At 71.4% G+C, this 55,912-nt stretch carries 56 protein-coding genes (2 of these 56 only partly in view); 2 read left to right on the top strand and 54 right to left on the bottom strand.

Features of this window, described 5'->3' with window-relative positions; genetic code table 11:
• The 12 genes from mihF to MRBLML1_RS13205 all read right to left on the bottom strand — a co-directional run.
• Positions 1-25: the beginning of an integration host factor, actinobacterial type gene (mihF, locus tag MRBLML1_RS13260; RefSeq protein WP_364516563.1), read on the bottom strand. The gene continues 296 nt to the left of window position 1, outside the view; 25 of the gene's 321 nt are visible here — the first part of the coding sequence; the start codon lies at positions 23-25; its stop codon lies off the left edge, out of view.
• 148 nt (positions 26-173) lie between these two features.
• Complete coding sequence (locus MRBLML1_RS13255) at positions 174-653, bottom strand: hypothetical protein (RefSeq protein ID WP_364516561.1); 480 nt, start codon at positions 651-653, stop codon at positions 174-176.
• A complete protein-coding gene (gene pyrF / locus MRBLML1_RS13250) occupies positions 650-1,483 on the bottom strand; it encodes an orotidine-5'-phosphate decarboxylase (protein WP_364516559.1) in 834 nt (277 codons plus the stop codon). The genes MRBLML1_RS13255 and pyrF overlap by 4 nt, the downstream gene beginning before the upstream one ends.
• Before the next feature lie 94 nt (positions 1,484-1,577).
• Positions 1,578-2,735 carry an alpha-hydroxy-acid oxidizing protein gene (locus tag MRBLML1_RS13245; protein ID WP_364516557.1) on the bottom strand — a complete coding sequence of 386 codons (1,158 nt, stop codon included), beginning with the start codon at positions 2,733-2,735 and terminating at the stop codon, positions 1,578-1,580.
• An 82-nt stretch (positions 2,736-2,817) separates the two neighbouring features.
• Positions 2,818-3,849 (bottom strand): quinone-dependent dihydroorotate dehydrogenase, encoded by a 1,032-nt coding sequence (locus MRBLML1_RS13240; RefSeq protein ID WP_364516555.1) that lies wholly within the window; start codon positions 3,847-3,849, stop codon positions 2,818-2,820.
• The gene (carB, locus tag MRBLML1_RS13235) at positions 3,846-7,151 is read right to left on the bottom strand and encodes a carbamoyl-phosphate synthase large subunit (protein ID WP_364516553.1); all 3,306 of its coding nucleotides are present in this window, start codon (positions 7,149-7,151) and stop codon (positions 3,846-3,848) included. Before carB ends, MRBLML1_RS13240 begins: the two co-directional genes overlap by 4 nt.
• A complete protein-coding gene (carA, locus tag MRBLML1_RS13230) occupies positions 7,151-8,290 on the bottom strand; it encodes a glutamine-hydrolyzing carbamoyl-phosphate synthase small subunit (protein WP_364516551.1) in 1,140 nt (379 codons plus the stop codon). The genes carB and carA overlap by 1 nt, the downstream gene beginning before the upstream one ends.
• Positions 8,287-9,591: a dihydroorotase gene (locus tag MRBLML1_RS13225; RefSeq protein WP_364516549.1), complete on the bottom strand. Its 1,305-nt coding sequence runs from the start codon at positions 9,589-9,591 to the stop codon at positions 8,287-8,289. Before MRBLML1_RS13225 ends, carA begins: the two co-directional genes overlap by 4 nt.
• Positions 9,588-10,523, bottom strand: a complete 936-nt coding sequence (locus MRBLML1_RS13220) for an aspartate carbamoyltransferase catalytic subunit (RefSeq protein WP_364516547.1) — start codon at positions 10,521-10,523, stop codon at positions 9,588-9,590. The genes MRBLML1_RS13225 and MRBLML1_RS13220 overlap by 4 nt, the downstream gene beginning before the upstream one ends.
• Positions 10,520-11,083 (bottom strand): bifunctional pyr operon transcriptional regulator/uracil phosphoribosyltransferase PyrR, encoded by a 564-nt coding sequence (gene pyrR, locus MRBLML1_RS13215; RefSeq protein WP_364516545.1) that lies wholly within the window; start codon positions 11,081-11,083, stop codon positions 10,520-10,522. The genes MRBLML1_RS13220 and pyrR overlap by 4 nt, the downstream gene beginning before the upstream one ends.
• 101 nt (positions 11,084-11,184) lie before the next feature.
• Positions 11,185-12,165 (bottom strand): TIGR03557 family F420-dependent LLM class oxidoreductase, encoded by a 981-nt coding sequence (locus tag MRBLML1_RS13210; RefSeq protein ID WP_364516543.1) that lies wholly within the window; start codon positions 12,163-12,165, stop codon positions 11,185-11,187.
• An 85-nt stretch (positions 12,166-12,250) separates the two neighbouring features.
• Positions 12,251-12,421 carry a CsbD family protein gene (locus MRBLML1_RS13205; protein ID WP_364516541.1) on the bottom strand — a complete coding sequence of 57 codons (171 nt, stop codon included), beginning with the start codon at positions 12,419-12,421 and terminating at the stop codon, positions 12,251-12,253.
• A gap of 120 nt (positions 12,422-12,541) precedes the next feature.
• On the opposite strand from MRBLML1_RS13205, the gene MRBLML1_RS13200 reads away from it, so the two are divergent.
• On the top strand, positions 12,542-13,513 hold the full coding sequence (locus MRBLML1_RS13200) for a phosphatase PAP2 family protein (RefSeq protein WP_364516539.1): 972 nt from the start codon (positions 12,542-12,544) through the stop codon (positions 13,511-13,513).
• Here the strand turns inward: MRBLML1_RS13200 and MRBLML1_RS13195 are convergent.
• The 23 genes from MRBLML1_RS13195 to MRBLML1_RS13085 all read right to left on the bottom strand — a co-directional run bounded on the left by MRBLML1_RS13195 (position 13,506) and on the right by MRBLML1_RS13085 (position 37,515).
• On the bottom strand, positions 13,506-14,885 hold the full coding sequence (locus MRBLML1_RS13195; protein ID WP_364516537.1) for a dihydrolipoyl dehydrogenase family protein: 1,380 nt from the start codon (positions 14,883-14,885) through the stop codon (positions 13,506-13,508). The two genes, MRBLML1_RS13200 and MRBLML1_RS13195, sit on opposite strands and share 8 nt — an antisense overlap.
• 23 nt (positions 14,886-14,908) lie before the next feature.
• On the bottom strand, positions 14,909-15,316 hold the full coding sequence (nusB, locus tag MRBLML1_RS13190; RefSeq protein ID WP_364516535.1) for a transcription antitermination factor NusB: 408 nt from the start codon (positions 15,314-15,316) through the stop codon (positions 14,909-14,911).
• Complete coding sequence (gene efp, locus MRBLML1_RS13185) at positions 15,316-15,882, bottom strand: elongation factor P (protein WP_364516533.1); 567 nt, start codon at positions 15,880-15,882, stop codon at positions 15,316-15,318. Before efp ends, nusB begins: the two co-directional genes overlap by 1 nt.
• A 72-nt stretch (positions 15,883-15,954) precedes the next feature.
• The gene (locus MRBLML1_RS13180; RefSeq protein ID WP_364516531.1) at positions 15,955-16,404 is read right to left on the bottom strand and encodes a type II 3-dehydroquinate dehydratase; all 450 of its coding nucleotides are present in this window, start codon (positions 16,402-16,404) and stop codon (positions 15,955-15,957) included.
• Positions 16,401-17,495: a 3-dehydroquinate synthase gene (gene aroB / locus MRBLML1_RS13175; RefSeq protein ID WP_364516529.1), complete on the bottom strand. Its 1,095-nt coding sequence runs from the start codon at positions 17,493-17,495 to the stop codon at positions 16,401-16,403. Before aroB ends, MRBLML1_RS13180 begins: the two co-directional genes overlap by 4 nt.
• Positions 17,492-18,007 carry a shikimate kinase gene (locus MRBLML1_RS13170; RefSeq protein WP_364516527.1) on the bottom strand — a complete coding sequence of 172 codons (516 nt, stop codon included), beginning with the start codon at positions 18,005-18,007 and terminating at the stop codon, positions 17,492-17,494. The genes aroB and MRBLML1_RS13170 overlap by 4 nt, the downstream gene beginning before the upstream one ends.
• On the bottom strand, positions 18,004-19,182 hold the full coding sequence (aroC, locus tag MRBLML1_RS13165; protein WP_364516525.1) for a chorismate synthase: 1,179 nt from the start codon (positions 19,180-19,182) through the stop codon (positions 18,004-18,006). The genes MRBLML1_RS13170 and aroC overlap by 4 nt, the downstream gene beginning before the upstream one ends.
• 24 nt (positions 19,183-19,206) lie before the next feature.
• The gene (locus tag MRBLML1_RS13160; protein WP_364516523.1) at positions 19,207-19,932 is read right to left on the bottom strand and encodes a prepilin peptidase; all 726 of its coding nucleotides are present in this window, start codon (positions 19,930-19,932) and stop codon (positions 19,207-19,209) included.
• A gap of 9 nt (positions 19,933-19,941) precedes the next feature.
• Positions 19,942-20,763, bottom strand: a complete 822-nt coding sequence (locus MRBLML1_RS13155; RefSeq protein ID WP_364516521.1) for a shikimate dehydrogenase — start codon at positions 20,761-20,763, stop codon at positions 19,942-19,944.
• Positions 20,750-21,856: an endolytic transglycosylase MltG gene (mltG, locus tag MRBLML1_RS13150; protein ID WP_364516519.1), complete on the bottom strand. Its 1,107-nt coding sequence runs from the start codon at positions 21,854-21,856 to the stop codon at positions 20,750-20,752. Before mltG ends, MRBLML1_RS13155 begins: the two co-directional genes overlap by 14 nt.
• A complete protein-coding gene (ruvX, locus tag MRBLML1_RS13145) occupies positions 21,849-22,319 on the bottom strand; it encodes a Holliday junction resolvase RuvX (protein WP_364516517.1) in 471 nt (156 codons plus the stop codon). The genes mltG and ruvX overlap by 8 nt, the downstream gene beginning before the upstream one ends.
• A 10-nt stretch (positions 22,320-22,329) precedes the next feature.
• Positions 22,330-25,038 carry an alanine--tRNA ligase gene (alaS, locus tag MRBLML1_RS13140; RefSeq protein ID WP_414691247.1) on the bottom strand — a complete coding sequence of 903 codons (2,709 nt, stop codon included), beginning with the start codon at positions 25,036-25,038 and terminating at the stop codon, positions 22,330-22,332.
• Positions 25,035-25,319 (bottom strand): DUF6167 family protein, encoded by a 285-nt coding sequence (locus MRBLML1_RS13135; protein ID WP_364516515.1) that lies wholly within the window; start codon positions 25,317-25,319, stop codon positions 25,035-25,037. Before MRBLML1_RS13135 ends, alaS begins: the two co-directional genes overlap by 4 nt.
• Positions 25,316-25,858, bottom strand: a complete 543-nt coding sequence (locus MRBLML1_RS13130) for a hypothetical protein (RefSeq protein WP_364516513.1) — start codon at positions 25,856-25,858, stop codon at positions 25,316-25,318. The genes MRBLML1_RS13135 and MRBLML1_RS13130 overlap by 4 nt, the downstream gene beginning before the upstream one ends.
• Positions 25,859-25,869: 11 nt before the next feature.
• Positions 25,870-27,231, bottom strand: a complete 1,362-nt coding sequence (locus tag MRBLML1_RS13125) for a replication-associated recombination protein A (RefSeq protein ID WP_364516511.1) — start codon at positions 27,229-27,231, stop codon at positions 25,870-25,872.
• A gap of 33 nt (positions 27,232-27,264) precedes the next feature.
• Positions 27,265-28,491: an ABC transporter ATP-binding protein gene (locus tag MRBLML1_RS13120; protein WP_364516509.1), complete on the bottom strand. Its 1,227-nt coding sequence runs from the start codon at positions 28,489-28,491 to the stop codon at positions 27,265-27,267.
• Positions 28,488-29,582, bottom strand: coding sequence for an ABC transporter ATP-binding protein (locus MRBLML1_RS13115; protein ID WP_364516507.1), 1,095 nt, complete (start codon positions 29,580-29,582; stop codon positions 28,488-28,490). The genes MRBLML1_RS13120 and MRBLML1_RS13115 overlap by 4 nt, the downstream gene beginning before the upstream one ends.
• A gap of 13 nt (positions 29,583-29,595) precedes the next feature.
• Entirely contained in the window at positions 29,596-30,612 is a 1,017-nt protein-coding gene (locus MRBLML1_RS13110; RefSeq protein WP_364516505.1) for an ABC transporter permease, read from the bottom strand.
• A gap of 116 nt (positions 30,613-30,728) precedes the next feature.
• Positions 30,729-32,435, bottom strand: coding sequence for an ABC transporter substrate-binding protein (locus MRBLML1_RS13105; RefSeq protein WP_364516503.1), 1,707 nt, complete (start codon positions 32,433-32,435; stop codon positions 30,729-30,731).
• An 85-nt stretch (positions 32,436-32,520) separates the two neighbouring features.
• The gene (locus tag MRBLML1_RS13100; RefSeq protein WP_364516501.1) at positions 32,521-33,489 is read right to left on the bottom strand and encodes an ABC transporter permease; all 969 of its coding nucleotides are present in this window, start codon (positions 33,487-33,489) and stop codon (positions 32,521-32,523) included.
• A gap of 197 nt (positions 33,490-33,686) precedes the next feature.
• Positions 33,687-35,453: an aspartate--tRNA ligase gene (aspS, locus tag MRBLML1_RS13095; protein WP_364516499.1), complete on the bottom strand. Its 1,767-nt coding sequence runs from the start codon at positions 35,451-35,453 to the stop codon at positions 33,687-33,689.
• Entirely contained in the window at positions 35,450-36,796 is a 1,347-nt protein-coding gene (gene hisS / locus MRBLML1_RS13090) for a histidine--tRNA ligase (RefSeq protein WP_364516497.1), read from the bottom strand. The genes aspS and hisS overlap by 4 nt, the downstream gene beginning before the upstream one ends.
• Positions 36,796-37,515 (bottom strand): MBL fold metallo-hydrolase, encoded by a 720-nt coding sequence (locus MRBLML1_RS13085; RefSeq protein ID WP_364516495.1) that lies wholly within the window; start codon positions 37,513-37,515, stop codon positions 36,796-36,798. Before MRBLML1_RS13085 ends, hisS begins: the two co-directional genes overlap by 1 nt.
• Positions 37,516-37,561: 46 nt before the next feature.
• Between MRBLML1_RS13085 and MRBLML1_RS13080 the strand changes: the two genes are divergently transcribed.
• Positions 37,562-38,800 carry a DUF349 domain-containing protein gene (locus tag MRBLML1_RS13080; RefSeq protein ID WP_364516493.1) on the top strand — a complete coding sequence of 413 codons (1,239 nt, stop codon included), beginning with the start codon at positions 37,562-37,564 and terminating at the stop codon, positions 38,798-38,800.
• A 47-nt stretch (positions 38,801-38,847) separates the two neighbouring features.
• Here the strand turns inward: MRBLML1_RS13080 and MRBLML1_RS13075 are convergent, their stop codons facing one another.
• From MRBLML1_RS13075 to MRBLML1_RS12985, 19 genes are all read right to left on the bottom strand, one after another.
• A complete protein-coding gene (locus MRBLML1_RS13075; RefSeq protein ID WP_414691246.1) occupies positions 38,848-41,169 on the bottom strand; it encodes a RelA/SpoT family protein in 2,322 nt (773 codons plus the stop codon).
• A 29-nt stretch (positions 41,170-41,198) separates the two neighbouring features.
• Positions 41,199-41,756 carry an adenine phosphoribosyltransferase gene (locus tag MRBLML1_RS13070; RefSeq protein WP_364516491.1) on the bottom strand — a complete coding sequence of 186 codons (558 nt, stop codon included), beginning with the start codon at positions 41,754-41,756 and terminating at the stop codon, positions 41,199-41,201.
• Positions 41,757-41,758: 2 nt separating this feature from the next.
• Complete coding sequence (gene secF, locus MRBLML1_RS13065; RefSeq protein ID WP_364516489.1) at positions 41,759-43,012, bottom strand: protein translocase subunit SecF; 1,254 nt, start codon at positions 43,010-43,012, stop codon at positions 41,759-41,761.
• Positions 43,012-44,817 (bottom strand): protein translocase subunit SecD, encoded by a 1,806-nt coding sequence (secD, locus tag MRBLML1_RS13060; protein ID WP_364516487.1) that lies wholly within the window; start codon positions 44,815-44,817, stop codon positions 43,012-43,014. Before secD ends, secF begins: the two co-directional genes overlap by 1 nt.
• Positions 44,818-44,819: 2 nt before the next feature.
• Positions 44,820-45,134, bottom strand: a complete 315-nt coding sequence (yajC, locus tag MRBLML1_RS13055) for a preprotein translocase subunit YajC (protein ID WP_364516485.1) — start codon at positions 45,132-45,134, stop codon at positions 44,820-44,822.
• 117 nt (positions 45,135-45,251) lie between these two features.
• Positions 45,252-46,331 (bottom strand): Holliday junction branch migration DNA helicase RuvB, encoded by a 1,080-nt coding sequence (ruvB, locus tag MRBLML1_RS13050; protein ID WP_364516483.1) that lies wholly within the window; start codon positions 46,329-46,331, stop codon positions 45,252-45,254.
• 6 nt (positions 46,332-46,337) lie between these two features.
• Complete coding sequence (gene ruvA, locus MRBLML1_RS13045) at positions 46,338-46,934, bottom strand: Holliday junction branch migration protein RuvA (protein WP_364516480.1); 597 nt, start codon at positions 46,932-46,934, stop codon at positions 46,338-46,340.
• Positions 46,931-47,476: a crossover junction endodeoxyribonuclease RuvC gene (gene ruvC / locus MRBLML1_RS13040; protein ID WP_364516478.1), complete on the bottom strand. Its 546-nt coding sequence runs from the start codon at positions 47,474-47,476 to the stop codon at positions 46,931-46,933. The genes ruvA and ruvC overlap by 4 nt, the downstream gene beginning before the upstream one ends.
• Before the next feature lie 204 nt (positions 47,477-47,680).
• Complete coding sequence (locus MRBLML1_RS13035) at positions 47,681-47,968, bottom strand: hypothetical protein (protein ID WP_364516476.1); 288 nt, start codon at positions 47,966-47,968, stop codon at positions 47,681-47,683.
• Positions 47,969-48,209: 241 nt separating this feature from the next.
• Positions 48,210-48,977, bottom strand: coding sequence for a YebC/PmpR family DNA-binding transcriptional regulator (locus MRBLML1_RS13030; protein WP_364516474.1), 768 nt, complete (start codon positions 48,975-48,977; stop codon positions 48,210-48,212).
• 57 nt (positions 48,978-49,034) lie between these two features.
• A complete protein-coding gene (gene pdxT / locus MRBLML1_RS13025; protein WP_364516471.1) occupies positions 49,035-49,610 on the bottom strand; it encodes a pyridoxal 5'-phosphate synthase glutaminase subunit PdxT in 576 nt (191 codons plus the stop codon).
• An 11-nt stretch (positions 49,611-49,621) separates the two neighbouring features.
• Positions 49,622-50,953: a signal peptidase I gene (locus MRBLML1_RS13020; protein ID WP_364516469.1), complete on the bottom strand. Its 1,332-nt coding sequence runs from the start codon at positions 50,951-50,953 to the stop codon at positions 49,622-49,624.
• Positions 50,950-51,522, bottom strand: a complete 573-nt coding sequence (locus MRBLML1_RS13015) for a SipW-dependent-type signal peptide-containing protein (protein WP_364516467.1) — start codon at positions 51,520-51,522, stop codon at positions 50,950-50,952. Before MRBLML1_RS13015 ends, MRBLML1_RS13020 begins: the two co-directional genes overlap by 4 nt.
• Positions 51,515-52,180 carry an LPXTG cell wall anchor domain-containing protein gene (locus MRBLML1_RS13010; protein ID WP_364516464.1) on the bottom strand — a complete coding sequence of 222 codons (666 nt, stop codon included), beginning with the start codon at positions 52,178-52,180 and terminating at the stop codon, positions 51,515-51,517. Before MRBLML1_RS13010 ends, MRBLML1_RS13015 begins: the two co-directional genes overlap by 8 nt.
• Positions 52,177-52,920 carry a signal peptidase I gene (locus MRBLML1_RS13005; RefSeq protein ID WP_364516462.1) on the bottom strand — a complete coding sequence of 248 codons (744 nt, stop codon included), beginning with the start codon at positions 52,918-52,920 and terminating at the stop codon, positions 52,177-52,179. The genes MRBLML1_RS13010 and MRBLML1_RS13005 overlap by 4 nt, the downstream gene beginning before the upstream one ends.
• A 12-nt stretch (positions 52,921-52,932) precedes the next feature.
• Positions 52,933-53,469, bottom strand: a complete 537-nt coding sequence (locus MRBLML1_RS13000; RefSeq protein WP_364516460.1) for an alternate-type signal peptide domain-containing protein — start codon at positions 53,467-53,469, stop codon at positions 52,933-52,935.
• A 124-nt stretch (positions 53,470-53,593) separates the two neighbouring features.
• Entirely contained in the window at positions 53,594-54,472 is an 879-nt protein-coding gene (locus MRBLML1_RS12995; RefSeq protein WP_364516458.1) for a hypothetical protein, read from the bottom strand.
• Positions 54,469-55,848: a LamG-like jellyroll fold domain-containing protein gene (locus tag MRBLML1_RS12990; protein ID WP_364516456.1), complete on the bottom strand. Its 1,380-nt coding sequence runs from the start codon at positions 55,846-55,848 to the stop codon at positions 54,469-54,471. Before MRBLML1_RS12990 ends, MRBLML1_RS12995 begins: the two co-directional genes overlap by 4 nt.
• Positions 55,845-55,912, bottom strand: the end of a protein-coding gene (locus MRBLML1_RS12985) for a hypothetical protein (protein ID WP_364516454.1). 613 nt of this gene lie beyond the right edge of the window; only the last 68 of its 681 coding nucleotides appear in the window; its start codon lies beyond the right edge, outside the window — the gene reads right to left on this strand; its stop codon occupies positions 55,845-55,847. The genes MRBLML1_RS12990 and MRBLML1_RS12985 overlap by 4 nt, the downstream gene beginning before the upstream one ends.

Below are 55,912 nucleotides of genomic sequence, written 5' to 3'. Positions count from 1 at the left end.
CGGGGGTCAAGGGAGGCAATGCCACGAGGTCGGAATCCTTCGGTGTTCGAGACGAGAGCCGGCGGGAGCGCGCCGACGCCCGTCAATCTAGCCATTCTCCCGCGAACGGGGCAATGCGGGCCGCGAGGTGACACCGCCCGGGTGAGCGCCGCCACGCCGGCGGGCGCAGCGCATCACAGGCTCAGCGGCGTCTTGCACACGTCGCGGGCCTGCTGCTGCACCCGGCCCAGCGCGGTCGCCATGTCCGCGGCAGCGAGCCGGGTCGCGGCGGTCTGGATGGCCCTCACCTGCGCGGGATCGAGGCCCTCGGGCGGCTTCGCGGCGTCGTACGACTCCGGGTCGACGCCCGCCTCGGCCAGCGCGTCGCGCAGGCCGCTCACCCGCTCGACCACGATCCGCCAGTCGGCACGGATGTCCTCCGGCGACTTGTCGGCGAGGTCCTCGAAGGCCGGCAGCGCCCGGAGCAGGCCGGTCTGCTGCTTGCCGGTGGTCAGCGCGGCGCCGAGCTCGGAGCGGTGGTCGACGACGGCGGCGCAGTAGTCCTCGAAGGGGTCCTCACGACCGGTGTCGCGCAGCACGACCACACCGACCAGCACCACCGCCGCCAGCACCAGGACGAGCAGCGGCAGGTCGCGCCGGCCGGGCCTCCTCACCCGAGCAGCCCGCGCAGCTCGTCGTTGGCGCGCAGCACGGCGTCGCGCATCGCCACCGGGTCCGGGCCCAGTCGCAGCACGCCGCGTGAGGAGCTGGGCAGCACGTGGTGGGCGCTGGCCCCGAAGATCCGCAGGATGTCGCCGCTGGTGCCACCCTGCTCGCCGTAGCCGGGCGCCAGGATCGGGCCGTTCAGCGCGAAGTCCAGCCCGGAGCCGTCGATCGTCGCGCCGACCACCGCACCGAAGGAGCCCAGCGGCGTTGCGCCGGCGTTAAGCTCGCGCAGGTGGTCGAGCATGGCCGAGGCGACGCTGCGCCCGCCGAACTCGTCGGTGGTGAGCGCCTCCTGGACCTCCGGCCCCTCCTTGTTGGAGGTCGCGGCGAGGACGAACAGGCCGGCGCCGTGGCGGCGGGCGGTGTCGACGAACGGCAGCAGGGAGCCGAATCCCAGGTAGGGGCTGATCGTGATCGCGTCGCTGGCCAGCGGCGAGGCGGGGTCGAGGTAGGCGTCGGCATAGGCCTGCGAGGTGGACCCGATGTCGCCGCGCTTGACGTCGAGCAGGACCAGCGCGCCGGCCGCGCGGGACTCGGCGATCACCCGCTCCAGCACGGCGATCCCGCGGCTGCCGAAGCGCTCGTAGAAGGCCGACTGCGGCTTCACCACGCTCGCGTGCGGTGCGACCGCCTCGACCGCGCCGAGAGCGAAGGCCTCGAGCCCGGCCACGTCGTCGTCGTAGCCCCAGGCGTGGAGGAGGGCGCTGTGCGGGTCGATCCCGACGCAGAACGGGCCGCGCTCGGCCATCGCCCTCGTCACCCGGGCACCGAACGTCACCGCGCCACCCCCGAGCTTGCGAGGAGGTGGGCCACGTGGGGAGATCGAGCAGCCGCGCGGGCGACGCAGGAGCCGGCGACCGGCGTGTCGAGATTCACGAGAGCCTCCGCAGGGCGTCGGGGCCGAGGTCGGCCAGGGTGGGGTAGCCGTCGACGGCCATCACGAGGTCCGCCTCGGCCTGCACCGCGCGCACCTGGTGCACCGCACCCGGTACGCCGCCGAGGGCGAGCGCGTAGACGTAGGGCCGGCCGATCGCGACGGCGTCCGCGCCCAGCGCCAGCGCCTTCACGACGTCGGCACCGGTGCGCACCCCGGAGTCGAAGACCACCGGCCCGCGGCCGTCGACGGCGGCGACCACGTCGGGCAGCCAGTCCAGCGCCGCTCCCCCGCCGTTGGCCTGCCGGCCACCGTGGTTGGAGCAGTAGATCCCGTCCACGCCTTCGTCGAGCGCGCGGCGGGCGTCGTCGGGGTGGCACACGCCCTTGACCAGGATCGGGAGCTTCGTCAGCGAGCGCAGCCAGGGCAGGTCGGCCCAGGTGACCGGGTGGCCGAAGGTGCCCACCCAGGTCATCACCACGGTGCCGGGGTCCGGGTCCGGCCCGGTCATCTCCTGGAACACCGGGTCGGAGGTGTAGTTGGCGAGCGCCTTGCCGCGCAGCTGCGGGAAGTTGCCGCTCGCCAGGTCACGCGGACGCCAGCCCGGCACCCAGGTGTCGAGGGTGATCACGATCGCCTCGTAGCCCGCGGCCTCGGCCCGGCTCACCAGGCTGGCAGCGAGCTCGCGGTTCTTCGGCGTGTAGAGCTGGAACCACTTGCCCGCGTCACCGGTCGCGGCCGCGACGTCCTCCAGGGGGTCGCTCATCAGCGTCGAGCCGATGAGCGGTACGCCGGTCGCCGCCGCCACCTCGGCTGCATGGACGTCGCCGTGCTGGTCCGGGGTGCACAGCCCGACCACGCCGACCGGAGCCAGCAGCAGCGGGCTGGTCAGGGTGCGCCCGAACAGCTCGACGGAGAGGTCGCGCTCGGGCTCGGCACGGAACATGCGGGGCACCAGGGCCCACCGGGCGAAGGCCTCGACGTTGGCGCGCTGCGTCGTCTCGTCCCCGGCTCCCCCGGCGACGTACGTGCGCAGCTCGGGCGGCAGCGCCGCCAGGGCGTTGCGCTCCAGCTCGGCGTAGTCGAACGGGTGGGCGGGCAGGGTGCCGCCGAGCGCGCCCAGGTAGAGCTCGATCTGGTAGTCCCCGAATGTCACCGCGCGACCTCCGAGCTTGCGAGGAGGTGGATCACGCGGGGAGATCGAGCAGCCGCGCCGGCGACCGGCGTATCGAGATTCATCACGCGATTCCCTTCAACAGCTTCCTCGGCCAGCTCGGCCCACCGTAGATCAGCCCGCTGTAGACCTGCACCAGGTCCGCGCCGGCCTCGACCCGCGCGCGGGCGTCCTCGGGCGTCGAGATGCCGCCCACGCCGATGAGCGTGAGCCGGTCGCCGACGCGTCCGCGCAGCAGCCGCACCACCTCGGTCGAGCGTTCGGTCAGGGGTGCGCCGGACAGCCCGCCGGCACCGCAGGCCTCGACCTGGGCGACCGAGGAGCGCAGGCCCTCGCGCGAGATCGTGGTGTTGGTCGCGATGACCGCGGCCAGGCCGAGTTCGAGGGCCATGTCGGCGACGGCGAGGACGTCCTCGTCGGAGAGGTCCGGCGCGATCTTCACCGCGAGCGGGACCTGGCGCTCGCCCGTCACCTCGTCGGCGGTGCGACGTACGTGGGCCAGCAGCGGCGCGAGCTTCTCGACCGCCTGGAGGTTGCGCAGCCCGGGGGTGTTGGGCGAGCTGACGTTGACGACGAGGTAGTCGGCGTAGGGCGCGAGCAGGCGGGTGGACGTCTCGTAGTCGGCCTCCACCTGGGCCTGGTCGTCGTCGGGGACGACCTTGGACTTGCCGATGTTGACGCCGAGCACGAGCCCGCCCCGGCGCGGCTTGCGCTTCGCCAGGCGGGCCGCGACCGCGTGCGCACCGTCGTTGTTGAAGCCCATCCGGTTGACGACCGCCCGGTCCTCGGGCAGCCGGAACAGGCGCGGCTTGGGGTTGCCGGGCTGGGCGAGCGCGGTGACCGTGCCGATCTCGACGTGGCCGAAGCCGAAGGCGCCCATCTGGTCGAAGACCAGGGCGTTCTTGTCGAAGCCGGGCGCGAGGCCGAGCCGGTTGGGGAAGGTGAGGCCCATCGCCTCGACCGGGCGGGTGCCGGGGATCGGTGCCCGGGTGAGCACCGGTGCCCCGGCCCGGAGGGCGTCGTAGGTCAGGTGGTGCGCCTTCTCGGCGTCCATCTTGACCAGGACGTTCTCGAAGACCCGGTCGTACAGCGTCATGCGTGCCACTCCTGGAGGGACTTGACCCCGATCGAGCCGGCGCGGATCGCCGCGATCCCCTGCACCGCCGCGGCCAGGCCCTGCACCGTGGTGATGCACGGGGTGCCGGTGAGCACCGCCGCGGAGCGGATCTCGTAGCCGTCGACGCGGGAGTCGCCCCCACCGGTCGCGCCGTGCGGGGTGTTGACGATCAGGTCGATCTCGCCGTCGAGGATCATCTGCACGGTGGTCTTCTCCCCCGCCGGCCCGGTGCCCTCGAAGTGCTTGCGCACGATGGTGGCCTGGATGCCGTTGCGGCGCAGCACCTCGGCGGTGCCCTGGGTGGCGAGGATCTCGAAGCCGTAGTCGGCCAGCACCCGCGCCGGGAAGATCATCGTCCGCTTGTCGCGGTTGGCGATCGAGATGAAGACCTTGCCCTCGGTGGGCAGCGAGCCGTACGCCGCGGCCTGGGACTTGCTGAACGCGGTGCCGAAGTCGGCGTCGAAGCCCATCACCTCACCGGTCGACTTCATCTCCGGCCCGAGCACGGTGTCGACGAAGCTGCCCTCCTTCGTGCGGAAGCGGTTGAACGGCAGCACCGCCTCCTTCACCGCGATCGGCGCGTCGGCCGGCAGCGTGCCGCCGTCGCCCTCGGCCGGGAGCGCACCGGAGGCGCGCAGCTCGGCGATCGACTCCCCGAGCATCACCCGGGCCGCGGCCTTGGCGAGCTGGGTGCCGGTCGCCTTGGAGACGAACGGCACGGTCCGCGAGGCGCGCGGGTTGGCCTCGATCACGTAGAGCACGTCGGCGCCCAGCGCGAACTGGATGTTGATCAGGCCGCGCACGCCCACGCCCCGCGCGATGCCGAGCGTGGCCTCGCGGATCCGGGTGATCTCGGCGTCGCCGAGGGTGATCGGCGGCAGCGCGCAGGAGGAGTCGCCGGAGTGGATGCCGGCCTCCTCGATGTGCTCCATCACGCCGCCGAGGAAGAGGTCGGTGCCGTCGTAGAGCGCGTCGACGTCGATCTCGACCGCGTCGTCGATGAACCGGTCGACCAGCACCGGCCGGTCCGGGCTGATCTCGGTCGCGGCCTCGATGTAGGCCTCCAGCGCGGCGTCGCTGTAGACGATCTGCATGCCCCGCCCGCCGAGGACGTACGACGGGCGCACCAGCACCGGGTAGCCGATGGTGTGCGCGATCGCCTTCGCGTCCTCGTAGGACACCGCGGTGCCGTGCTTGGGCGCGACCAGGCCGGCCTCGGCGAGCACCCGGCCGAAGGCTCCGCGCTCCTCGGCGAGGTCGATCGCCTCGGGGCTGGTGCCCACGATCGGGACGCCGGCGTCCTGCAGGCCCTGCGCGAGCCCGAGCGGGGTCTGCCCGCCGAGCGTCGCGATCACGCCGGCGATCGGGCCGGCCGCCCGCTCCGCCTCGTAGATCTCCAGCACGTCCTCGAGCGTGAGCGGCTCGAAGTAGAGCCGGTCGGAGGTGTCGTAGTCGGTCGAGACCGTCTCCGGGTTGCAGTTGACCATGATCGTCTCGTAGCCCGCCTCGGCGAGCGCGAGGCTGGCGTGCACGCACGAGTAGTCGAACTCGATGCCCTGGCCGATCCGGTTCGGGCCCGAGCCGAGGATGATCACGGCCTGCTTGCCCTCGGCCCGCGGCAGGACCTCGGTCTCCTCGTCGTAGGAGGAGTAGTAGTAGGGCGTCTGGGCCGCGAACTCCGCCGCGCAGGTGTCCACGGTCTTGAAGACCGGGCGCACCCCGGCGGCGTGGCGGGCCGCGCGGACGCTGGCCTCCGTCTCGGTGGTCGAGCCTGCCGAGACCCGGATGCCGGCGATCTGGGCGTCGGAGAAGCCGTGCCGCTTGGCCAGGCGCAGCGCACCGGCGTCGAGCAGCTCCGTCGCGGCGACCTTCTGCGCGACCTCGTCGATCAAGAAGAGCTGGTCGACGAACCACGGGTCGATCTTGGTGGCGTCGTGCACCTGCTCCTGGGTGGCACCGGCACGGATCGCCTGCATCACCTTCTGGATCCGGCCGTCGTGCGGGACCTTGATCGCGTCCAGCAGCGCTGCCTGGTCGCCCGGGTCGCCCGTCCAGTGGAACGGCGCCGCCTTGTTCTCCAGCGAGCGCAGCGCCTTGTTGAGCGCCTCGGTGAAGTTGCGGCCGATGGCCATCGCCTCGCCCACGGACTTCATGTGCGTGGTGAGCACCGGGTCGGCGGTCGGGAACTTCTCGAACGCGAACCGCGGCACCTTCACCACGACGTAGTCCAGCGTCGGCTCGAAGGAGGCCGGCGTCTCGGCGGTGATGTCGTTGGGGATCTCGTCGAGGGTGTAGCCCACGGCGACCTTGGCGGCGATCTTGGCGATGGGGAACCCGGTGGCCTTCGAGGCCAGCGCCGAGGAGCGCGACACCCGCGGGTTCATCTCGATGACGATGACCCGGCCGTCGGCGGGGTTCACGGCGTACTGGATGTTGCAGCCGCCGGTGTCCACGCCGACCTCGCGGATGATGCCGATCGCGAGGTCGCGCAGGTGCTGGTACTCACGGTCGGTCAGCGTCATCGCCGGCGCGACGGTGATCGAGTCGCCGGTGTGCACGCCCATCGGGTCGAAGTTCTCGATCGAGCAGATGATGACGACGTTGTCGGCCTTGTCGCGCATCACCTCCAGCTCGTACTCCTTCCAGCCGATGATCGACTCCTCGATCAGCACCTCGGTGGTCGGGCTGGCGGACAGGCCGGCACCGGCGATGCGGTGCATGTCGGCCTCGTCGTAGGCGATGCCGGAGCCGAGACCACCCATCGTGAAGGACGGGCGGACCACGATCGGGAAGCCCAGCTCGCCGGCGGCCTTCTCCACGTCCTCCATGGAGTGGCACACGAAGGAGCGGGCCACCTCGCCGCCGACCTTGTGCACGATCGCGTTGAACAGCTCGCGGTTCTCGCCACGATGGATCGCCTCGAAGGAGGCGCCGATCATCTCCACGCCGTACTTCTCCAGCACGCCGCTCTCGTGCGCGGCGATCGCCGCGTTGAGCGCGGTCTGGCCACCGAGGGTCGGCAGGATCGCGTCCGGGCGCTCCTTGGCGATGACCTTCTCCACGAACTCCGGGGTGATCGGCTCGACGTACGTCGCGTCGGCGAACTCCGGGTCGGTCATGATCGTCGCCGGGTTGGAGTTGATGAGGATGACCCGCAGGCCCTCCTCCTTGAGCACCCGGCACGCCTGGGTGCCGGAGTAGTCGAACTCGCAGGCCTGCCCGATGACGATCGGGCCGGACCCGATCACCAGGACGGACTTGATGTCTTCGCGCTTCGGCATCAGGCGGTCTCCTCGAGCAGGGTCACGAACCGGTCGAACAGGTAGGCCGCGTCGTGCGGGCCGGCGGCGGCCTCGGGGTGGTACTGGACGGAGAACGCCTTGAGGCGCCCCACCTCGCTGGTCGAGCCTGTCGAGGCCCGCAGCTCGAGACCCTCGACGACGTCGTCGTTGAGGCACACGTGGCTGACGCTCGCGACGCCGTACGGCGTCTCGGTGTCGGTGTCGCGCGGCGCGTCCACGGCGAAGCCGTGGTTGTGCGCGGTGACCTCGACCTTGCGGGTGGTCAGGTCCATCACCGGCTGGTTGATGCCGCGGTGGCCGTACTTCAGCTTGTAGGTGCCGAAGCCGAGAGCGCGGCCGAAGAGCTGGTTGCCGAAGCAGATCCCGAAGTACGGCAGGTCGCGCCCCAGCGCCTCCTGCAGCAGCTCGACCTGACCGGTGGTCGCGGCCGGGTCGCCCGGGCCGTTGGAGAAGAACAGCCCGTCCGGCTCGACGGCGAGCACGTCCTCGATGCTCGACGTGGCAGGCAGCACGTGCACCTCGATGCCGCGCTCGCTCATCCGCTGCGGCGTCATGTCCTTGATGCCGAGGTCGAGGGCAGCGACGGTGAAGCGCTTATCGCCCTGGGCCGGGACGACGTAGGTCTCGTCGGTGGAGACCGCCTCGGACAGGTTGGCGCCGGTCATCTCCGCGGACGCCTTGACCTTCTCCAGCAGCTTCGCCGGGTCGGTCTCGACCGTGGAGATGCCGACCCGCATGGCGCCGCTCTCGCGCAGGTGGCGGGTCAGCGCGCGGGTGTCGATGCCGGAGATCCCGACCACGCCCTGCGCCCTCAGCTCGTCGTCCAGCGAGCGACGCGAGCGCCAGTTGCTCGGGACGCGGGCGGGGTCGCGCACGACGTACCCGGCGACCCAGATCCGCCTCGACTCGGTGTCCTCGTCGTTCATGCCGGTGTTGCCGACGTGCGGGGCGGTCATCACCACGACCTGGCGGTGGTACGACGGGTCGGTCAGCGTCTCCTGGTAGCCGGTCATGCCGGTGTTGAAGACGGCCTCGCCGAAGGTCTCCCCCTCGGCGCCGTAGGCCTCGCCGTGGAACGTGCGGCCGTCCTCGAGGACGAGCAGGGCGGGGGTGCTCATGCGAGCGCTCCTTCCAGGACGGTCGGCGTGCCGCGCAGCAGCGTGGCGATCACCTTTCCGGTCAGCTTGCGGTCGTGCCAGGGGTTGTTGCGGCTCAGCGAGACGCTGTCCGCGCGGTCCACCACCACCTGGGCGGCGGGGTCGAGCAGCGTGAGGTTCGCGGGCTCGCCGACGGCGATCGGGCGGCCGTGGCCGTCCAGGCCGGCGATCCGGGCGGGCTGGGCGCTCATCACGCGCGCCACGCCGGCCCAGTCCAGGAGGCCACTCTCGACCATCACCGTGGTGACGACCGGCAGCGCGGTCTCCAGCCCGAGCATGCCGAAGGCCGCGTCGACGAAGGCGTGCTCCTTGTCGTGGCGGGCGTGCGGCGCGTGGTCGGTGGCCACCGCGTCGATCGTGCCGTCGGCCAGCGCGGCGCGCAGCGCCTCGACGTCCTCGGCCGGGCGCAGCGGCGGGTTGACCTTGTACGTCGGGTCGTAGCCGCTCAGCAGGTCGGTGGTCAGCAGCAGGTGGTGCGGCGTGACCTCCGCGGTGACGTCGATGCCCTGGGCCTTCGCCCAGCGGACCACCTCGACGCTGCCCGCGGTGGAGACGTGCGCGACGTGGACCCGGCTCCCGGTGTGGCGGGCGAGCATCACGTCGCGGGCGACGACGACCTCCTCGGCGATGCCGGGCCAGCCGGGCAGGCCGAGCCGGCCGGACAGCTCGCCCTCGTGGCAGCAGGCGGACGGCCCGGCGAGCGAGGGGTCCTGGCTGTGCTGGCTGACCACGCCGCCGAAGGTCTTGACGTACTCCAGCGCCCGGCGCATCACGCGAGCGTCGTGGACGCACTTGCCGTCGTCGGAGAAGACCCGCACCTTCGCGCGGCTGCGCGCCATCAGGCCGAGCTCGGCGAGCTCCTCGCCCGCCAGGCCCTTCGTGACCGCACCGACCGGCTGCACGTCGACCAGCCCGGCGGCCCGGCCCAGGTCGTAGACCCGCTCCGCCGCCTCGGCGGTGTCGGTGACGGGGCTCGTGTTGGCCATGGCCAGCACCGCGGTGAAGCCACCGACCGCGGCCGCACGCGAGCCGGTCAGGACGGTCTCGGCGTCCTCACGGCCCGGCTCGCGCAGGTGGGTGTGCAGGTCGACCAGGCCCGGCAGCAGCTGCAGGCCGGCGGCGTCGATCGTGACGCCGGCCTTCGCCGTGACCTTGCCCAGCTCGGCGATGGTGCCGTCCCGGACGAGCAGGTCGCTCGTCGTACCGTCGGGCAGGGTGGCGCCCTTGATCACGGTGCGTTGATCGAGCCTGTCGAGATTCATGCGCTGGTCTCCTCGCCGGCGAGCAGGTGGTAGAGCACGGACATCCGGACCGCGACGCCCGCGGAGACCTGGTCGAGGACCAGGCTGTCGGCGGCGTCGGCGGCGTCCGGGGAGATCTCCAGGCCGCGGTTCATCGGGCCCGGGTGCAGGATCGGGGTGCCGGGCTTCAGCAGGGCCAGGCGGTCGCGGGTCAGGCCGTAGCCGATGGTGTACTCCCGGGCGGTCGGGAAGAACCCGCCGCTCATCCGCTCGCGCTGGACGCGCAGCATCATCACCGCGTCCACCTCGGGCAGCACGGGGTCCAGCTCCCAGGAGGTGGCGAAGCCGGCCTCCTTCGACCAGTCCCCCACGCCCGCGGGCATCAGCGTCGGCGGCGCGACCACGGTCACGCTCGCGCCGAGCTTGACCAGGCTCTTGACGTTGCTGCGGAACACCCGGCTGTGCGTGACGTCCCCGACGATCGCGACGTGCTTGCCCTCCAGCGTGCCGAGCCGGCGGGTCAGCGCGTAGCCGTCGAGCAGCGCCTGGGTGGGGTGCTCGTGGGTGCCGTCCCCCGCGTTGACGACCGGTACGTCGACCCAGCGGCTGATCTGCTCGGCCGCCCCGCTCGCGGAGTGCCGCACGACCAGCCCGTCGACGCCCATCGCGGTCACCGTCAGCACGGTGTCGCGCAGGGACTCGCCCTTGCTGGCGCTGCTGCCCTTGGCGGAGAGGTTGATGACGTCCGCGGAGAGCCACTTGCCGGCGATCTCGAAGCTGGACCGGGTCCGCGTCGAGTCCTCGAAGAACAGGTTGATCACCGTCCGCCCGCGCAGCGCGGGCAGCTTCTTCACCTCGCGACGCTGCACGTCGTGCATCTCCGCCGCCGTGGTGAAGATCTGCTGGATGTCGGCGACCTCCAGGTCGTCGATGCTGAGCAGGTGCCGGTTCACCGGATCGTCACCTCGTCCTCCCCGTCGGTCTCGGCCAGGCGCAGGCTGACCCGCTCGCTGCGGGCGGTCGGCAGGTTCTTGCCGACGTGGTCGGCGCGGATCGGCAGCTCGCGGTGACCGCGGTCCACCAGCACCGCCAGCCGTACGACGGCCGGGCGACCCAGGTCCGAGAGCGCGTCCAGCGCGGCCCGGATGGTGCGCCCGGAGTAGAGCACGTCGTCGACGAGCACCACGGTCTTGCCGTCGATGCCGCCGGAGGGGACCTCCGTGCGGTGCGGCGTGCGGGTGGGGTTCGAGCGGAGGTCGTCGCGGTACATCGTCACGTCGAGGGACCCGGTCGCGACCGTCGTACCCTCCACCTGGGCGATGTTCGCGGCGATCCGGTGCGCGAGCGGCACGCCACGGGTGTGCAGGCCGAGCAGGAGGAGGTCCTCCGCGCCCTTGTTGCGCTCGAGGATCTCGTGGGCGATGCGGACGAGAGCCCGGCTGATGTCGCCGGCGTCGAGGACGACGCGGCCCTCGGGACGCTGGCCCTCGGGGCTCGGGGCGTGGGTAGGCATCAGTGCGCCTGACCTCCTTCTCCGCCTCACAGGACGGCTCGTTAAAGGATGTCGATCGGGACTCACCCTAGCGGCTCGGCGGCCCTGGGGTCGCACCGGGGTCAGGCGTTGCGCAGCCTCTCCAGCAGCGGGCCGGCGGCCTCGTCGAGGAAGCGCTGCTGGTGCCGGTCGCCCACCTGCACCAGCGCCACGTCGGTGAACCCCGCCTCCGGGAAGGCGAGCACCGCCTCCGCGATCGCGTCCAGGTCCGGACCGCACGGGATCGAGCCGGACACGTCCTCGGGACGCACGAACTGGCTGGCCCCCGCGAAGCCGGCCGGGGTCGGCAGGTCGGCGTTGACGCTCCAGCCGCCGCCGAACCAGCGGAATTGCTCGTGCGCGAGCTCGGTGGCCTCGTCCGCGGTCGGCGCCCAGCAGACCGGCACCTGGCCGACGGCCCGCGCCGTCGTACCGATCTCGGGGGCGCCGTCCGTGGCGTTCCACGACTCGATGAACGCGCTCTCGGGCTCCACGGCGACGAGGTGGTCCGCCTTGGCGGCGAACGCCTCGATCGCGCGGTCGCCGCCGATCGCCACCCCGATCCCGACCGGCTCGTCGGGCAGGTCCCAGATCCGGGCGGAGTCGACCTGGAAGTACTCCCCGGAGTGGTCCACGAGCTCTCCGGTGTGCAGCGCCCGGATCACGTCGATCGCCTCGGCGAGCATCTCCTGCCGGGTCGCGACGCCGGGCCAGCCCGCGCCGACGACGTGCTCGTTGAGGCTCTCCCCCGTGCCCAGGCCGAGGGTGAACCGGCCGTCGGAGAGCACGCCCAGCGTCGCGGCCTTCTGCGCCACCACCGCCGGGTGGTAGCGCAGCGTCGGGCAGGTGACGTAGGTCATCAGGTCCAGCTCGCTGGTCGCCTGCGCGACGGCGCCCAGCACCGTCCAGGCGTACGGCGCGTGCCCCTGCTCCACCAGCCAGGGCGAGTAGTGGTCGCTGCAGACCGCGAAGTCGAAGCCGCGCCGCTCCGCGTCCTGCGCGTAGCCCACCAGCTGCTTGGGGCCGCTCTGCTCGGTCATCAGGGTGTAGCCGAATCGGGTCATGGCTGCGCCGTACCCGCTCGTGCTCCGGACATGACGGAGGGGCCCACGCGGGGCCCCTCCGGTGCTGCTGTGGTGTCTCAGGCGCTCACTTGAAGACGTCCTTCACCTTCTCGCCGGCCTGCTTGATGGCGCCCTTGGCCTGGTCGCCCTTGCCCTCCGCCTCGAGGTCCTCGTTGTCGGTCGCCTTGCCGGCGGCCTCCTTGGCCTCACCGATCTTCTCCTCGGCGGTGTTCTTCAGCTTGTCGTCGAGACCCATGCTGGTCCACTCCCTTCGGTGTCGGTGCCGCGTCGGACGCGGCCGTGACCGGTTGGTACCCGGCGCCCCCGGGCTGATCCCCCGGGCACCAACCATTAACCTCCGTGACTGGAGGTCGTGATGACGGGTGGTGAAGCAGAGGCGGTCCCGGCGGCGACGCTGCCCCGGGTCGACCTGGTCCGGGTGCTGGGCGTGCTCGCCTTCGTGGCCGGCCTGGTGGCGTACATGCAGGTCAGCGGCCTGCCCCGGCAGGGCTACCAGGTCGTGATCATCCTGTGGCTCGCCACGGTCGCCTGGGACGTGCGCCGTCCGGTGCGCGAGCACCTGGCGTTCCTGCGCGACTGGTGGCCGCCGTTCGTCGTGCTGCTGGCCTACCTCTACAGCCGCGGGATCTCCGACGACCTCGGCGCGTTCTCGGTGCACGTCACCGAGCCGATCGAGGCCGACCGCTGGCTCTTCGGCGGGGTGCTGCCGACGGAGTGGCTGCAGGAGAAGTTCTGCGGCGTCCCGTGCCGGCAGTCGCTGGCCCCCCGCTGGTACGACGTCGTGCTGACCACCGTCTACTACTCCCACTTCTTCGCGGCGCTCGCCATCGGTGCCGTGCTGTGGAAGCGCAAGCGCGACGAGTGGATCTGGTTCATGCGGCGCTACCTGGTGATCATCTCGCTGTCGGTGGTCTGCTACGTCCTCTACCCGATGGCCCCGCCGTGGATGGCCGCGCGCGACGGCTACCTCACCGACGACGTCGCCCGGATCACCGGCCGCGGCTGGTTCGACCTCAGCGCGTCGACAGGCAGCACCACGACGGCCCACCAGAACGTCTCCGCGATCGGCAACCAGGTCGCGGCGATGCCGTCGCTGCACTCGGCCCTGGCCATCTTCATCGCCTGGTGGGTCATCGCCCGCTACCGCAACCCGTGGCGCTGGTCCGTGCTGCTCTACCCCGCGAGCATGCTGTTCGCGCTCGTCTACTACGCCGAGCACTACGTCATCGACGAGATCGCCGGCGCCCTGCTGGTCGTCGTGGTGATGGCCGGCTGGGCGTGGTGGGACCGGCGCAAGGCGGCCCGGGCACCTGCGCCGATCAGCTGATGTCGCCGAGCGCGGTCTCGATCGCGCGGTGGAACGTCGGGTACGCGAAGTGCATCCCGCGCAACGTCTCGATCGGGACCTCGCCGTGCACGGCGGTCACCAGCATGCCGATGATCTCGCCGCCGGCCGGGCCGACCGCCGTGGCGCCGACCAGGACGCCGCGGTCGAGGTCGGCGACGACCTTGACGACGCCGTCGTTGCCGACCTTGTGGATCCAGCCGCGGCTGGACTCGGGCAGCTTCGCCGTCCCGGTGCCGACGTCCAGCCCGGCGTCGCGGGCCTGCTTCTCGGTCAGCCCGACCGAGCCCACCTCGGGGTCGGTGAAGGTCGCCCGCGAGACCGCGCGGTAGTCGGCCCACGGGCCGTCCTCGCCGGTGAGGTCGCGGACCGCGACCTTGGCCTGGTACATCGACATGTGCGTGAAGGCGCCCTTGCCGGTGATGTCGCCGACGGCCCACAGGCCGTCGACCCCGGTGACCCGCATCCGCTCGTCGACGTCGATGGTCCGGGCGGAGGGGTCGCCGCCGACGGTGTCGAGGCCGATCCCTCCGAGGTTGGTACGACGGCCGGCAGCCACCAGCAGCGCCTGCGCCCCGACGGAGGACCCGTCGGCGAGCCCGATGCTGAAGGCTCCCTCGTGGGTCACGCTGGTGACGCCCACGCCGGCCTTGACGGTGATCCCCTCGGCCTCCAGGGCCGCCGCGACGACGGCACTGGCCTCGGGCTCCTCGGGGCCGAGGATCCGCTCGCCGGCCTCGACGACGGTGACCTCGACGCCGAACCGGGAGAAGGCCTGGGCGAGCTCGCAGCCGATCGCGCCCCCGCCGAGCACGACCAGGCTGGTGGGCAGCTCGCGCACCTTCACCGCGTCCCGGTTGGTCCAGTACGGCGTGTCCGCCAGCCCGTCGATCGGCGGCACGGCGGGCTCGGTGCCGGTGTTGAGGACCACCCCGCGACGTGCGGTCAGCACGACCTCGCCGTCGTCGGTGCGCACGACCACCCGGCCCGGGCCGTCGAGCCGGCCCTCGCCGCGCACGAAGCGGGCGCCGGCGTCCTCCAGCCGCTTGACCGCGACCTCGTCGTCCCAGTCGTCGGTGGCCTCGTCGCGGATCCGGTCCGCGACAGGCGTCCAGTCCGGGTGCACCTCGCTCGTGCCGCCGAGCGCCCCGACCCGGCGGGCCTCGGCGAGCGCGTCGGCCGCGCGGATCATCATCTTCGAGGGCACGCACCCGAAGTAGGGGCACTCGCCGCCGACGAGCCGGCGGTCCACCCCGACCACCGAGAGTCCGGCCCGGGCGAGCTCGGCGGCGACGTACTCGCCCCCGGGTCCCAGTCCGATGACGACGACATCGACCTCAGCAGGCTCAGCCATGGGCCCAGCCTGTCACACCGTCCTCAGACGAGGGTCGACTTGCTCCGCTGGATCGCGCCGAGGACGCCGTTGACGAAGGCGGGCGACTCGTCGGTGGACAGCTCGCGGACCAGGGCCATCGCCTCGGTCACCGCCACCGTGTCCGGCACGTCGTCGGCCCAGAGCATCTCCCACACGCCGATCCGCAGCACGTTGCGGTCGACGGCGGGCATCCGGGTGAGCGACCAGCCGGTGGAGAACTCGCTGAGCACCTCGTCGATGCGGGGACGCCGCTCGGTCACGCCCTCGACGAGGGTGGCCGTGTAGGGGTTGCTCGGGGCCTCGCCCTCGGCCGTCACCCGGGCGAGGGCCTCGACGCCCGTCTCACCGCGCAGGTCGGCGGCGTAGAGGACGTCGAGGGCGCGCTTGCGGGCCTTGGTCCGGGCTCCCATCAGCCCTTCACACGGCTCAGGTAGGAGCCACCCTCGCGGGTGTCGACCTTGATCTTCTCGCCCTGCTCGATGAAGAGCGGGACCTGGATCTCGGCGCCGGTCTCCAGCGTGGCCGGCTTGGTGCGGCCGGTCGCGGAGTCACCGACGACGCCGGGCTCGGTGTAGGACACCACGAGCTCGACGGAGGCCGGCATCTCGATGAACAGGACGCGACCCTCGTTCGTGGCGATGACGACGTCCTGGTTCTCCAGCAGGAAGCCGGCGGCGGTGCCGACGATCTCCGGGGTGACCTCGATCTGGTCGTAGTCCTGGACGTCCATGAAGACGAAGTTGGTGCCGTCGTTGTAGAGGTACTGGAACGAGCGGCGGTCGACCGTGGCGGTCTCGACCTTGGTGCCGGCGTTGAAGGTCTTGTCGACGTTCTTGCCCGACTCGACGTGCTTGAGCTTGGTGCGGACGAACGCGGGACCCTTGCCCGGCTTCACGTGCTGGAACTCGACCACCTGCCAGAGCTGGCCCTCCAGGTTGAGCACCATGCCGTTCTTGAGGTCGTTCGTCGTTGCCATGCGTCAGCCTTCTGTTCGAGATGTCGAAGATCGGTGTGGCCCCAGCAAGCGACACAGGGCCAGCGGACGAGTCTAGTGGGCCGGGTGCGCTGCGATGAATTCCAGCGCCTGCCGGTAGCCGTCGATGCCCTCGCCCTCGATCACCTTCGCGGCGTGCGGGGTGACCACCGAGGTGTGCCGGAACTCCTCGGGACGCTTCGACGGGGCGCTGATGTGCACCTCGACGAGCGGCGCGGTGAGCTGCGCGCAGGCGTCGTAGAGGGCGTAGGAGTAGTGCGTCCAGGCACCCGCGTTGAGCACGACGGGCCACGCCTTGTCGGCGGCGTGGTTGAGCCAGTCGAGGAGCTCGCCCTCGTGGTTGGTCTGCGAGAAGTGGATCTTCAGGCCCAGCTCCTTGCCCCACCGCGGCATGAGCACGTCCTGCAGGTCGAAGTGCGTCGTGGTGCCGTAGATCTCCGGCTGCCGCTTGCCCAGCCGGCCCAGGTTGGGGCCGTTGAGGACGTAGACGTCGCGCTTGCTCATGCCCCGGATCCTAGGGCGGCGTACGCCGCGCGCAGGTCCTCCTCCGAGGGCCCGGCCAGCACGACCGGGCGGCCGACCTCCTCCAGGACGACGAAGCGGAGCTGGTTGCCGCGGGACTTCTTGTCGACCCGCATCGTGGCGAGCAGGTCCTCGAAGGGCGCACCCGCCCACGAGGTGGGGAGCCCGACCCGGCCGAACGTCTCCCGGTGGCGGGTGACCACCTCGGGGGCGAGCGAGCCGGCGCGCGCGGCCAGCTCGGCGACGTACACGCACCCGATCGCGACGGCCTCGCCGTGCCGGATGGCGTAGTCCGTGGCCCGCTCGATGGCATGGGCGAGGGTGTGGCCGTAGTTGAGCGCCTCCCGGCCGGGGTGACCGTCGACGCCGCCCTGCTCCTTGAGGTCGCCGGCGACCACGTCGGCCTTGACCTGGATCGCGCGCTCGACGAGCTCCCGCAGCACGGGCGAGTCCGGGGTGAGGGCGGCCGGGTCGGTCGTCTCGACCAGCTCCAGGATCCGCGGGTCGGCGATGAAGCCGCACTTGACGACCTCCCCGAGGCCGGCGACGAGCTCGGCGCGCGGCAGGCTCGCCAGCAGGGCCAGGTCGCAGAGCACGCCCGCGGGCTCGTGGAAGGCGCCGACGAGGTTCTTACCCGCGGGGGTGTTGATGCCGGTCTTGCCACCGACCGCCGCGTCCACCATCGCCAGCAGCGTGGTCGGCACGTGCACGACCGCGACCCCGCGCAGCCAGGTGGCGGCGACGAAGCCGCCGAGGTCGGTGGTCGCGCCGCCGCCGAGGGTGACGACGGCGTCGGAGCGGGTGAAGCCGTCCTCGCCGAGCGCCTCCCAGCACGCCGCGGCGACCTCCCAGCTCTTCGCCTCCTCACCGTCGGGCACCTGCAGCACGACGACATCCAGGCCGTCGAGCAGGTCGGCGAAGGGGTCGAGGAGGTCCTCCAGGGACTCCGGGCAGACGATCGCGACCCGCTGCACGCCGGCGGGCAGCAGCCCGCGCAGGCGGTCGAGGACGCCGTGGCCCACCACGACGTCGTACGGCGACGCGGTGGCCACGCTGATGGTCGACTCGGTCACGACTCTCCTCCGGTGATGGCCGCGAGCACCTCGGCCGCGACGTCCTGGGGCGTGCGCCCGTCGGTCTCGACGACCACCCGGGCCAGGCCCTCGTAGACGGGGGTCCGCTCGTCGAGCAGCTGCTTGACCCGGGAGCGGACGTTGCCGAGCAGCAGCGGCCGGCCCACCCCGAGGCCGACCCGCTTGACCGCGTCGGCGAGCCCGACCCGCAGGAACACCACCTGGTGCGCCGCGAGCAGTGCCTGGGTGGCCGGGTCGAGGACCGCGCCGCCGCCGAGCGACAGGACGCCGTCGTGCGAGTCCAGCGCCGCGGCGACGACCTGGCGCTCCAGGGCCCGGAACGCCTGCTCGCCGTCGTCGACGAAGACGTCCTGGACGCTCTTGCCGGCCCGCTCCTCGACGAGGTGGTCGGAGTCGGCGAAGCCCACCCCGAGCGCCTCGGCGACCAGCCTGCCCACGGTCGTCTTGCCGGCGCCCATGGTGCCGACCAGGACCGCCCGGGGAGCGCTCACCGGTAGCGGAGCGTGTCGAGGTAGGTCTGCACGTTGCGGCGGGTCTCGCCGATCGAGTCGCCGCCGAACTTCTCCAGCACCGCGTCCGCCAGCACCAGCGCCACCATCGCCTCCGCGACGATGCCGGCCGCGGGCACCGCGCACACGTCGGAGCGCTGGTGGTGGGCGACGGCCTCCTCGCCGGTGGCGAGGTCGACCGTGCGCAGCGCGCGCGGGACGGTGGCGATGGGCTTCATCGCGGCCCGGACCCGGAGCACCTCGCCGGTGCTCATCCCGCCCTCGGTGCCGCCGGAGCGGTCCGAGACCCGGCGCAGTCCTTCGTCGGTCGGCACGATCTCGTCGTGGGCCAGCGAGCCGGGCGTGGCAGCCAGCTCGAAGCCGTCACCGACCTCCACGCCCTTGATCGCCTGGATGCCCATCAGCGCACCGGCCAGGCGGGCGTCGAGGCGCCGGTCCCAGTGCACGTGCGAGCCGAGCCCCGGCGGCAAGCCGTGGACGACGACCTCGACGACACCACCCAGGGTGTCGCCGTCCTTGTGCGCCTGGTCGATCCGCTCGACCATCTGCTTCGAGCCGTCGGCGTCGAAGCAGCGCACCGGGTCCTCGTCGAGGCGGGCGACGTCGTCGGCGGTGGGCAGCTCGCGCGAGGGCGTGCGGACCCCGCCGATCTCCAGCACGTGGCTGACGATCCGGGCGCCGGTGGCCTGCTCGATGAAGTTGCTGGCGACCCGGCCCAGGGCCACCCGGGCGGCGGTCTCCCGCGCCGAGGCGCGCTCCAGGATCGGGCGGGCGTCCTCGAAGTCGTACTTCTGCATGCCGGCCAGGTCGGCGTGGCCCGGGCGCGGGCGGGTCAGCGGCGCGTTGCGCGCCTGCTTCTCCAGCACCTCGGGCTCGACCGGGTCGGCCGCCATGACCGTCTCCCACTTGGGCCACTCGGTGTTGCCGACCTGGATCGCGACCGGGCCCCCCTGGGTCCGGCCGTGCCGTACGCCGCCGGTGATCGTGACCGCGTCGGCCTCGAACTTCATCCGGGCGCCGCGGCCGTAGCCGAGCCGGCGCCGGGCCAGCGAGTCGGAGATGTCGTCGGTCGTGACCTCCACATGGGCCGGCAGGCCCTCCAGGATCGCGACCAACGAGGGGCCGTGGGACTCCCCCGCGGTCAACCAGCGCAACATGGGGGCAAGTCTCCCACGCGGCGCTCAGCCGGCCAGGACCTGTCCCACCACGACCGCCACCAGGGCTCCGAGCACCAGGAACGGCCCGTAGGGCACCCGGTGCTTGAGCGGCCCCCGGGCCCGCTCGCTGCGGATGGCCCGGCCGCGCAGCAGCAGCGGCACGTAGGCGAGCACCGAGAGCAACGAGGCGGCCAGCACCGAGACGAAGAGCGCCCCGACGCCGAACGGGCCGAGCGCCAGGCCCAGCAACGCCCCCAGCCGTACGTCGCCGCCGGCCATCCCGGCGGGCATCAGCAGCCGCATCAGGCCGTAGTAGGCGCCGAGGGCGAGGAACCCGATGACGCCGTTGACCAGGATCCGGGGCTCACCGAGGGCGACCGCGGCCACGCCGAGGAGCACTGCGACGACCACCCAGGAGGGGTGGATCAGTCGCGAGGGCAGGTACCACGTCACGTAGTCGATGACGGTCAGCGCGCAGCACACCGGCACCAGGAAGAGCACCCAGGTCAGCCCCCAGCCCCAGCCGACCGCCAGCCCGAGGACGGCGCCGGCCACCGCGCACGCGAGCGCGCAGCGCAGCGCCAGGCCGGGCCGGGCCGCGAGCACGGCGAAGGGCACGTGGTCCGGGAAGTCCTCCGGGTCCTCCTCCGGGTCGACCTCCGGTTCGGGGCACCACGCGATCAGCCGGGGCACAACCAGGCCACCCAGCAGGCCGGCGAGCGCGCCGACGAGGGCGGGGAGCACGTCCATCCCGCGAACCTAGCGGCTCGCGAGCGCCTGCTCGCCCGCCGCGCGCATGCTCTCCAGTGGTCCGTTGTGACCAGTGAACTGCCCGAACTGGAGGACCGCCTGGTGCACCAGCAGGTCCAGCCCGGACACCAGCACCTGCCCGCGCTCCGCGGCGGCCGCCGCCAACGGCGAGGGCCACGGGTCGTAGACCACCTCGAAGACGACCGCGGCGCCGCCGGTGGCCGCCACCAGTGCCTCGTCCTGCGCCGCCACCGGGATCGTCGAGACGACGACCTCGCCGACCACGGCCGCTCCCTCGAGCGGCAGCACGTCGACCTCCAGCCGCGGGTCGCCCGCCAGGGCCCGCACCGTCTCCTCCGCCCGGCCCGGGTCGCGGGCCAGCAGGCGCACCGTGCGCACCCCGAGGTCCGCGAGGGCCAGGCCGACCGAGGCCGCCGTCGCACCGGCGCCGATGATCGTGGCGACACCCGCCGGGCCGTCGTACCGCTCCCGGACGGCGGCCACCGCGCCCGGCAGGTCGGTGTTGTCGGCCGCCCAGCCGCGCTCGGTGCGCACCAGCGTGTTGGCTCCGCCGGCCAGCGTCGCCCGCTCGGTGACCGTGTCGGCCAGTGCGAGCGCCTCCCGCTTCAGCGGCGCGGTGACCGACAGCCCGCCCCACTCCGGGCGGAGGCCGGCCACGTGCGTGGCCAGCGTGCCCGCCGGGACCCGTACGGCGTCGTACCGGGCGTCGATGCCGAGCGCGGCGTAGCCCGCGCGGTGCAGCGCCGGCGACAGCGAGTGGGCCACCGGGTCGCCCACCACGCCGTACCGGCGCCGCTCAGCACTCGTCATGGGTACGGCAGTACTCCCGCAGCCGGTTGACCGCCACGTTGTGCTCGGCGAGCGTCGTGGAGAAGACCGTCGTCTTGTTCTCGTAGTCGGGCACGAAGTAGAGCCACGAGCCCTGCGCCGGGTTGAGCGCGGCCTGGATGGTCTCCTTGCCGGGCGAGCCGATCGGCCCCGGCGGCAGGCCGGTGTGCTTGTAGGTGTTGTAGAGCGACTCGCTGTCGCGCTCCTCCGAGGTCGTCCACACGTCGCCCTTGCGCTTGCTGACGTAGGACACCGTCGAGTCCAGCTGCAGCGCCATGCCGTCGTCGAGCCGGTTGTAGATCACCCGGGCGACCTTGGGGTAGTCCGGACCGCGGTTGGCCTCGTACTCCAGGATGCTCGCCACCGTGATCACCTCGTGCGGCGTCAGGCCCAGCTTCTTCGCCGCCGCGGTGATGCCGAGGTCCTGCTCGGCCTTCGCGGTCTGCGCGACCATCTGGGTGAGCAGGCTCTTCGGGGTGGTGCTCTCGGAGATCTCGTACGTCGCGGGGTAGAGGTAGCCCTCGGGGTTGCCCGCCGCCTCGGCCGGCAGACCGATGCTGGCCGGCTTGTCGAGCAGGTCGGTGAGCTGCTTCTCGGTGAAGTCGGTCTTCTTGACGATCGCGTCGACGATCTGACCGACCCGCGCACCCTCGGGCACGGTGACCGTGTTGCCGGCACCGGCGTTCTCCGGGTTCGCGAGGAAGGCGACCGCGTCGGAGGCCTTCATCTGCTTCTTCATCTGGTACGTCGCCGCCTGGATCGACTGCGAGTCCGGGTTGTCGCCCGCGGCGTCCACGAAGGCGTCGGCCGAGGCGACCACGTCGAGCCCCTCCAGCCGGTCGCCCATCGAGCTGATGCTCTGGCCGGGGTCGATCACCACGGTCACCGCACCGGAGCCCGGACCGGCGTAGTCCTCGGGGCCGGCGAACATGTCCTTGACGTCGGAGATCGCCCCACGGGCGAACCACGCCACGATCGCGCAGAACAGCACCGCGACCAGCAGGATCGGCAGGCAGCCCGAGCGCCGCTTCCGGGAGCGCCGGCGACCCGGCTGCGGCAGGACCGACTCAGTCATTCGTCTCCTCGTCCCTGGGGGGCACCGGCTCCCCCGGAGGGGTGCCGGTGGCGCGCTCGGTGTCCAGCGCGTTCTGCAGGATCACGACGGCCGCCACCTGGTCCACCACGGCTCGTCGCTTCGCGCCCTTGCGCTGGTCGCGCAGCATAGCCTCCGCGGTCACGGTGGTGAGCCGCTCGTCGACCAGTCGCACCGGGAGCGGCGCCACGCGACGCGCCAGGCGGGCCGCGAAGTCGCGGGTCTTCAGCGCCGCCGGGCCCTCGCTGCCCGAGAGCGAGCGGGGCAGCCCGACGACGATCTCCACCGCCTGCTCGGCCGTCGCGATCTGGTGGATCCGGCGCAGGTCGCCCTTGCCGCGTCGTACCGTCTCGACGGGGGTCGCCAGCATCCCCGACGGGTCGCTGCGGGCGACGCCGATCCGGGCGTCGCCGGGGTCCACGCCGAGGCGGACGCCGGTCCTCAACGGCGCAGCCTCACGCCGATGCGACCGCCGCGGTCACCGCGGCCAACGCCTCGTCGATCCGGCTCACGTCGGTGCCGCCACCCTGCGCCAGGTCGGCCTTGCCGCCGCCCTTGCCGTCGAGGAAGGGAGCCGCCGCGCGGACCAGGTCGCCGGCAGCGAGGCCGCGGGCCTGGGCCGCGTCGTTGAGCGCCGCCACGATCGCCGCCTTACCGTCGGCCGCGCCGACCAGCACCACCGCCGCCGGCGTGTCGCCGGTCAGCCGGGCCCGGACGTCGGTCGCCAGCGTGCGTACGTCGCCGCCGCTCGCGCCGTCGAGGCGCTGGGCCACCAGGCGCACGCCGTTGACGTCGACGGCACCCTCGGCGAGCGCCGCGCCACCGGAGAGCAGCTGGGCGAGACGGACCTTCTCGATCTCCTTCTCGCTCTGCTTGAGCCGCTCGACGAGGTCACCGACCCGGCCGACGATGTCGTCGGGCTGGGTCTTGAGCAGCGTGGAGAGCTGGTTGACCACGTCCCGCTCGCGGGCGAGGTAGGAGAAGCCCTCGACGCCGGTCAGCGCCTCGATCCGGCGGTTGCCGGAGCCGACGCTGGACTCGCCGGTGACCACGATCGTGCCGATCTGGCTGGAGTGGTCGACGTGGGTGCCACCGCAGAGCTCGCGCGACCACGGGCCGCCGATCTCGACGACGCGGACCTTCTGGTCGTCGTAGGTCTCGCCGAAGAGGGCGAGTGCGCCCCACTCCTTGGCCTGGCTCAGCGTCATGTAGTCCCAGCCCACCGGCAGGTCGGCGCGCAGCGCGTTGTTGGCGACGTGCTCGATCTCGTGGACCTGGTCGGGGCTGAGCGCGTTGAGCCAGCCGAAGTCGAGGCGCAGGTAGCCCGGCCGGTTGTAGGAGCCGGACTGCAGGGCGGTGGGCCCGAGCACCTCGCGCAGCGCCGCGTGGATGACGTGCGTGCCGGAGTGCGCCTGACGCGCGCCGGTGCGCCACTCGGGGTCGACCCGGGCGTGCAGGGTCGGGCCGCCGGTCGAGCCTGTCGACACCAGCTCGCCGTCGACCACGCGGACCTGGTGGACGACCAGGCCACGCACCGGGCGCTGCACGTCGAGCACCTCCAGCGTGCCGCCCTCGAACTCGATGACGCCCGCGTCGGCCGCCTGGCCACCGGACTCGGCGTAGAACGGGGTGCGGTCGAGCACCAGCTCACCGACCTCGCCGTTGGCCAGCGCGGGGACCGCCACGCCCTCGCGCAGCAGCGCCAACGGCCGCGACTCGGTCTCGAGCGTCTCGTAGGCCAGCCACTCGGTCGGGCCGTTGCTGTCGAGGATGGTGCGGTAGACGCCGGTGTCGGCGTGCTGGCCCTTCTTCGCGCGCGCGTCGGCCTTGGCGCGCTCGCGCTGCTCGCCCATGAGCTGCCGGAAGCCGGGCTCGTCGACGGAGAGCCCCGCCTCGGCGGCCATCTCCAGGGTCAGGTCGATCGGGAAGCCGTAGGTGTCGTGCAGCGCGAACGCCTTGTCGCCGGCGATCGTGCTGGCACCGGACTTCTTCACCTCGCTCGCGGCGAGGTCGAAGATCTGCGTGCCGGCCTGGAGGGTCTTGCGGAAGGCCTCCTCCTCGGCGTACGCGACCTGCGCGATCCGGTCCCAGCCGCTGACCAGCTCGGGGTAGCTCTCCCCCATCCGGTCGCGGGAGACCGGCAGCAGCTCGGGCAGGGACGGGTCCTGGTAACCCAGCAAGCGCATGTTGCGCACCGCGCGGCGCAGCAGCCGGCGCAGCACGTAGCCGCGCCCCTCGTTGCCCGGGGTGACACCGTCGCCGATGAGCATCAGCGAGCTGCGGACGTGGTCCGCGACGACCCGGAAGCGTACGTCGTCGACGTGCCCCTCCGAGCTGCCGGCGCCGTACTTCTTGCCGCTCAGCTCCTGCGCCTTCTCGATGACCGGGAAGACGGAGTCGATCTCGTAGAGGTTCTGCTTGCCCTGCAGCAGGTAGGCGACCCGCTCCAGGCCCATGCCGGTGTCGATGTTCTTGCTCGGCAGCGGGCCGGCGATGTCGAAGTCGTCCTTCGCCCGGACGGCGCTGAGCTCCTCCTGCATGAAGACCAGGTTCCAGATCTCCAGGAACCGGTCCTCGTCGGCGTCAGGACCACCGTCGGGGCCGTACTCGGGCCCGCGGTCGACGTAGATCTCGCTGCAGGGGCCACCGGGGCCGGGGACGCCCATGTTCCAGTAGTTGTCCTTGAGCCCGCGCGGCTGGATGCGCTCCTCGGGCAGGCCGGCGACGCTCTTCCACAGCTGGCGCGCCTCGTCGTCCTCGGGCAGCACCGTCACCCAGATCTTGTCCGGGTCGAAGCCGAGGCCGCCGTCGGCCTGGGCGCCGGTGACCAGCTCCCAGGCGTACTGGATGGCGCCCTCCTTGAAGTAGTCGCCGAAGGAGAAGTTGCCGTTCATCTGGAAGAACGTGCCGTGCCGGGTGGTCTTGCCGACCTCCTCGATGTCGAGGGTCCGCACGCACTTCTGCACGCTGGTCGCGCGCGGGAAGGGCGGGCTCTCCTGGCCGAGGAAGTACGGCTTGAAGGGCACCATGCCGGCGTTGACGAAGAGCAGGTTCGGGTCGTCCAGCAGCAGGGACGCCGACGGCACGACCGTGTGCCCGCGCCCCTCGAAGTGGGCCAGGAACCGGTTGCGGATCTCCGCGCTGCTCAGGTACCGGTCGCTCATCGGGGGTCTTCCTCTTCTCGGTTCGTCAAGGCGGCCAGCGGGGCCGTCATGGTGCTGCGTGATCCAGCCTCCAGAGCGCGGTAGCGCTCCCGCAAATGGGTTTCCGCGTCCGCCTGGCCCTGGGCGACCTCGTCGGCGAACATCCGCACGCCCAGGAAGACCGCGTTGGCGCGGTCGCGCATGCCGTCGGGGGTGAAGGCCTCGGCCAGGCGTCGTACCTTGACCAGGCCGTAGACACCGGCGGCGGCACCGGCCGCGAAGACCACACCCGTCCGGATCACGACGACACCTCGACCCCGGCACGCTCGCGGGCCTCCCAGTCGCGGCGGGCGGCCCTGAGCATCAGCTTGCGCTGCTTGCGCGAGCGCTTGACCTCACGCTTCATCTCGAACCGGATCCGGTTGCGCACCTCGGGCGAGAGCGCCCGGCGCAGACCGGCGGCGAGAGCGGCGGTCTTGATGACCGACTCCCGCACCAGGATGTCGGCGAACAACGGCGCCGGTACGACGCGCGCGGGCGTGCGCGGCCCGCGGTCCTGGCCGAGGTCGGTGATGAGGTACTCGCGGTCGTCGACGACCGCCACCGGCACCCGGTCACGGGTCTCGACGGCGGTGGTCTGCGTCCGCAGCCGCACCTCCAACCCCGCCAGCTGCTCGCGCAGGGCGTCGGCATCGCTCGCCGCGGCGTCCAGCAGCGCCTCGGTCTGCTGCCGCGAGCGGCGCAGCGAGCGCTGCAGGCCCAGCACGGCGGCCACCAGGACCACCAGGGCGAGCAGGGTCACCACGGCCAGCAAGTCGGGGACGACGAGGTGGGTGGTCACGACAGACAAGCCTACTTGCCGCGGATGATGCGACGAACCCGCTCCCACCGTTGCCTCACGGCCGCCTCCGCGCCGAGCTCGGTCGGCCGGTAGTAGGCCGCGTCCTTGACGACGTCCGGCGCGTACTGCTGCTCGGCCACCCCGTAGGGCGCGTCGTGGGCGTAGACGTAGCCGACGCCGTGGCCCAGTCCCTTGGCGCCGGCGTAGTGGGCGTCGCGCAGGTGGGAGGGGACGTTGCCGATCTTGCCGGCGCGCACGTCGGCGATCGCCTCGCCGATCGCGGTGGTGACCGCGTTGGACTTCGGCGCCACGGCGAGCGCGATGGTCGCGTGCGCCAGGGTGAGCTGGGCCTCCGGCATCCCGATCAGCTGGACCGTCTGCGCGGCGGCGACCGCCGTCGTCAGTGCCGTCGGGTCGGCCAGGCCGATGTCCTCGCTGGCCAGGATCATCAGCCGCCGGGCGATGAAGCGGGGGTCCTCCCCCGCCTCGATCATCCGCGCGAGGTAGTGCAGCGCCGCGTCGGCGTCGGAGCCCCGCACCGACTTGATGAAGGCGCTGACGACGTCGTAGTGCTGGTCGCCGTCGCGGTCGTAGCGCACCGCCGCCTGGTCGGCCGCCGTCTCGGCCGTCTCCACGTCGATGGTGGTGCTGCCCTTCGAGCGCGCCGCACCGGCCGCCGCCTCCAGGTAGGTCAGCGAGCGCCGGGCGTCGCCGCCGGCCAGGCGCACGATGTGCTCCCGGGCCGCGTCCTCCAGCTCCAGCTCACCGGCGAGCCCGCGCTCGTCGGTGACGGCCCGGTCGAGCACCTCGGCGACGTCGTCGTCGGTCAACGACTGCAGGCGCAGCAGCAGGCTGCGCGAGAGCAGCGGCGAGATCACGCTGAACGAAGGGTTCTCGGTGGTCGCCGCCACCAACGTCACCCACCGGTTCTCCACGCCTGGCAGCAGCGCGTCCTGCTGCGCCTTGCTGAACCGGTGCACCTCGTCGACGAAGAGGACGGTCTCCTCCCCCGTCGCCACCAGCTGGCGCCGGGCGCTGTCGATCGCGGCCCGGACCTCCTTGACCCCCGCGGAGACCGCCGAGATCTCCACGAACCGTCGCCCGGTCTGCTGGCTGATGATCGAGGCGATCGTCGTCTTGCCCGTGCCCGGCGGCCCCCACAGCAGCAGCGAGAGCGACTGGTCGCCCTCCACGAGCTGGCGCAGCGGCGACCCGGGCGCGCGCAGGTGCGCCTGCCCGACGAGCTCGTCGAGGCCCTGCGGACGCATCCGCACGGCGAGCGGCGCCGCCGCGTGGGCGGCGTCGCTCAGGGACCCGCCGGTCGTCGTCCCCCGCGACGACGGGGTGTCGAAAAGCTGGGGCTCGTCCTCCACGACGACGAGCCTAGTCAGGCTCGCCGGCCGGGCTCACGCCCGGCCGATGGACTTGTTGTCGAGGTCGAACCAGGTGTCGGCGTACCCCGGCTGCTCGACGAGGTCCGTGCTCGGGCTCGCGCCCGGGTCCGGCCGGCCCTCGACGTCGACGCCGAGCAGACCCGCGGTCAGCGGCTCCCGCGGGTGCTCGCCGAGGCGGCCCGGGAAGTGGCAGGCCACCTTGTGGCGACGGCCGATCTGCAGCAGCGGCGGCTCGTGCTTGGCGCAGATCTCCTGCGCCAGCGGGCAACGGGTGCGGAAGCGGCAGCCGGACGGCGGGTCGATCGGGCTCGGTACGTCGCCCTCGAGCCGGATCCGCTCGATCCGGCTGCCCGTCACGGCCTGCTTCACGTCGGGCACGGCCGACAGCAGCGCCTGGGTGTAGGGGTGGTGGGCGTTGCCGTAGATCGACTCCCGGTCGCCGATCTCGACGATCTTGCCGAGGTACATGACCGCGACCTCGGGGCAGAAGTGCCGGACGATGGCGAGGTCGTGGGCGATGAACAGGAACGCCACGTCGAACTCGCGCTGGATGTCCTGGAGCAGGTTGATGACCTGCGCCTGGATCGAGACGTCGAGCGCGGAGACCGGCTCGTCGGCGACGAGCAGCTTCGGCTGGAGGGTCAGCGCGCGGGCGATGCCGATGCGCTGGCGCTGGCCGCCGGAGAACTCGTGCGGGTAGCGGTTGTAGTGCTCGGGGTTGAGACCGACGATCTCGAGCAGCTCCTGGACCCGCGAGAGGATCTTGTTCTTCGGCACCACCTTGTGGATCTCCAGCGGCGCACCGATCAGCGAGCCGACGGTGTGCCGAGGGTTCAGCGAGGTGTAGGGGTCCTGGAAGATCATCTGGATCTCGCGCCGCAGCGGCATCAGCTCACGCCGGTTGGCGTGGGTGATGTCGCGACCCTCGAAGGAGATCGACCCTCCGGTCGGCTCGTAGAGGCGCGCGATCGCGCGGCCGGTCGTGGACTTGCCACAGCCGGACTCCCCCACCAGGCCCAGCGAGCTGGCGGCGGGGACCTGGAAGGAAACCCCGTCGACGGCCTGGACGTGCCCGACCGTACGGCGGATCAGCCCGCCGCCCTTGACCGGAAAGTGCATCCGGAGGTTCTCCACCTCCAGGATCGGCTTGAGCTCGGCCGGGAGCACGTTGGCACCGTGGCCCTCCGCCGGCACCAGGGTGTCGGTGGCGGTCTGCTCGTTGTCGGGTGCGGCGGTCATCGGGGCTCCTCGACCAGGTCAGGGGCGATCTCGGGAAGGATCTCCTCGGCGTACACCTCGTCCGGGTTCTCCAGGTGGCAGCGCTTGAGGTGGCTGCCGCCGTCGCGGCCGGGGGTCAGCTCCGGTAGCTCGACGAAGCACCGGTCGCCGGGCACCTTGCTGCTGTGGTCGCAGCGGGGGTTGAACGCACAGCCGGCGGGCGGGTTGAGCAGGCTCGGCGGGTTGCCGCGGACCGGGATCAGCTTGGCGTCCACCGGCGCGGCGATGTCGGGCACGCTGGAGAGCAGGCCCCAGGTGTAGGGCATCTCGGGGTGGGTCAGCAGCCGGTTGGTCGAGCCGTACTCGACGCACCGCCCGGCGTACATCACCAGGACGTCGTCGGCCATCTCCGCCACGACCCCGAGGTCGTGGGTGATGATGATGATCGCGGCGTCGAAGTCGCGCTGCAGGTCCTGCAGCAGGTCCAGGATCTGCGCCTGGACCGTCACGTCGAGCGCGGTGGTCGGCTCGTCGGCGATGAGCAGGCTCGGGTCGTTGATGAGCGCCATCGCGATCATCGCGCGCTGCCGCATGCCGCCGGAGAACTGGTGCGGGTAGCTGTCCGCCCGGCGGTCCGGCTGCGGGATGCCCACCCGGTCCAGCATCTCGACCGCACGAGCACGCGCGACCTTCTTGGAGACCTGGTGGTGCGCCCGGTAGGCCTCGGCGATCTGGTCGCCGACCTTGTAGTAGGGGTGCATCGAGGACAGCGGGTCCTGGAAGATCATCGCCACGTCGCTGCCGCGGCGCTGGCGCATCTCCTCGTCGCTGATCGTGAGCAGGTCCGTGCCGTTGAGCAGGATCTGGCCGGAGATCTGCGCGTTCGAGCCACGGTGCAGGCCCATGATCGTCGAGCTCGACACGGACTTGCCGGAGCCCGACTCGCCCACGATGCCGAGGGTCTTGCCGCGCTCGAGCTCGAAGCTCAGGCCGTCGGTCGCCTTGACGATGCCGTCGACGGTCGGGAAGTGCACCTTCAGGTCCCGCACGGACAAGAAGGAGCTGGGCAGCTGGCTCGGCGCGAGGGTGCCCTCGTCGGTCGAGAGAGTCATCGGGTCGTCCTTCCTAGGCAACGCGGACCCGCGGGTCGATGAAGGCGTAGAGGATGTCGACGATGATGTTCGCGACGATCACGAGCGCGCCGAGCACGAGCACCAGACCGACCAGGATGGAGAGGTCGAAGTTGCGGCTCGCGGACACGGCGAGACGCCCCAGCCCGTAGAAGTTGAAGACGTCCTCGGTGATGATGGCGCCGCCGAGGACGGCGGCGATGTCGAGACCCGCCATCGAGACCAGCGGCGTCAGCGCCGCGCGCAGGCCATGCTTGAAGAGCACGGTGCGGCCCTTGAGGCCCTTGGCCCGAGCAGTGCGGATGTAGTCCTCGGACATCGACTCCAGCACGAAGGCGCGCGACATCCGGACGTAGCCGGCCATGTAGAACACGGCCAGGGTGATGCCGGGCAGCACCAGGTTCGTCGCCCACTGGCCGATGCCTCCGTCGGCGATGGAGACGTACTCGGGGACCGGGTAGAGGTCCCACTTGATCGCGACGAACTTCAGCAGCAGCGCGCCGATGAAGAAGGTCGGAAAGGCGTAGAGCAGGAGGCTGAACCCGACGATGCCGCGGTCCAGGAGCGTGCCCTTGACGACAGCGGCGAGGACGCCGAGCAGGATGCCGAAGGTCAGCCAGACGATGATCGCGAAGACGGCCAGCGAGATCGACACGGGCGCGCTGTTGGCGAGCTCTTCGTTGACGGTCTGCTGGTCGGGCACCGAGTAGCCCAGGCAGGGAGCGTCGCAGCGGGTCACGGTCTCCGGGGCGGCCTTGCGCATCTCCGGGTCGAGCGGGTACTCACGCCCCTTGACCAGACCGGTCATGAAGGAGCCCCACTGCTCGACGACCGGCTTGTCGAAGCCCAGGGACTTGGCCGTGGCGTCGATGGCCTGCTGGTTGCACTTCTGGCCACAGGCGTACTTCGCGGCGTCCACGGGACCGGCGAAGAAGAGGATGAAGACGACCAGGCTCATCGCGATGAGCATGAGCACGCCGACGAACACGCGCCGTACGGCGAACGCGAACATGGAGACACCTCACTGGCTGTGCCGGCGCGAGCCGGCAAGGGGCGGGCATTGGAGGGGGTGGGGCCCGCATGGGCCCCACCCCCGTGGTTCAGACGTCGCTCGGGGTCGTTACCCGATCACTTCTTGACGTCGATCGGGCCGAGCTCCACGAAGGAGTTCGACGCCGAGCTGGTCGCGAAGTCGACCACGTTCGAGCCGTAGACCCAGTTGAAGATCGAGATCTCCAGCGGGATGTACGCGACGTCGGCGCCCAGCTGGGCGTCGGCCTCCTGCAGGAACTTGGTCTGCTCGTCCAGGGTCGGCGCGGCGATGGCCTTGTCGAACAGGCCGTCGACCTTCGCGCTCTTGTACTGGCCGTAGTTCTGGCCGGTGCTGCCCTTGTTGATCTGGCGGCTGTCGAACAGCGCCGCGGTGACCGTGGTCGCCGACGGCCAGTCAGCGCCCCAGCCGCCCCACATCACGTCGGAGTCGTTGCCCGGCTTCTGGATCTTGGAGTAGTACTCCTCGCCCAGCGGGTCGAGCGTGACGTTGAAGCCCGCCTGCTTCCAGGTGTCCGCGATCGCGGCGGCCTGCTTGTCGGCGGAGTCGGTCTGCGGGTAGCTGAACTTGATCGCGATCGGCAGCTTCTCGCCGGACTGGGCCAGCAGCTTCTTGGCCTGCGCGACGTCACCGTCGAGGTTGTGGTCCTTGAACGCGGGGTTCGGGACGTAGCCCTGCACCGACGGGTTCACGATCGAGTCGGCCGGCTTGTAGGCGCGCTCGCCACCACCGGCGGCGATCCAGGCGTTGATGTTGGTCGAGACGGCGAGCGCCTTGCGGACCAGCGGGTTCTTCAGACGCGACTGGTTCGGCACCAGGTAGTCGACGTAGGGCGAGTCGACCTGGACGTAGCGGTCCTTGACGTCCTGCAGCTGGTTGAACATCGACGGCGGGACGCGGCGCTGGGCCGACACGGTGTTCTTGGCGTCACCGGTGTCGTTGATGATTCGCTCGTAGAGCGTCTCGGCCTTCTCGCCGTACTTGTACTTGATGGCGTCCGGCTTGGCCTGGCGCAGGGTGTCCGGGGTGTCGGTGGCCGGGTCGTACTCAGGGTTGCGCTCGAAGGTGCCGCCCTTCTTGGTGTCCCAGTCCTTCACCTTGTAGGGGCCGTTGGAGAAGATGACGTCGTCGTTCTTCGCGCCCTTGTCGAAGGACTCCTTGTAGGGGTCCATCATGTGCAGCGAGGCGACGGCCAGCGGGAAGTCGGCCCACGGGTCGGTGAACCGGTAGGTGATCGTGTTGCCGTTGCAGGTCACGGCCTTGTCGAAGAGCTCCTGGCCCTTCTTGGTGTACGGGCCCTCGTACTGCGAGGAGCCGTCGGCCTTCTTCGGGATCGCGAGGCGGGGCACGATGTACGCCGTGCCCGGGCCGCCGGTGATCTCGTCGACGGCGAAGTTGCGGGACGCGCCGTACTTGAAGTCCTCGCACGTGATCGGGGAGCCGTCCTCCCACTTCACGCCGTCCTTGACGGTGAAGGACCACTCGCGGCCGCCCTTGGCGGACGTGCCGGTGTCCGTGGCGAGGTCGGGGACGGGCAGGCCGTCGCCGTCCTTGATCGGGTAGGCGACCAGCTGGCGGTAGACCAGCCGGCTCAGCGAGGCGATGTCGGCACCGACGTAGATCCGCTGCGGGTCGAGGTGGTCGATCGGGGTCTCGGAGACCAGGATCAGCCCGTCGAAGTTGCTCCCCGAGTCGTCGCCGCTACCACAGGCGGCGAGGCCCAAGGACGTCGCCAGCAGGCCGGCGGAGCCTAGCGCAAGAAACCGCGCCCTCTTCTTCAGCATTTCTTCTCCTTGTTGGATGTCCGCGCCAGGAGTGGCGGCGAAGGCGGCGACGGTGCGTCGCCTCGTCGTACCGGCTCGCTCGAGCTCACCGATTGCCCTTCGGGTCAAGGGCATCCCGCAATCCGTCTCCCAAGAGGTTGAACGAGATGACGATCACAGCGATCAGGATCGCGGGAACGAAGAAGTAGACCGGGTCGGCCGTCGCGTACTGGAGAGAGTCGCGCAGGACGTTACCCAGGGTCGGGGTCGGTGGCTTCACGCTGACACCGAGGTAGCTCAGGGCGGCCTCGGCGGAGACGTAGGCAGGCATCGACAGGGTGAAGAGCACCAGCAGCGGCGCCCACAGGTTCGGCAGGATCTCGCGGAAGTAGATCCGGCGGCGCGAGGCGCCCAGCAGCACGGCGGCGTCGACGAACTCGCGCTCGCGGATCGACAGCACCTGGCCGCGCACCACGCGGGCGGTCTGCGGCCAGCCGAAGACGGCCAGCACCGCGACGGCGTAGCCCGCCTCGGCGGCCGAGCCCTCCAGCGGCGTCACCTGCTTGATGAACTGCAGGCCGATCGCGGCCAGCGCCAGCAGCATCAGGGTCTGCGGGAAGGAGAGCGTCAGGTCGATGACCCGGCCGATCAGCGCGTCCACCCAGCCCCGGCTGAACCCGGCGATGATGCCGAGCACCGTGCCGAGCGCGACCGCCATCAGCGAGGCGGTCAGCGCGATGAGCAGCGAGAAGGTGATGCCGTACCAGAAGCGGGACATCGCGTCGCGCCCCGCCTGCGGCTCGACGCCGAGCGGGTGCTCCTTGCTGATGCCGCCCCAGCTGCCCTTCGGCAGGGTGAACTCGTCGAGGAGGTTGTCCTTGCCCGAGTTGTGCAGCGTGTAGGGGTCCAGGACCCCCCACTTGACGAGGAACGGCGCGGCGATCGCCGCCAGCACCACCAGCAGCACCACGAACAGGGAGATCATCGAGAGCTTGTCGCGGCGCAGCCGGCCCATGGCCAGCCGCATGGGCGACTTGCTCGCAACGTCACCGCCCGCCGCCTTCTCCGGCTCCATGGAGGAACCGGAGAGATGGCTTTCCAGCTCGCTGCTCGGCGCGGTCATTCCCACCTCGTCACGTCATCGTCGTCCGACCATGTCGGAACGACGTCCCGACACAGCACGCGACACTAGGCGCACACGGTGCAACAAGGCGAGAGCGACGCGGTAACGGTTTGGTCTCGACGCCCGGGAAAACCTTCCGGCGCGGCCGGTCAGGCCTTGGTTTCGTCCTCCGGGCGCGCGTCCACACCGGCTTCCTTCCGCTGCTCCGCCGTGATCGGCGCAGGAGCGGCGGTGAGCGGGTCGTAGCCGCCACCGGTCTTCGGGAAGGCGATGACGTCGCGGATCGAGTCCGTGCCGGCCAGCAGCGCGACCACCCGGTCCCAGCCGAACGCGATGCCGCCGTGCGGGGGCGCGCCGTACTTGAACGCCTCGAGCAGGAAGCCGAACTTCTCCTCGGCGTCCTCGCTGCTGATGCCCATCACCTCGAAGACGCGCTTCTGGATGTCGTCGCGGTGGATACGGATCGAGCCGCCGCCGATCTCGTTGCCGTTGCAGACCATGTCGTAGGCCCACGCCAGCGCGGTGCCCGGCTCCTGGTCGAAGGACTCCAGGTCCTGGGGGCTGGTGAACGCGTGGTGCACGGCCGTCCAGGCGCCCGCGCCGACGGCGACGTCACCGGCGGCCGTGGCGTCGTCGGCCGGCTCGAAGAGCGGCGCGTCGACGACCCACAGGAAGCTCCAGGCGTCCTCGTCCAGCAGACCGGTACGACGGCCGATCTCCAGGCGCGCCGCGCCCAGCAGCGCGCGGCTGGACTTCACGGCACCGGCGCCGAAGAAGATGCAGTCCCCCGGCTTCGCCCCGACGTGCGCAGCCAGCCCGGCCTTCTCCTCGTCGGTGATGTTCTTCGCGACCGGTCCGGTCAGCTCGCCGTCCTCCTGGACCAGCACGTAGGCGAGACCCCGCGCGCCGCGCTGCTTGGCCCACTCCTGCCACGCGTCGAGCTGCTTGCGCGGCTGGCTGGCGCCACCGGGCATCACCACGGCGCCGACGTACGGGGCCTGGAAGACGCGGAACGGGGTGTCCTTGAAGTAGTCCGTGCACTCGACGAGCTCGAGGCCCATCCGCAGGTCCGGCTTGTCGGAGCCGTAGCGGGCCATCGCGTCGGCGTAGGTCATCCGGGGCATCGGCAGCGGGAGGTCGACGCCGATCAGCTTCCACAGCGCGGCCGCGATCTCCTCGCCCAGGGCGATCACGTCGTCCTGGGTCACGAAGCTCATCTCGATGTCGAGCTGGGTGAACTCCGGCTGCCGGTCGGCGCGGAAGTCCTCGTCGCGGTAGCAGCGGGCGATCTGGTAGTAGCGCTCCATGCCGGCGACCATCAGCAGCTGCTTGAACAGCTGCGGGCTCTGCGGCAGGGCGTACCAGCTGCCCGGCTTCAACCGCGCCGGGACGACGAAGTCGCGCGCGCCCTCGGGCGTGCTGCGGGTGAGCGTGGGGGTCTCGATCTCGACGAAGTCGTGCGCGTCGAGAACGGCGCGAGCGGCCCGGTTGACCTTGCTGCGCAGGCGGATCGCGTTGCCGGGCTCGGAGCGGCGCAGGTCGAGGTAGCGGTGCTTGAGCCGCACCTCCTCCCCCACGTCGACGTGGTCGCTGATCGGGAACGGCAGCGGGGCGGCCGCGCTGAGCACCTCGACCTCGGTGGCGACGACCTCGATCTCACCGGTGGCGAGGTTGGGGTTCTGCATGCCGTCCTTGCGGGCGGTGACCTCACCGGTGACCTTCAGGCAGAACTCGGCGCGCAGGCTGTGAGCGACCGCCTCGTCGCGGATCACGACCTGCACCACGCCGCTGGCGTCGCGCAGGTCGATGAAGGCCACTCCCCCGTGATCGCGCCGGTTGGCCACCCACCCGGCGAGGGTGACGGTCTGGCCGGCGTGCTCGGCGCGCAGCGCGCCGGCGTCCTGGTTGCGGATCACGGAGTTTCCCCTTCAGAGGTGGTGGTGGTGACGACCTGCGGTCGCAGGTCCTGGTGCGGAGGCTGCCAGGTCGCCGGATCGGCCGCGACCTGGTTTCCGGAGCGGATGTCCTTGACCTCGCCGCCGAACCAGACGTACGGGATGCCACGCCGCTCGGCGTGACGGATCTGCTTGCCGAACTTGGCCGCGCTCGGCGCGACCTCGCACGGGATGTCGTTGCCGCGCAGGGCGGCGGCGATCGCGTCGGCCTCGCTGCGCGTCTCCTCGTCGGTGACCGCGACCAGCACCACGCTCGGCACGGAGCGGTCGGCGGTGAGCACGCCGCGCTGCACGAGCGGCACCAGGACGCGGCTGACGCCCAGCGAGATCCCGACGCCGGGGTACGTCGTGCGGCCGTCGGTGGCGAGCGCGTCGTACCGGCCGCCGGAGCAGATCGAGCCCAAGGACTCGAAGCCGTCGAGGCGGGTCTCGAAGACCGTGCCGGTGTAGTAGTCGAGGCCACGGGCGATCGAGAGGTCCGCCTCGACCCGGGTGGTCGCCGTGGCGAGCGGGGCGCAGGCACGCACCAGCGTGGCGAGCTCGTCGAGCCCCTCGTCCAGCAGCTCGTGCTCCACGCCGAGGGCACGGACCTGGGCGACGAACGAGTCGTCGGCGCTGCGGATCGTCGCCAGCGCGAGCGCCTTGTCGGCCTGGTCCTCACCGATGCCCGCCTCGGTGAGCAGCAGCTCGCGCACCTTGGCCGGGTCGAGCTTGTCGAGCTTGTCGACCAGGCGCATGACCTCGTCGATGCCGTCGCCGTCGATGCCCAGGCCGGCGTAGAAGCCCTGGATCAGCTTGCGGTTGTTGACCTGGAGCCGGAAGCCCGGCAGGAAGGTCAGCCGGGAGAGCGCCTCCAGCATGACCCGGGCGACCTCGACGTCATGGTGGAAGGGCAGCGTGTCCCGTCCGACGATGTCGATGTCGGCCTGGGTGAACTCGCGGAAGCGGCCCTCCTGCGGGCGCTCGCCGCGCCAGACCTTCTGCACCTGGTAGCGGCGGAAGGGGAACTCCAGCTTGCCGGCGTTCTCCAGCACGTAGCGCGCGAAGGGCACCGTCAGGTCGAAGTGCAGGCCGATGCCGGCGTCCTTGCTGCCCTCCTCGTGGAGGCGGCGCAGGACGTAGACCTCCTTGGAGGTGTCCCCCTTGCGCAGCAGCTGGTCCATCGGCTCGACGGCGCGGGTCTCGATGTTCGCGAAGCCGTGCAGCTCGAAGGTGCGCGCCAGCGTCGCGACGACCTCCTGCTCGACGTGGCGCTGGGCAGGCAGGAGCTCGGGGAACCCGCTGAGCGGGGTGGGCTTGGCCATCACAGACCTCGGGTCACCCGTCCGGCGTCGCCGGAGTCGAGCAGGTCGAGCAGGAACGGGTTGGTCGCGCGCTCGCGGCCGATCGAGGTCTGCTCGCCGTGGCCGGGCAGCACGACCACGTCGTCGGCGAGCGGCAGGACCTTGCTGGCGAGCGAGCGCAGCATCTTCTGGTGGTCGCCACCAGGCAGGTCCGTGCGTCCGATCGAGCCCTGGAACAGCAGGTCGCCGGAGAACATCACCTCGGAGATGTCCGGTCCCTCAGGGGCGTCCCAGGGGGTGCGGAAGGTGACCGAGCCCTCGGTGTGACCCGGGGTGTGGTCGACGACGAAGCGCAGCCCGGCGAGCTCCAGCGAGGCGCCGTCGGCCAGCTCGGCCACGTCGTCGGGCTCGGTGAACTCGTAGTCGCCGCCGAGCAGCATGCTCGCGCTCTCCTTGGAGATGCCGGCCATCGGGTCTGTCAGCAGATGGCGGTCGCCGGGGTGGATCCACGCCGTCGCCTCGTAGGCGCCGGCCACCGGGGTGACCGACCACATGTGGTCGATGTGGCCGTGCGTGAGCAGCACCGCGACCGGCTTGAGCCTGTGCTCGCGGACCACGTCGGCGACGCCCGGTGCGGCGTCCTTGCCGGGGTCGACGACCACGCACTCGGAGCCCGGTCCGGTGGCCGCGACGTAGCAATTGGTGCCCCACGGTCCGGCGGGGAAGGCGGCGATCAGCACCGACCCAGCCTATCGGCCGGGGAACCTTTGATTAGCATGGGCCACTGTGACTACCTCTGACTGGGGCCGCGTCGGCGACGACGGCACCGTCTACGTGAAGACAGCCGACGGCGAGCGAGCGGTCGGGCAGATGCCCGACGCCTCACCGGAGGAGGCCCTGGCGTTCTACACCAAGCGCTACGACAACCTCGCGCTGGAGGTGGACCTGCTGCACAAGCGAGTGCTGACCGGCGTTCTCTCCCCCGAGGAAGCCGTCTCCTCGGTCAAGCTGGTGCGCGAGCAGCTGGACGACGTGCACGCCGTCGGCGACCTGCCCGCGCTGAGCCGCAAGCTCGACGAGCTGGGCCCGGTCATCGCCACCCAGCGCGACGCCCGCCGCGCCGCCAAGGCCCAGCGCGTGGCCGATGCCCGTGGTGCCAAGGAAAAGCTCGCCGACGAGGCCGAGAAGATCGCCGGCGGCCGCGACTGGCGCAACGGCGCCAACCGGCTGCGGGAGCTGCTGGAGCAGTGGAAGCAGCTCCCCCGGATCGACAAGGCCGCCGACGACGAGCTGTGGAAGCGGTTCTCATCGGCCCGCTCGGCGTACACGAAGGCGCGCAAGGCGCACTTCGCCGAGCAGGACGAGCGCCGCGAGGGCGCCCGCGTGATCAAGGAGCGTCTGGTCACCGAGGCAGAGGCCCTCGCCTCGTCGACCGAGTGGGGCCCGACCTCGGGCCGCTACCGCGACCTGATGCGCGACTGGAAGGCCGCCGGCCCCGCACCCAAGGCCGTCGACGACGCGCTGTGGCAGCGCTTCCGCGGCGCCCAGGACACCTTCTTCGGCGCCCGGGACGCGGCCAACGCCGCGCTCGACACCGAGTTCGCCGCGAACGCCGAGGTCAAGGAGGCCCTGCTCGTCGAGGCCGAGGCGATCCTCGCCCCGCTCGCCGAGACCGGTGACCTCGCCGCAGCCAAGAACGCCTTCCGCGACGTCGCCGAGAAGTGGGACGCGGCGGGCAAGGTCCCGCGCGACCGGATCAAGGACCTCGAGGGCCGCATGCGCGCCGTCGAGCAGACCATCCGCAAGGCCGAGGACGAGCAGTGGCGCAAGTCCGACCCGGAGAAGTCCGCGCGTGCCGACGACATGGTCTCCAAGCTCGAGTCCGCGATCGCCGAGGCCGAGGCCAAGCTCGAAGCCGCGCGCTCGCGCGGTGACGAGAAGAAGGTCCGCGAGCTCGAGGAGAACCTCGAGGGCCGTCGTTCCTTCCTGGAGATGGCGCGCCGGGCCTCGGCCGAGTTCAGCTGAGGCTTGCAGGGATCCCCGCCTCAGCGGGGATCCCTGCAACGCCGATGTCAGTGGGTGACGCGGTAGGCGTCGAAGACGCCGGGCACCGAGCGCACCGCCGCGAGGACGGTGTCGAGGTGCTTGGCGTCGGCCATCTCGAAGGTGAAGCGGGACTTGGCCACCCGGTCGCGCGAGGTCGTCAGGTTGGCGGACAGGATGTTCACGTGCGCGTCGGAGAGCACCATCGTGATGTCCGAGAGCAGCCGTGAGCGGTCCAGCGCCTCGACCTGGATGTTGACCAGGAACGTCGACTGACCGGTCGGGGCCCACTCGACGTCGACCAGCTTCTCCGGTTGGGAGAGCAGGCTCGCGGCGTTCGTGCAGTCCTTGCGGTGCACCGACACCCCGCCACCCTTGGTGACGAAGCCGAGGATGGTGTCCGGCGGCACCGGCGTGCAGCACTTGGCGAGCTTGACCCACACGTCGGGCGAGCCGGTGACGATGACGCCGGCGTCGCCGCTGGTGGGACGGCGAGGACGTCCGCGGCGACCCGTGATGGTGACCGCCTCGGCGAGATCCTCCTGGGCGCCCTCGTCGCCGCCGTGGAGCTCGATCACCTTGCGGACGACGCTCTGCGCACCGAGGTTGCTCTCGCCCACGGCGGCGTAAAGCGCCGTCACGTCGGCGAGCCGGAAGGCGCCGGCGACCAGGGACAGCGAGTCGTGGGTGAGCAGCCGCTTGAGAGGCAGGCCCTCCTTGCGCATGAGCTTGGCGATCTCGTCCTTGCCGCGCTCGATCGCCTCCTCGCGCCGCTCCTTGGTGAACCACTGGCGGATCTTGGAGCGGGCACGAGGCGACTGCACGAAGTTCAGCCAGTCGCGCGAGGGTCCCGCGCCCTCGGCCTTGGAGGTGAAGACCTCGACCACGTCGCCGTTCTCCAGCGTGGACTCCAGCGGCACCAGGCGGCCGTTGACCCGGGCACCGATGGTGCGGTTGCCGACCTCGGTGTGCACGGCGTAGGCGAAGTCGACGGGGGTCGAGCCGGACGGCAGCGCGATCACGTCGCCGCGCGGGGTGAAGACGTAGGTCTCGGCCTGGTTGATCTCGAAGCGCAGCGACTCCAGGAACTCGCCCGGGTCCTCGACCTCGCTCTGCCAGTCGAGCAGCTGGCGCACCCAGCTCATGTCGTCGAGGTCGCCCGGCTTGTCGGTGTCGTTGCCGGCGCGGCCGTCCTCCTTGTACTTCCAGTGCGCCGCGACGCCGTACTCGGCCCGCCGGTGCTGGGCGAAGGTGCGGATCTGCATCTCCACCGGCTTGCCCTGCGGACCGATCACGGTCGTGTGCAGCGACTGGTACATGTTGAACTTCGGCATCGCGACGTAGTCCTTGAACCGGCCCAGGACCGGGTTCCAGCGGGAGTGCAGGACACCCAGGACGCCGTAGCAGTCCCGGTCCTCCTCCACGAGGATGCGGATGCCGACCAGGTCGTAGATGTCGGAGAAGTCGCGGCCCCCGACGATCATCTTCTGGTAGATCGAGTAGTAGTGCTTCGGCCGGCCGGTGACGGTCGCCTTGATCTTCGCCTCGCGCAGGTCCTTCTCGACCTGGGTGATCACCTCGGCGAGGAAGGAGTCCCGCGAGGGCGCCCGCTCGGCGACCATCCGCACGATCTCGTCGTAGATCTTCGGGTGCAGGGTCGCGAACGCGAGGTCCTCGAGCTCCCACTTGATGGTGTTCATGCCCAGCCGGTGGGCCAGCGGAGCGTAGATGTCGAGGGTCTCGCGAGCCTTGCGCTCCTGCGTCGACGGTTTCACGAAGCGCAGCGTGCGCATGTTGTGCAACCGGTCGGCGAGCTTGATCACGAGCACCCGGATGTCGCGGGACATCGCCACGATCATCTTGCGGATCGTCTCGGCGTTGGCCGACTCGCCGTAGACGACCTTGTCGAGCTTGGTCACCCCGTCGACGAGCAGCGCCACCTCGTCGCCGAAGTCGCGACGACACTCGTCGAGGGTGTACGGCGTGTCCTCGACGGTGTCGTGCAGCAGCGCGGCCACCAGGGTCGGCTCGGTCATGCCGATGCCGGCCAGGATCGTGGTCACCGCGAGCGGGTGGGTGATGTAGGGGTCGCCGCTCTTGCGCTTCTGCTCCGCGTGCAGTCGCTCGGCGGTGAGGTAGGCCCTCTCCAGCAAGGCGAGGTCGGCCTTCGGGTGGTTGGCGCGGACCACCCGGAACAGCGGCTCGAGGACCGGGTTCGACGCCTGGGACCGACTGCCCATCCGGGCCAGACGCGCCCGCATGCTGCGCCCGCCGGTGGGCTCCGGGACGACCGTCGGCGGGGCGGGCTCCACCCGCGGCTCCGCGCGGGGTGGGGTGCGCTCCTCGGTCATTGCCCCAGTCTAGTGATGCGCCCGAGCGGTCAGAGCGTCAGGAGCGCCGAGGCCGGTACGTCGCCGAGGTGCTGCCGTCCGTCGAGGAAGCCCAGCTCCATGAGGAACGCGAAGGCGGCCGTGCTCCCGCCGCACGCCGTGACCAGCTCGTCGGTCGCGCGGGCCGTGCCCCCGGTGGCGAGGACGTCGTCGATGACCAGCACCCGCTCCCCCGGCGCCACGGCGTCCTGGTGGACCTCCAGCACCGCCTCGCCGTACTCCAGGGAGTAGGCGACGCGATGGGTGTCGTGCGGCAGCTTGCCGGCCTTGCGGACTGGCACGAAGCCGACCCCGAGCGCCAGCGCGACGGGGGCGGCGAAGATGAAGCCGCGCGCCTCCATGCCGAGCACCTTGTCGACCACGGTCGCGCCGCTCGCGTCGCGGCCCGCCTCGGCGAGGCCCTCCACCACGGTGGCGAAGCCCTCGGCGTCGGCGAGCAGCGGGGTGATGTCCTTGAAGACGATCCCGGGCTCGGGAAAGTCCGGGACGTCGCGGACCAGCCGGGTCAGCGCCGCGACCGCCCGTTCGGTCGCGGGCGCCTGACCCACGACTACTTCTTCCCGCGCTTGGAGCGGGTCTGGCGCTGCGGCTGCTTGCGGCCCGCGCTGCCGCTCTCGTTGACCGGGCGCGAGGCGGTGGGCACGTTGCGCCCCTTGCCGACCGCGTCCTGCGACCGGGTGCGGGCCGGCTGCTCCTCGAGCGTGACCTCGCCGTCCTCGGCGAGCTCGGCCGGGTCGTCGAGGTCGTGGGCGTCGCGGGGCACGACGGCCTCGTCGTCCTTGAAGACCGGCACGGCGGCGTAGCGGTCGGCGAGGGCGCGCTGCTTGGCCTTGGCCCGACGGGCCTGTGCCTGGACCTCGGTCTCCTGCATCTTCAGGTGCACGAGCACGCGCGGCGCGAGCATCACCGAGGAGTAGACACCCACACCCATGCCCACGAACTGCGCGAGCGCGAGGTCCTGCAGCGAGCTGGCACCGAGCTGGACGGCGCTGACGTAGAGGATGGCGCCGATCGGGATGAGCGCGACGATCGAGGTGTTGATCGAGCGCACCAGGGTCTGGTTGACCGCGAGGTTGGCCGCGTCGGCGTACGACTGGGTGCTCTTGCGGAGCTGGCCGGTGTTCTCCTTGATCTTGTCGAACACCACGACCGTGTCGTAGAGCGAGAAGCCGAGGATCGCGAGCAGGCCGGTGACCGCCGCGGGCGTCACCTGGAAGCCGGACAGCGCGTAGACGCCGACGGTGAGCACGACGTCGTGGATCAGCGCGACGAGCGCGGCCACCGACATTCGCCACTCGCGGAAGTAGGCCCAGATGAAGAGCACCACGAGGACGAGGAAGATGCCGACACCGGTGAGCGCCTTCTTGGCAACCTCCTGGCCCCAGCTCGGGCCGACCTGCTGGATCGAGATCTTGCCCTCGCTCACCTGCGGGAAGGTGTCGCGCACGACCTCGTTGACCGCGGCGCGCTGCTCCTCGTTCAGGCTCTCGACCTGGACCGTCAGCGAGGAGTTGCCCTCGGTCGTGACGACCGGGTTCTCGGCGTTCTCGAGCTTGGCGTCCGCGATCGCGGACTGCAGCTTGTCGGCGTTCTTCTGGCTGGCGTTGCCGTCTCCGACGTCGACCGACAGCGAGGAGCCACCGGTGAACTCCACGCCCATGTTGAGGGGCTTGATGAAGAGCACCGCCACGGCGAGCCCGACGATGACCGCGGAGATCGCGTAGAAGAGCCAGGGGCGGCCGACGAAGTCGACGGACTTGCGACCTTGGTAGAGGTCGTTGCCCAGGCGGGACATCTTGCCCATCAGCGGCCACCTCCCGTGCTCGCGGTGCGCGACTTCGCCACGTCCATGCCGAGTGTCTCCTTGCTGAGCCCGGACAGCTTGTGCCCGGAGTTGAAGGCGTGGAACTGGGCCAGCCACGAGACCATCGGCTTGGTGAACCAGAACAGCACCGCGAGGTCGATCAGGGTGGTCAGGCCGAGCGCGAATCCGAAGCCCTTCACCGCGCCGGTGGCGAAGATGTAGAGCACCAGCGCCGAGAGGATCTGGACCGTGTTGGCCGCGACCCGGGTGACCCGCGCGCGGGCCCAGCCGGTCTCGACCGCGACCCGCATCGACTTGCCCTCACGCATCTCGTCGCGGATCCGCTCGAAGAAGATGACGAACGAGTCCGCGGTGATGCCGACGGCGATGATCAGCCCGGCGATGCCGGGCAGGGTCAGCGTGAAGCCGGCCGTCTCGCTCAGCAGCAGGACCATCGCGTAGGTGATCGCGGCCGCGACGAACAGCGAGCTGACCACCACCAGGCCGAGGCCGCGGTAGTAGAAGAGGCAGTAGAGCATCACCAGCACGAGGCCGATCGCACCGGCCGTCAGGCCGGCCTGCAGCTGGTTGCCGGCCAGCGACGGACCGATCTCCTCGACCGACGTGCCCTGGTCGTCGAACTTGATCGGCAGGGCACCGAACTTCAGGCTGTTGGCGAGGTCCAGCGCCTCCTGCTCGGTGAAGTCACCGGTGATGCTGGAGCGACCGTCGGTGATCACCGCGGTCATCCGCGGGTCCGAGATGACCACGCCGTCGAGCACGATCGCGAACTGCTCCTCCGTGCCTTGGAAGGCCCGCGAGACGGTCTCGAAGTCGGTGGCCGCGCCGGCGGACCCCTTCGGGCGCGCCTTGTCCTTGCTGTTGCCCATCTCGATGCTGACCTGCCAGCCGACACCGTTCTGCGGCGTGCCGGCGGAGGCGTCGTCGAGCTCGGTGCCCTCGATGACCGAGCGGCTCAGGAGGTACTTGCCGGAGGGCCGGTCCTTCTCGGGCTGCGAGCAGGCGACCAGCGGCTTGTCGGGATCGTCCACGACCTCGGCCGGCTTGCCGTCGGTGGCGTTGAGGAGCTGGCCCTTGGCGTCGCAGGCGTACTTCGCGAACTCGGCGATCGAGGCCTGGTCTGGCTGGCGGGACCACGCGATGGCGTCCTCGGCGGTGAAGGCCTTGTCCTTCGTGTCGCCCGTGCCCGGAGTGGCGGTGTCGCTGGGCGTCGCCGAGCCGCTCGGCGTGGCGGTCGGGCTACCGGACGTGCTGGGCGTCGCGGACGGCGTACCGGTCGGGTCGTCGTCGACCGCGCCGGACAGGTCGAGACCGGGCCGGCCGAGGCCGCCCATCGAGCCGGTGTCCGAGCCGGGCAGGCCGGTGCCGGCGCCGGCGGCGCAGGCGGCGGGCTTGCCGTCCGAGCATGCGACGAGGCGGAAGCGCAGCTGCGCCTGCCGCTTGACGGTGTCCTCGAGCTGGCCACGGTCCTTGGTCTTGCCGGGGACCTCGACGACGATGTTCTTGCTGCCCTGGGTGGTGACCGCGGCCTCGGCGACACCGGAGCCGTTGACGCGCTGGTCGATGATCCGCCGCGCCTCGTCGAGGTTCTCCTTGGTCTGGTCCTTGTCGGCGCTCAGGGTGATCCGGGTGCCGCCCTGGAGGTCGAGGCCCAGCGCGGGCTTCCACGGCGTCTTGTCCTTGTCGTCGCCGCTCTGCGAGAGCGCGGTGAGGCCGTAGAGCACGGCCAGCGCGAGGAAGAAGATGATCAGGTTGCGCCCGGGGCGCGGACGGCGCGAGGCCATGCTCAGCGCTCCTCTTCGTCGTCAGGGGTGGGGTCGACGGGCGCGTCGTCCTCCAGGTGGTCGCGGCGTACCGAGGCGACCGCACCGCGGACGACACGGATCGCCACGCCCGGCGCGATCTCGACCTCGAGGTGCTCGTCGGTCTCCCCGACGATCGTCCCGAAGATGCCCGAGGTCAGCATGACGCCGTCGCCGACGGACAGCTCGGCCTGCAGCTGCGCCGTCGCCTTCCGCTGACGTGAGGCAGGGCGGATGATGAGCAACCAGAAGATCGCAGCGATCGCCACGATCGGCAACAGCTGTGCAGCGTCTTTCACCGACAAACCTCTCCAGCGGGGCACGGAACAGCGCCGCACCAGCGGTCGCAGGGCGGGCCGTCGGGAAGTGTAGCCAGCGACACCAGTCCGGGCGCGATCCGCACCGTCCTCCGCGCGTCAGTCCTCGAAGAGGGTGGGTCCCCCGGCGTCCTTCGGGTACGCCGGCGGGGCCAGTCCCAGGTGCGTCCATGCCGCCGGCGTGGCGATCCGCCCGCGCGGCGTGCGCGCGAGGAACCCGTTGCGGACCAGGAAGGGCTCGGCGACCTCCTCGACGGTCTCCCGCTCCTCGCCGACGGCGACCGCGAGCGTGGAGACGCCCACCGGTCCCCCACCGAACCGGCGGCAGAGCACGTCGAGGACCGCCCGGTCCAGGCGGTCGAGGCCCAGCTCGTCGACCTCGTAGAGGTCGAGCGCCGACTGGGCGACGCCCCGGGTGACCGTGCCGTCGGCACGGACCTGGGCGTAGTCACGGACCCGGCGCAGCAGGCGGTTGGCGATGCGGGGCGTGCCGCGGGAGCGACCGGCGATCTCGCTGGAGCCCTCCGGGGTGAGGTCGACGCCGAGCAGGCCGGCCGAGCGGCGCACGATCAGGTCGAGCTCGTCGGGCTCGTAGAACTCCAGGTGGGCGGTGAACCCGAACCGGTCGCGCAGCGGCCCCGGCAGGAGGCCGGCGCGGGTGGTCGCGCCCACGAGGGTGAACGGCGGGATCTCCAGCGGGATGGCGGTGGCGCCCGGCCCCTTGCCGATCACGACGTCGACCCGGAAGTCCTCCATCGCCAGGTAGAGCATCTCCTCGGCAGGGCGCGACATCCGGTGGATCTCGTCGACGAAGAGCACCTCGCCCTCGTTCAGCCCGGAGAGGATCGCGGCGAGGTCGCCGGCGTGGGTGATGGCCGGACCGCTGGTGATCCGCAGCGGAGTGCCCATCTCGTGGGAGATGATCATCGCCAGCGTGGTCTTGCCCAGGCCGGGCGGGCCGGAGAGCAGCACGTGGTCGGGCGCCCTTCCCCGCTGCTGCGCGGCCTCCAGCACCAGGCCGAGCTGGTCACGCACCCGCGCCTGGCCGACCACCTCGTCCAGCGTGCGCGGGCGCAGCGCGGCCTCGACCGCGCGCTCGTCGCCCTCGGCCTCGGCTGCGGTCAGCGAGCGGAAATGGGTCTCCTCGGCGGCGGCGAGCTCGTCCTCGTGGAAGGGCACGACGGATCAGGCCTTGGAGAGGCTGCGCAGCGCGGCGCGGAGCAGGGCACCGACGTCCGGCGAGCCGTCGGCCTGGTCGGCGACCGCGTCCACGGCCTTGTCGGCGTCCTTGGCGTTGTAGCCCAGTCCGACCAGGCCCTGGTGCACCTGCTCGCGCCACGCAGCGCCCGCGGCGGCGGCGCTGCTGGCGACCGTGCCGGTGGGGGCGCCGATGCGGTCCTTGAGCTCGAGGATGATCCGCTGGGCGCCCTTCTGGCCGATGCCAGGGACCTTGGTGAGCGTCTTGACGTCGTCGGAGGCGATCGCCGTCCGGACGCCGTCGGGGCTGAGGACCGCGATGATCGCCTGGGCGAGCTTGGGCCCGACGCCGGAGGCGGTCTGGACCAGCTCGAAGATCGTCTTCTCCTCCTCGTCGGCGAAACCGTAGAGGGTGAGGGAGTCCTCGCGCACGATCATGCTCGTCGGCAGGGTGGCCTGCCGGCCGGTGCGCAGCTGGGCGAGCGTGCCCGGCGTGCACATCAGCTCGAGGCCGATGCCACCCACCTCGACGACGGCACTGGACAGCGTCACGGCAGCGACGGTGCCGCGGACGAACGCGATCATCGGACTCCTCCGGGGGTGCGGGAACGGGTCGGCCGGGCAGCGGCGAGCGCGGCGTCGATGCGCGCCTGCGCACCACCGCGCCAGATGTGGGTGATGGCGAGCGCCAACGCGTCGGCGGCGTCGGCCGGCTTGGGCGCCGCGTCCAGGCGCAGGATCCGGGTGACCATCGCACCCACCTGCGCCTTGTCGGCACGCCCGTTGCCGGAGACGGCGGCCTTGACCTCGCTCGGGGTGTGCAGCGCCACCGGCAGACCGCGCCGGGCGGCGCAGACCATCGCGATGCCCGCGGCCTGCGCCGTGCCCATGATCGTGCTGACGTCGGAGCGCGCGAAGATCCGCTCGATCGCGACCGCCTCGGGCCGGTGCTCGTCGAGCCAGGCGTCGATGCCGCGCTCGATGGTCACCAACCGCTCCGGCACCGCCACCTGGGCCGAGGTCCGTACGACGCCCACGTCGACCAGGCTCAACGGCCGGCCGAGCGATCCGTCGACCACGCCGAGGCCGCAGCGGGTCAACCCCGGGTCGATCCCGAGCACGCGCACGTCGTCACCTCTCGTCCGAACATCTGTTCGGACCTACCGTAGACGACGCCGAGCCGCTGAGACCCCGCGACACGTCGAGCGATCGACGAGCTCAGGAGCAGATCCATCCAAGCCGATAGGCGAACCGGCGGACGCGACGAGAGGGGCGGCAGACCGCCGACCATTCCTCTCGCCGCGCCTCAGCGCCGGTTCACAACGCGGTCGTCACCAGATGGTGCCGCCGCACGAGCTGTCGACCGCTTGATTGAGGGTGAACTTGACCGTCAATCCACCAAAGCCGCGCCTGATGTTCGCCTCCCTCATGACGTGCCAACCGCCGTCCTGGATTGCCGAATAGGTGCTGTAGGTCGCCGTGGGCGCGACGCCGTAGTCATTGACCCAGATCTTCCCGCCGGTCCGACCGTTGTCCTCGATCTTGTACTCGATCCGGTAAATGGTCATCTTGTCCGCCGAGTGCGTGACGCTGATGGTTGCGGTCTGTCCATCAGCCACGCATGTGTACTTGGTGTTGCTGGCAGCGAAAGCGGGAGTTGCCGGTAGTGCAACGCTCGCAACAACTGCGGAAAGAACGACTGCAGCACGTTTCCAAACCACGATGCCCCCTGTGCGTTGGCTGGGCGTGACGCCCGAGAATGAATGGGGGGTCACATTAACAGCCTTCCGAAGGCACTGCCGCGAGAGATCTGCGGCATGTCAGTCAGACACAGCCGGACATGACGCGCTCCGGCGTACCTCACTCCTCGATCTGGTCGAGGACCTCGTCGGGGATGTCGGCGTTGGAGAAGACGTTCTGCACGTCGTCGAGGTCGTCGACCGCGTCGACGAGCTTGAAGACCTTGCCCGCCGCGGTCGGGTCGGCGACGGGGATGTCCATCGAGGCCACGAACAGGACGTCGGCGGACTCGTAGTCGATGCCGGCTTCCTGCAGTGCGGTCCGCACGGCGACGACGTCGGTGGCCTCGGACTGCACCTCGAACGCCTCGCCGTGGTCGTTGACCTCCTCCGCACCGGCGTCGAGGGTGGCCTCGAGGATGTCGTCCTCGGAGACCTCCTTGTCCTCCTGGGACTTCGCGACCACGACCACGCCCTTGCGGGTGAACAGGCGCGACACCGAGCCGGGGTCGGCCATGGTGCCGCCGTTGCGGGTGACCGCGGTGCGGACCTCCATCGCGGCGCGGTTGCGGTTGTCGGTGAGGCACTCGACGAGGAGCGCGACGCCCTGGGGGCCGTAGACCTCGTACATGATCGTCTCGTAGTCGACGCCGCCGCCCTCGAGGCCGCCGCCGCGCTTGACCGCGGAGTCGATGTTCTTGTTGGGGACCGACTGCTTCTTGGCCTTCTGGATGGCGTCGAAGAGGGTGGGGTTGCCGGAGGGGTCGGGGCCGCCCATCTTCGCCGCGATCTCGATGTTCTTGATCAGCTTGGCGAAGAGCTTGCCGCGCTTGGCATCGATCGCGGCCTTCTTGTGCTTCGTGGTCGCCCACTTGGAGTGGCCAGACATCTACGTCCCTCTATCTACCTCGACGACTTCCGTGCTGCCGCAGCAGCGCGGACAACTCTATCCGGCGACCAGGTCGAGGAAGACCCGGTGCACCCGGCCGTCCCCGTCGACCTCGGGGTGGAAGGAGGTCGCCATCAGGTGCCCCTGCCGTACGGCGACCGGGTGACCCGCGGCCTCGGCGAGCACCTCGACGTCCGGGCCGGTCGCCTCGACCCAGGGGGCGCGGATGAAGACGGCGTGCACCGGGTCGGCCAGCCCCGCGAACGGCAGGTCGGCCTCGAAGGAGTCGACCTGGCGGCCGAAGGCGTTGCGTCGCACGGTGACGTCGAGCCCGCCGATGGTCTCCTGGTCGGCGGTGCCGCCCTCGATCCGGTCGGCGAGCAGGATCATCCCGGCACAGGTGCCGAAGGTCGGCATCCCGCCGGCGATCCGCTCGCGCAACGGGTCGAGCAGCTCGAACGTGCGGGCCAGCTTGGCCATCGTGGTCGACTCCCCGCCGGGCAGCACCAGGCCGTCGCAGCCGGCGAGCTCGGCAGGCCGTCGTACGGCGAAGGCGTCGGCACCGAGGGCGGTCAGGGTCTGCAGGTGCTCCCGAACGTCACCCTGGAGGGCGAAGACTCCGATGGCTGGCACGCCGGAGAACGTTACGGGATCGCGCAGTTCTTGTTGCCGTTGCCCGAGTAGTTGGCCGGGTTGGACAGAGCGGACTCGACGCCGCCGATCACCGCGACCAGGCGGAAGGTGCCGGCCTCGTTGTTGATCGACTGGGTCTGGCCGTTGCGCACGTTGCCCGCGAAGGTCGTCGGCGTCCGGAGGCTGCCGCCCCCGCCGTAGTAGAGCTTGAAGGAGTCGGGGTTGCCGGCGCCGGCCCAGGTCCACGTCAGGTTGTAGGGGTTGTTGCCGTTGATCGGGACGCAAGCCGTGATCACGGGCGTCGGCTGGACGGCGAAGGCGGTCGTGAGCGTCGCGCTGTTGCCGGCGACGTCGGTCGCGGTGAACGTCGCGGTGTACCCGCCCTGGGTCATCAGCACGGCGGACAGGTTGTTGGTGCGGTACTGGCTGCCGGACACGAGGAGCATCGTCTGTGCCGAGCAGCCGTTGCCGGCGATGAAGGCGGTGCCGTTCCAGCACGTCAGGACGCCGTTGTTGGTGCGGACCAGCTTGACGGTCACCGTGCTCACTCCTGAGCCGCCGGTGTCCGTGGCGTTCACGCAGATCTGGCCGAAGCCCGCGCCGCTGTCGGCGCAGTCGAGACCGCCCCAGGTGGTGGCACTCGCACCGTCGGCAGGGAGCGGGTTCGAGAGCACGGGCGGCGTGGTGTCGCCGCCGGTGGCGGTGATCGTGGCGTTCGCGGTGGCCGAGTCGCTCCACAGCGCCCCGGTGGGCGAGAACGGCGCCAGACCGCTGGCGCCGATCGCGCCACCGATCGTCAACGCGGAGACCGCGCCGACCGCGATGGCGGCGTGACGCCGCCCGGCAGGGGCGCCGGGACGCGGGCCCTGGGGGCGGAAGCCGAGGAAGATCGAGCCGACGACGAGCAGCCCGCCGAGCAGGAGGCCCACCGGCGTCGAGGCGGCGCTGAGCACGTAGCCCGCCTTCGGTACGCCGAACGCGACCCGGTCCGCCGTGCGCACGGCGTAGGTCTCGGTGTCGGGGGCCGGGTTGGTGTCACCCTGCAGGCGGAGCAGCGCGCGACCGTCCTCCGCACCGGAGATCGCGACGACGCGGTGGGTGACCCGGCCGCCCTGCGCGCTCTCGACGCTGACGACGTCACCGACGCGCAGCTCGCTCGCCGGGACCTTCCGGGCGATGCCGAGCGCCCCCGCGTCGTACGACGGGCTCATCGAGCCGGACTGGAAGACGAGCGGCGTCACGTTGAGCAGCCAGCCCGCCAGCAGGGCGAGCAGGCACAGCGCGCCGAGGGCGCCGCCGGTCCACAGGACGAGCTCGCGGGCGATGCGCTGGGTGCGGGTCATGAGACCACCTGCGTCGCGGAGAAGGTGAAGGCGATGTTCGAGGTGGCGCCGCTGGTGACGCCGCTGCCGGCCGGCAGGCTCACCTGGACGCACAGGTCGTGGTAGGGCGTGGCGGCGCTCGAGGACAGCTGTCCCGGCGCTCCGTTGTAGCCGTTGAGGTCGGCGTTGGCGGTGCCGACGACGGTGCCGCCGGTGCAGGTCGTCCCGCTGACGGTCCCGCCGTTGCGCACGGTGACCTTGAGCGCGCCGCCGAGGGTGCCGCTGGCGGTGGCGGCGATCGTGTACCCGAAGGTCAGCCCGCCGATGCTGTTGTTGCGCACCCGCAGCACCTTGGCCTGGGACTCACCGGCGACGGCCAGGCTCCCGGTCAGCGCGGTCCACGCGTAGGTCTCGGGCTTCACCCGGTTGTTGGTGGCGAGGTCGATGTGGATCGTGCCGGACTGCACGGTGGTGCCGGTGGCCTGCGTCCCCGCGCTCCAGTACGCCGAGGTGCCGACGGCCCCGACGCCGACCAGGAGGCCGGCGGAGAGCAGGGCGCGGGTGCGGCCGCGTCCGAACCAGCTAGGCACGAGGAGCCACCTCCTCGCGCGAGCGCCGCCGGACGAGCGCGATGCCGCCGCCGATCAGGCCGGCCGCGAGCCAGACGAGGCCGGGCGCGACGGCCGAGCCGGTCGCCGGCAGGCCGCCGTCCTCGACGCCACCGACGGAGCCGTTCCCGTCGCCGTCGCCGCCGCCCTGGTCGATGCCGCCCACGCTGCCGTCCTCCTCGAGGGTGAGCAGCACCCGGAAGGGCACCTGCTGGAGCTGGCGGGTCGAGTCGGGGTCGAAGGTGGCCCGGACCGCCACCTGGGTCTGGGCGTTGCGTGCGATCCTCAGCTCGGTGCGCACGGGCGTCGTACCGGCCTCGACGTCGACCCACGGGCCGCCCGCGACCTGCGCCTCGATGGTGAAGTCGTCGGCCAGCAGCAGGGCGGACGGGTCGGCGGCGAGCACCTGGACGGTGAGCAGGCCGGCCGAGGGGCCTTGGTTCCGGACCCGGAAGGACCGGGTCTCGACGTCACCGGGGACGAACCGGAAGCCGGGGTCGAAGAGCGGCGCGCCGAGGGTCTCGGTCCAGGTCACCCCGTCCTGGCTGAGCCCGATCTCGTCGTCCGCGTGCGCCGGCGCGGCAGCGAGCGCGACCACCGCGGCAGCGGCGGCCCCGATCGAGGCGAGTCGGCGGATCACGATGACGGTCTCCTTGAGGTGCGGATCTTGACGAGGACCAGGACGAGCAGGAGGGCTCCTGCGACGGCCACGACCACGAGGGTGCGGTCAGGCCGGTCCGGGGTGGTGCGGGTGCTGCTGACGACGGGCGGTTGCTCCAGGGGTTCGGCCACCGGGACCGTCGTCCTGAGGGACTCGGTGTCCTGGCTCGTCTCCGTGGGTGCGCGGCGGGTGCGCCGCCGGTCGCGCAGAGCGCCGACGAACATGTACGCCGCGTAGCCCACCAGTCCGGCCGAGACCGCCCACACCGCCCACTGCCGTTGCCGGCCGCTGAGTGCGGTGTTGACGTAGCCGAGGTACGGAACCGAGTACCACAGCCTCCCCCTGACCTGGACCTCCTGCACGGGGTTCCGGTCGGCGACCTGGTTGGCGTCGCCCTGGGTGGTGAGGACCCGCTTGCCGTCGAACCGGTTGCCCGATCCCACGACCCGGTGGGTCACCACGTCGTCCTTGCCGGACTCCCGCTGGTAGGTGATCACGTCGCCGATCGCGATGTCGTCGAACGCGACCGGCTTGACGACCACCAACGTCCCCGGTGGGTACTTCGGCTCCATGGAGCCGGTGAGCACGGTGTACGGCGTCGCGCCGGCGAGCCGCGGTACGAGGACCGCGGCCGCCAGCACGACGACCACACCGAGGATCACCAACCACGCGAGGACCTGACCTATCCAGCCGGCGGTCGCCCGGACCGAGAGAGCCACCGACCGTAGGGATCAGCTGTGGATCTGGTCGATCTGGATGGCGAACTGCGAGAGCGCGCCGGTCAGCGTCTGCGTCGGGTTGAGCGAGCCCGAGTTGAACGTCACGCCGATGACCACGTTGACGACGTTGCCGTCGTTGGCCTCGGTGATGTCGCTCTCGGTCAGGTCCACGCCGCCGACCTTGAAGGAGCTGTCGAGCGTCAGCGCCGAGGCGAGGTCGCCGGACAGCGCCGGGTTCGTCAGGTCGACGGTCGCCCGCAGGTGCTCACCGGTGGCCTGGATCTCGAACTGGCAGGTCTTGGTGAGCTTGTCGCCGGGGACGATCAGGTCCGTCGCCGGGACGTAGGTCTTGTTGGCCACGGTCTCGCCGCTGTCGAACACCCAGTTGGCGTTCGTGCAGGTGTCGTTGATGATCTTCAGCTCACCGGCGGTCACGTTGACCCCGGCGACGCTGGTGTTGGCGCTCCAGTAGGCGAGGGTGCCCGCACCACCCATGAGCAGCACCGCCGCGGAGCCGGCAGCGAGCGCACCCTTCGTCGTCTTCTTCATGATTCTCCAGTCCCCATGCCTGTGTTGTCCCCAGGTGTGGCTGTTTCTCGGTGTGTCGTGAGGCGGGGGTGCCTCGCGATCCACAACGAAGGGAAGCATGGCCAGGCACGGTCGCACCGAGGAATCAGGACTTTCGTCCCGGCAGGGCCGGGACGGCCCGCGTGGAGGGGGTGTCAACACCACTTTTCCGATAGGTCCCTCGGTTCCGCTGGAGCCTCTTGACGCCGTTCCCACGTGCCGCGACGACGGCGGCCGGGGTCAGGCAGCCGAGCACGACGGCGAGCCACCACCAGCGCGGCAGGTCCGGCGCCAGGCCGACCCGGAAGTCTCCGTCGGCGCCAGCGCTGCGCACGTGCACCGAGCCGACCTCGCCGGCGCGCAGCACCACGCTCTCGCCTCCGGCCTCCTCCGCGTGCAGCCGCACGGGCAGCAGCCCCGTGCCGACGTAGGTCGCCCGCGCGCCGGCGCCCGCCGGCACGAAGGCGACCTGCTCGGCACCCAGGAGCGGCCGGTAGACCGCCAGCACCACGCTGACGACGACGGCGCCCAGCACCATCGTCACCGGCAGCCGGCGGTCCCGCCGGACCAGGCCGCGGGCGAGCAGGACCAGCGCGAGGCCCGGCAGGAGCAACGGGGCCGCGACCACCAGCCAGCCCACGCCGGGCCAGGTCGCACGGACCTCACCGACCACGTCCGCGGGATCCGTGCGCCACGGGTCGGGACCGGGCAGGTCGCCCTTCGTGGCCAGGGTGCCGTCGTCGTGGCGGGTCAGGACCCGGTGGCTGTAGGTGCCGCCGGTCGGCGCGCGGAAGGTGATGAAGTCACCGGGCCGGAGCCGGTCGGGGTCGACGTGGCCGACCCAGAGCAGGGAGCCGACGGGCGCCGCCGTCCCCATCGACGGGGACTCCACGTGCACCCAGGTGCCGCCGTCGGCGCGCCAGCCCAGACATCCACCCAGCGCCACGACGGCGACGGCGGCGGCGAGCACGCGGGGCCACCTCATCCGAGCAGCCTCGCGGCGCCCCAGTCGAAGCGCAGCGTCCAGGCGGTGCCGGTGAGCAGCACCCGGTGCGCCAGCGGCACGACGAGCTCGAGCCCCGCGACGTCGGAGTCGTAGCCGCTCGCCACCCGGGCGTACGACGTGGTCAGGGTCTGCGTCGCGCCCGGCCCCGGCGCCGCGGCGGGCATCGCGGGCAGCCACCCGACGCCGGCGAGCTGGTCGATCGGGGTCAGCGCGAACGCCGTCGTCCCGCCGAGGCTCCAGCCCAGACGCACGTGCGCGCACGGCGCTCCGCCGGTGACGTAGGCGATGGCGCCGGTGTGCGTGGCCGTGCTCGCGTCGCCGAGCATCCACAGGTGCTGCGCGCTCGCCAGCGCGCTCGCGTACGACGTCGCCGAGGCACTCGACGCGAGCGCTGCCACCGTCGCCGCGGAGAGCGCGGTCGTGGTCCGGAAGGCACCGGACAGCCGGCCGGTGAAGGAGGCCGGCGGGTCGCCGAGGCCCGACAGCGCGGTGGTGTCGGTCCAGGCCAGGTGCCACCAGGAGTCGCTCAGCGTGCCGATCAGCAGGACGGCGTCGTTGATCGCGTCGGCCTGGGCGCCGTCGACGTACAGCTTGAGGTCGGTGGTCAGCACCTTGCGGTTGACCGTGAGCGCGACATGGTGCCAACGCCCGTCGCGGTAGTCGGTGCCCGATGCCGAGGTCAGCACCAGGATGACCGGCAGGACGAGCACCGGCGTGCCGTCGAGCTTGGCGCGGATGCGGCCGGACCCGTCGAGGTAGAGCGTCGGGTTCGCCCCCGCGCTGGTCGAGGCGACCGGGCTGGCGTTGAGGGACAGCAGCCCACCGCCGCCGGAGCCCAGCGGGGCGCGGAACCACAGTCCGAGCGAGTACGACGACCCGGCCACCAGGGAGGTGGTCGTGGGCACCACGTCCGCGGCGTACTGCGTGCTCCCGTCGAAGCCCGCGGCCACGCCGGTGCCCCACGGGTCCGTGGCTCCGCGGGTCACGCCGTAGCGCGGGAGCATCGGGTCGGTCGCGGTCGCGCTGTCGGCGAAGCGGGCCGGGGCGCACGAGACGACCTGCACCTGCTGGGTGGACGACCCGCTCGGCGTGGTGTTGCGCAGCGTGTCGGCCTGCGTCTGCGTGGAGCCCGTCGAGGGACCGGTCGGCAGCGGCGCGCCCGCGCAGGCGGTGTCCGCCGGTCCGGTGCCGGCACACGTGCCGCTGCCCCAGGCGTGGTCGAGGCTGAGCCGCCCGGTGCGGGCCGTGTCGGTCGCGTTCGCCACCTGGGCCGCCGTCCATCCCGCACCCGCCCCCGGCACCCAGGCCGCGGCGGCCAGCACCACGAGCAGCAGGCCGGTGGCGGCCCGGCTCATGACGCGAGCGTCCAGGTCAGCGGCTGGCTGACGGTGATGTTCTGGGAGGCGACGGCGGCGGCCG

The organism is Nocardioides sp. LML1-1-1.1 (genome assembly GCF_040676175.1).
Taxonomy (GTDB): Bacteria; Actinomycetota; Actinomycetes; order Propionibacteriales; family Nocardioidaceae; genus Nocardioides.
Note: the sequence above shows the minus strand (reverse complement) of the source record. Positions and strands in the feature narration are given on the sequence as shown.

Bases quoted from the DNA above. Each gene is read 5' to 3' on its own strand.
- MRBLML1_RS13240 (WP_364516555.1), bottom strand. From the start codon at position 3,849: ATGACGCTGTACGACCGGGTCTTCGAGAACGTCCTGGTCAAGATGGAC.
- carB (WP_364516553.1), bottom strand. From the start codon at position 7,151: ATGCCGAAGCGCGAAGACATCAAGTCCGTCCTGGTGATCGGGTCCGGC.
- carA (WP_364516551.1), bottom strand. From the start codon at position 8,290: ATGAGCACCCCCGCCCTGCTCGTCCTCGAGGACGGCCGCACGTTCCAC.
- MRBLML1_RS13225 (WP_364516549.1), bottom strand. From the start codon at position 9,591: ATGAATCTCGACAGGCTCGATCAACGCACCGTGATCAAGGGCGCCACC.
- pyrR (WP_364516545.1), bottom strand. From the start codon at position 11,083: ATGCCTACCCACGCCCCGAGCCCCGAGGGCCAGCGTCCCGAGGGCCGC.
- MRBLML1_RS13210 (WP_364516543.1), bottom strand. From the start codon at position 12,165: ATGACCCGATTCGGCTACACCCTGATGACCGAGCAGAGCGGCCCCAAG.
- MRBLML1_RS13205 (WP_364516541.1), bottom strand. From the start codon at position 12,421: ATGGGTCTCGACGACAAGCTGAAGAACACCGCCGAGGAGAAGATCGGT.
- MRBLML1_RS13200 (WP_364516539.1), top strand. From the start codon at position 12,542: ATGACGGGTGGTGAAGCAGAGGCGGTCCCGGCGGCGACGCTGCCCCGG.
- MRBLML1_RS13195 (WP_364516537.1), bottom strand. From the start codon at position 14,885: ATGGCTGAGCCTGCTGAGGTCGATGTCGTCGTCATCGGACTGGGACCC.
- nusB (WP_364516535.1), bottom strand. From the start codon at position 15,316: ATGGGAGCCCGGACCAAGGCCCGCAAGCGCGCCCTCGACGTCCTCTAC.
- efp (WP_364516533.1), bottom strand. From the start codon at position 15,882: ATGGCAACGACGAACGACCTCAAGAACGGCATGGTGCTCAACCTGGAG.
- MRBLML1_RS13180 (WP_364516531.1), bottom strand. From the start codon at position 16,404: ATGAGCAAGCGCGACGTCTACGTCCTCAACGGCCCCAACCTGGGCCGG.
- aroC (WP_364516525.1), bottom strand. From the start codon at position 19,182: ATGTTGCGCTGGTTGACCGCGGGGGAGTCCCACGGCCCCTCGTTGGTC.
- MRBLML1_RS13160 (WP_364516523.1), bottom strand. From the start codon at position 19,932: ATGGACGTGCTCCCCGCCCTCGTCGGCGCGCTCGCCGGCCTGCTGGGT.
- MRBLML1_RS13155 (WP_364516521.1), bottom strand. From the start codon at position 20,763: ATGACGAGTGCTGAGCGGCGCCGGTACGGCGTGGTGGGCGACCCGGTG.
- mltG (WP_364516519.1), bottom strand. From the start codon at position 21,856: ATGACTGAGTCGGTCCTGCCGCAGCCGGGTCGCCGGCGCTCCCGGAAG.
- alaS (WP_414691247.1), bottom strand. From the start codon at position 25,038: ATGAGCGACCGGTACCTGAGCAGCGCGGAGATCCGCAACCGGTTCCTG.
- MRBLML1_RS13120 (WP_364516509.1), bottom strand. From the start codon at position 28,491: ATGACCGCCGCACCCGACAACGAGCAGACCGCCACCGACACCCTGGTG.
- MRBLML1_RS13115 (WP_364516507.1), bottom strand. From the start codon at position 29,582: ATGACTCTCTCGACCGACGAGGGCACCCTCGCGCCGAGCCAGCTGCCC.
- MRBLML1_RS13110 (WP_364516505.1), bottom strand. From the start codon at position 30,612: ATGTTCGCGTTCGCCGTACGGCGCGTGTTCGTCGGCGTGCTCATGCTC.
- MRBLML1_RS13105 (WP_364516503.1), bottom strand. From the start codon at position 32,435: ATGCTGAAGAAGAGGGCGCGGTTTCTTGCGCTAGGCTCCGCCGGCCTG.
- MRBLML1_RS13100 (WP_364516501.1), bottom strand. From the start codon at position 33,489: ATGGAGCCGGAGAAGGCGGCGGGCGGTGACGTTGCGAGCAAGTCGCCC.
- hisS (WP_364516497.1), bottom strand. From the start codon at position 36,796: ATGGCCAAGCCCACCCCGCTCAGCGGGTTCCCCGAGCTCCTGCCTGCC.
- MRBLML1_RS13075 (WP_414691246.1), bottom strand. From the start codon at position 41,169: ATGACCGAGGAGCGCACCCCACCCCGCGCGGAGCCGCGGGTGGAGCCC.
- secF (WP_364516489.1), bottom strand. From the start codon at position 43,012: ATGGGCAAGATGTCCCGCCTGGGCAACGACCTCTACCAAGGTCGCAAG.
- secD (WP_364516487.1), bottom strand. From the start codon at position 44,817: ATGGCCTCGCGCCGTCCGCGCCCCGGGCGCAACCTGATCATCTTCTTC.
- ruvA (WP_364516480.1), bottom strand. From the start codon at position 46,934: ATGATCGCGTTCGTCCGCGGCACCGTCGCTGCCGTGACGCTGTCCAGT.
- MRBLML1_RS13030 (WP_364516474.1), bottom strand. From the start codon at position 48,977: ATGTCTGGCCACTCCAAGTGGGCGACCACGAAGCACAAGAAGGCCGCG.
- MRBLML1_RS13020 (WP_364516469.1), bottom strand. From the start codon at position 50,953: ATGACCCGCACCCAGCGCATCGCCCGCGAGCTCGTCCTGTGGACCGGC.
- MRBLML1_RS13000 (WP_364516460.1), bottom strand. From the start codon at position 53,469: ATGAAGAAGACGACGAAGGGTGCGCTCGCTGCCGGCTCCGCGGCGGTG.
- MRBLML1_RS12995 (WP_364516458.1), bottom strand. From the start codon at position 54,472: ATGAGGTGGCCCCGCGTGCTCGCCGCCGCCGTCGCCGTCGTGGCGCTG.
- MRBLML1_RS12990 (WP_364516456.1), bottom strand. From the start codon at position 55,848: ATGAGCCGGGCCGCCACCGGCCTGCTGCTCGTGGTGCTGGCCGCCGCG.